At 36.1% G+C, this 57,671-nt stretch carries 57 protein-coding genes and 1 riboswitch; of the genes, 40 read left to right on the top strand and 17 right to left on the bottom strand.

Annotation, left to right across the window (positions count from 1 at the left end; all coding sequences use genetic code 11):
• The first annotated feature begins 10 nt into the window (after positions 1 to 10).
• From AC2CGR_RS26065 to AC2CGR_RS26050, 4 genes are all read left to right on the top strand, one after another.
• The gene (locus tag AC2CGR_RS26065; RefSeq protein ID WP_000733844.1) at positions 11 to 292 is read left to right on the top strand and encodes a YkvA family protein; all 282 of its coding nucleotides are present in this window, start codon (positions 11 to 13) and stop codon (positions 290 to 292) included.
• 17 nt (positions 293 to 309) lie between these two features.
• Positions 310 to 915 (top strand): DedA family protein, encoded by a 606-nt coding sequence (locus AC2CGR_RS26060; protein WP_270185478.1) that lies wholly within the window; start codon positions 310 to 312, stop codon positions 913 to 915.
• A gap of 98 nt (positions 916 to 1,013) precedes the next feature.
• Entirely contained in the window at positions 1,014 to 1,382 is a 369-nt protein-coding gene (locus tag AC2CGR_RS26055; protein ID WP_001277540.1) for a DUF3992 domain-containing protein, read from the top strand.
• Between the two features lie 20 nt (positions 1,383 to 1,402).
• Entirely contained in the window at positions 1,403 to 1,747 is a 345-nt protein-coding gene (locus AC2CGR_RS26050; protein ID WP_000525782.1) for a DUF3992 domain-containing protein, read from the top strand.
• Between the two features lie 57 nt (positions 1,748 to 1,804).
• Here AC2CGR_RS26050 and AC2CGR_RS26045 read toward each other — a convergent pair whose 3' ends face one another.
• Complete coding sequence (locus tag AC2CGR_RS26045; protein ID WP_270185476.1) at positions 1,805 to 2,230, bottom strand: S-Ena type endospore appendage; 426 nt, start codon at positions 2,228 to 2,230, stop codon at positions 1,805 to 1,807.
• A 354-nt stretch (positions 2,231 to 2,584) separates the two neighbouring features.
• Here AC2CGR_RS26045 and AC2CGR_RS26040 point away from each other — a divergent pair, with 354 nt between their 5' ends.
• The 3 genes from AC2CGR_RS26040 (at position 2,585) to AC2CGR_RS26030 (ending at position 5,510) form a co-directional block, all read left to right on the top strand.
• Positions 2,585 to 5,044, top strand: coding sequence for a LamG-like jellyroll fold domain-containing protein (locus tag AC2CGR_RS26040; RefSeq protein WP_484481338.1), 2,460 nt, complete (start codon positions 2,585 to 2,587; stop codon positions 5,042 to 5,044).
• Positions 5,045 to 5,123: 79 nt separating this feature from the next.
• Positions 5,124 to 5,327, top strand: coding sequence for a hypothetical protein (locus AC2CGR_RS26035; protein ID WP_000391504.1), 204 nt, complete (start codon positions 5,124 to 5,126; stop codon positions 5,325 to 5,327).
• A 12-nt stretch (positions 5,328 to 5,339) separates the two neighbouring features.
• Positions 5,340 to 5,510: a hypothetical protein gene (locus AC2CGR_RS26030; RefSeq protein ID WP_087951453.1), complete on the top strand. Its 171-nt coding sequence runs from the start codon at positions 5,340 to 5,342 to the stop codon at positions 5,508 to 5,510.
• A 28-nt stretch (positions 5,511 to 5,538) separates the two neighbouring features.
• Here the strand turns inward: AC2CGR_RS26030 and bcaP are convergent, their stop codons facing one another.
• Positions 5,539 to 6,942 carry a branched-chain amino acid transporter BcaP gene (bcaP, locus tag AC2CGR_RS26025; protein WP_061687374.1) on the bottom strand — a complete coding sequence of 468 codons (1,404 nt, stop codon included), beginning with the start codon at positions 6,940 to 6,942 and terminating at the stop codon, positions 5,539 to 5,541.
• A 161-nt stretch (positions 6,943 to 7,103) separates the two neighbouring features.
• On the opposite strand from bcaP, the gene AC2CGR_RS26020 reads away from it, so the two are divergent.
• From AC2CGR_RS26020 to AC2CGR_RS25980, 9 genes are all read left to right on the top strand, one after another.
• The gene (locus AC2CGR_RS26020; protein WP_370530089.1) at positions 7,104 to 8,327 is read left to right on the top strand and encodes a cation:proton antiporter; all 1,224 of its coding nucleotides are present in this window, start codon (positions 7,104 to 7,106) and stop codon (positions 8,325 to 8,327) included.
• Between the two features lie 124 nt (positions 8,328 to 8,451).
• Positions 8,452 to 8,781 (top strand): outer surface protein, encoded by a 330-nt coding sequence (locus tag AC2CGR_RS26015; protein ID WP_270185474.1) that lies wholly within the window; start codon positions 8,452 to 8,454, stop codon positions 8,779 to 8,781.
• A 17-nt stretch (positions 8,782 to 8,798) separates the two neighbouring features.
• Positions 8,799 to 9,662, top strand: a complete 864-nt coding sequence (locus AC2CGR_RS26010) for a MurR/RpiR family transcriptional regulator (protein WP_484481337.1) — start codon at positions 8,799 to 8,801, stop codon at positions 9,660 to 9,662.
• Positions 9,663 to 9,812: 150 nt separating this feature from the next.
• Positions 9,813 to 10,697, top strand: a complete 885-nt coding sequence (gene murQ, locus AC2CGR_RS26005; protein ID WP_087966961.1) for an N-acetylmuramic acid 6-phosphate etherase — start codon at positions 9,813 to 9,815, stop codon at positions 10,695 to 10,697.
• Positions 10,698 to 10,720: 23 nt separating this feature from the next.
• Positions 10,721 to 12,085, top strand: coding sequence for a PTS transporter subunit EIIC (locus AC2CGR_RS26000; RefSeq protein ID WP_000711311.1), 1,365 nt, complete (start codon positions 10,721 to 10,723; stop codon positions 12,083 to 12,085).
• A gap of 48 nt (positions 12,086 to 12,133) precedes the next feature.
• Positions 12,134 to 13,207 carry a DUF871 domain-containing protein gene (locus tag AC2CGR_RS25995; RefSeq protein WP_087966957.1) on the top strand — a complete coding sequence of 358 codons (1,074 nt, stop codon included), beginning with the start codon at positions 12,134 to 12,136 and terminating at the stop codon, positions 13,205 to 13,207.
• A 153-nt stretch (positions 13,208 to 13,360) separates the two neighbouring features.
• Complete coding sequence (locus AC2CGR_RS25990) at positions 13,361 to 13,765, top strand: DoxX family protein (protein WP_001077748.1); 405 nt, start codon at positions 13,361 to 13,363, stop codon at positions 13,763 to 13,765.
• 155 nt (positions 13,766 to 13,920) lie between these two features.
• On the top strand, positions 13,921 to 14,322 hold the full coding sequence (locus AC2CGR_RS25985) for a nuclear transport factor 2 family protein (protein ID WP_087966955.1): 402 nt from the start codon (positions 13,921 to 13,923) through the stop codon (positions 14,320 to 14,322).
• Positions 14,322 to 14,807 carry a PRK06770 family protein gene (locus tag AC2CGR_RS25980; protein WP_087966953.1) on the top strand — a complete coding sequence of 162 codons (486 nt, stop codon included), beginning with the start codon at positions 14,322 to 14,324 and terminating at the stop codon, positions 14,805 to 14,807. The genes AC2CGR_RS25985 and AC2CGR_RS25980 overlap by 1 nt, the downstream gene beginning before the upstream one ends.
• 34 nt (positions 14,808 to 14,841) lie before the next feature.
• On the opposite strand, the gene AC2CGR_RS25975 is transcribed toward AC2CGR_RS25980, so the two are convergent.
• On the bottom strand, positions 14,842 to 15,753 hold the full coding sequence (locus tag AC2CGR_RS25975; protein ID WP_087966950.1) for a DMT family transporter: 912 nt from the start codon (positions 15,751 to 15,753) through the stop codon (positions 14,842 to 14,844).
• Between the two features lie 203 nt (positions 15,754 to 15,956).
• On the opposite strand from AC2CGR_RS25975, the gene AC2CGR_RS25970 reads away from it, so the two are divergent.
• Both AC2CGR_RS25970 and AC2CGR_RS25965 read left to right on the top strand, forming a co-directional pair.
• Positions 15,957 to 16,451, top strand: a complete 495-nt coding sequence (locus AC2CGR_RS25970) for an Lrp/AsnC family transcriptional regulator (RefSeq protein WP_000446103.1) — start codon at positions 15,957 to 15,959, stop codon at positions 16,449 to 16,451.
• A 138-nt stretch (positions 16,452 to 16,589) separates the two neighbouring features.
• Positions 16,590 to 17,045 carry an N-acetyltransferase gene (locus AC2CGR_RS25965; RefSeq protein ID WP_000689149.1) on the top strand — a complete coding sequence of 152 codons (456 nt, stop codon included), beginning with the start codon at positions 16,590 to 16,592 and terminating at the stop codon, positions 17,043 to 17,045.
• Positions 17,046 to 17,111: 66 nt separating this feature from the next.
• Here AC2CGR_RS25965 and AC2CGR_RS25960 read toward each other — a convergent pair whose 3' ends face one another.
• Complete coding sequence (locus AC2CGR_RS25960; protein WP_131101457.1) at positions 17,112 to 17,882, bottom strand: SDR family NAD(P)-dependent oxidoreductase; 771 nt, start codon at positions 17,880 to 17,882, stop codon at positions 17,112 to 17,114.
• A gap of 138 nt (positions 17,883 to 18,020) precedes the next feature.
• On the opposite strand from AC2CGR_RS25960, the gene AC2CGR_RS25955 reads away from it, so the two are divergent.
• The 5 genes from AC2CGR_RS25955 (at position 18,021) to AC2CGR_RS25935 (ending at position 21,602) form a co-directional block, all read left to right on the top strand.
• A complete protein-coding gene (locus tag AC2CGR_RS25955) occupies positions 18,021 to 18,380 on the top strand; it encodes a MerR family transcriptional regulator (RefSeq protein WP_000288070.1) in 360 nt (119 codons plus the stop codon).
• Between the two features lie 415 nt (positions 18,381 to 18,795).
• Entirely contained in the window at positions 18,796 to 19,140 is a 345-nt protein-coding gene (locus tag AC2CGR_RS25950; protein ID WP_087966946.1) for a DMT family transporter, read from the top strand.
• Positions 19,141 to 19,142: 2 nt separating this feature from the next.
• A complete protein-coding gene (locus tag AC2CGR_RS25945; protein WP_000539670.1) occupies positions 19,143 to 19,457 on the top strand; it encodes a DMT family transporter in 315 nt (104 codons plus the stop codon).
• A 151-nt stretch (positions 19,458 to 19,608) separates the two neighbouring features.
• Complete coding sequence (locus AC2CGR_RS25940; RefSeq protein ID WP_061687378.1) at positions 19,609 to 20,187, top strand: TetR/AcrR family transcriptional regulator; 579 nt, start codon at positions 19,609 to 19,611, stop codon at positions 20,185 to 20,187.
• Positions 20,188 to 20,399: 212 nt separating this feature from the next.
• Positions 20,400 to 21,602: an MFS transporter gene (locus tag AC2CGR_RS25935; protein ID WP_087966945.1), complete on the top strand. Its 1,203-nt coding sequence runs from the start codon at positions 20,400 to 20,402 to the stop codon at positions 21,600 to 21,602.
• Between the two features lie 33 nt (positions 21,603 to 21,635).
• Here AC2CGR_RS25935 and AC2CGR_RS25930 read toward each other — a convergent pair whose 3' ends face one another.
• Positions 21,636 to 21,974 carry a winged helix-turn-helix transcriptional regulator gene (locus AC2CGR_RS25930; protein WP_001059466.1) on the bottom strand — a complete coding sequence of 113 codons (339 nt, stop codon included), beginning with the start codon at positions 21,972 to 21,974 and terminating at the stop codon, positions 21,636 to 21,638.
• A 169-nt stretch (positions 21,975 to 22,143) separates the two neighbouring features.
• Here AC2CGR_RS25930 and AC2CGR_RS25925 point away from each other — a divergent pair, with 169 nt between their 5' ends.
• Both AC2CGR_RS25925 and AC2CGR_RS25920 read left to right on the top strand, forming a co-directional pair.
• Positions 22,144 to 22,683, top strand: coding sequence for an ester cyclase (locus AC2CGR_RS25925; protein WP_131101460.1), 540 nt, complete (start codon positions 22,144 to 22,146; stop codon positions 22,681 to 22,683).
• 19 nt (positions 22,684 to 22,702) lie between these two features.
• A complete protein-coding gene (locus AC2CGR_RS25920) occupies positions 22,703 to 23,251 on the top strand; it encodes an NAD(P)H-dependent oxidoreductase (RefSeq protein WP_131101462.1) in 549 nt (182 codons plus the stop codon).
• A 72-nt stretch (positions 23,252 to 23,323) separates the two neighbouring features.
• Here the strand turns inward: AC2CGR_RS25920 and AC2CGR_RS25915 are convergent, their stop codons facing one another.
• Positions 23,324 to 25,084, bottom strand: a complete 1,761-nt coding sequence (locus tag AC2CGR_RS25915) for an SgrR family transcriptional regulator (protein ID WP_484481336.1) — start codon at positions 25,082 to 25,084, stop codon at positions 23,324 to 23,326.
• An 84-nt stretch (positions 25,085 to 25,168) separates the two neighbouring features.
• Between AC2CGR_RS25915 and AC2CGR_RS25910 the strand changes: the two genes are divergently transcribed.
• The gene (locus tag AC2CGR_RS25910) at positions 25,169 to 26,431 is read left to right on the top strand and encodes an MDR family MFS transporter (RefSeq protein ID WP_484481335.1); all 1,263 of its coding nucleotides are present in this window, start codon (positions 25,169 to 25,171) and stop codon (positions 26,429 to 26,431) included.
• A gap of 51 nt (positions 26,432 to 26,482) precedes the next feature.
• Here AC2CGR_RS25910 and AC2CGR_RS25905 read toward each other — a convergent pair whose 3' ends face one another.
• The 4 genes from AC2CGR_RS25905 to AC2CGR_RS25890 all read right to left on the bottom strand — a co-directional run bounded on the left by AC2CGR_RS25905 (position 26,483) and on the right by AC2CGR_RS25890 (position 30,484).
• The gene (locus AC2CGR_RS25905; protein WP_087966939.1) at positions 26,483 to 26,686 is read right to left on the bottom strand and encodes a hypothetical protein; all 204 of its coding nucleotides are present in this window, start codon (positions 26,684 to 26,686) and stop codon (positions 26,483 to 26,485) included.
• A gap of 323 nt (positions 26,687 to 27,009) precedes the next feature.
• Positions 27,010 to 27,525 (bottom strand): type 1 glutamine amidotransferase domain-containing protein, encoded by a 516-nt coding sequence (locus AC2CGR_RS25900; protein WP_087966937.1) that lies wholly within the window; start codon positions 27,523 to 27,525, stop codon positions 27,010 to 27,012.
• A gap of 274 nt (positions 27,526 to 27,799) precedes the next feature.
• The gene (locus AC2CGR_RS25895; protein ID WP_087966935.1) at positions 27,800 to 28,999 is read right to left on the bottom strand and encodes an ABC transporter permease; all 1,200 of its coding nucleotides are present in this window, start codon (positions 28,997 to 28,999) and stop codon (positions 27,800 to 27,802) included.
• 60 nt (positions 29,000 to 29,059) lie between these two features.
• Positions 29,060 to 30,484, bottom strand: coding sequence for an amino acid permease (locus AC2CGR_RS25890; protein ID WP_098881386.1), 1,425 nt, complete (start codon positions 30,482 to 30,484; stop codon positions 29,060 to 29,062).
• Positions 30,485 to 30,631: 147 nt separating this feature from the next.
• A riboswitch (Lysine riboswitch) is annotated at positions 30,632 to 30,813 on the bottom strand.
• A gap of 200 nt (positions 30,814 to 31,013) precedes the next feature.
• Between AC2CGR_RS25890 and racE the strand changes: the two genes are divergently transcribed.
• Together racE and AC2CGR_RS25880 are read left to right on the top strand one after the other, a co-directional pair.
• Complete coding sequence (gene racE, locus AC2CGR_RS25885) at positions 31,014 to 31,844, top strand: glutamate racemase (protein WP_087966933.1); 831 nt, start codon at positions 31,014 to 31,016, stop codon at positions 31,842 to 31,844.
• Between the two features lie 112 nt (positions 31,845 to 31,956).
• Positions 31,957 to 33,042, top strand: a complete 1,086-nt coding sequence (locus AC2CGR_RS25880; protein ID WP_087966931.1) for a DUF3626 domain-containing protein — start codon at positions 31,957 to 31,959, stop codon at positions 33,040 to 33,042.
• A gap of 79 nt (positions 33,043 to 33,121) precedes the next feature.
• Here the strand turns inward: AC2CGR_RS25880 and gapN are convergent, their stop codons facing one another.
• On the bottom strand, positions 33,122 to 34,561 hold the full coding sequence (gene gapN, locus AC2CGR_RS25875; protein WP_061677872.1) for an NADP-dependent glyceraldehyde-3-phosphate dehydrogenase: 1,440 nt from the start codon (positions 34,559 to 34,561) through the stop codon (positions 33,122 to 33,124).
• Positions 34,562 to 35,152: 591 nt separating this feature from the next.
• Between gapN and AC2CGR_RS25870 the strand changes: the two genes are divergently transcribed.
• From AC2CGR_RS25870 to AC2CGR_RS25850, 5 genes are all read left to right on the top strand, one after another.
• Positions 35,153 to 36,913, top strand: coding sequence for an ABC transporter ATP-binding protein (locus AC2CGR_RS25870; protein WP_087966929.1), 1,761 nt, complete (start codon positions 35,153 to 35,155; stop codon positions 36,911 to 36,913).
• Positions 36,910 to 38,910: an ABC transporter ATP-binding protein gene (locus AC2CGR_RS25865; protein WP_087966927.1), complete on the top strand. Its 2,001-nt coding sequence runs from the start codon at positions 36,910 to 36,912 to the stop codon at positions 38,908 to 38,910. The genes AC2CGR_RS25870 and AC2CGR_RS25865 overlap by 4 nt, the downstream gene beginning before the upstream one ends.
• 270 nt (positions 38,911 to 39,180) lie before the next feature.
• Positions 39,181 to 39,978, top strand: a complete 798-nt coding sequence (locus AC2CGR_RS25860; protein WP_000732852.1) for an amino acid ABC transporter substrate-binding protein — start codon at positions 39,181 to 39,183, stop codon at positions 39,976 to 39,978.
• The gene (locus AC2CGR_RS25855; protein WP_029437600.1) at positions 39,965 to 40,663 is read left to right on the top strand and encodes an amino acid ABC transporter permease; all 699 of its coding nucleotides are present in this window, start codon (positions 39,965 to 39,967) and stop codon (positions 40,661 to 40,663) included. The genes AC2CGR_RS25860 and AC2CGR_RS25855 overlap by 14 nt, the downstream gene beginning before the upstream one ends.
• Before the next feature lie 28 nt (positions 40,664 to 40,691).
• Positions 40,692 to 41,426: an amino acid ABC transporter ATP-binding protein gene (locus AC2CGR_RS25850; RefSeq protein ID WP_087966925.1), complete on the top strand. Its 735-nt coding sequence runs from the start codon at positions 40,692 to 40,694 to the stop codon at positions 41,424 to 41,426.
• Between the two features lie 51 nt (positions 41,427 to 41,477).
• On the opposite strand, the gene sasP is transcribed toward AC2CGR_RS25850, so the two are convergent.
• Complete coding sequence (gene sasP, locus AC2CGR_RS25845; protein WP_000013338.1) at positions 41,478 to 41,681, bottom strand: small acid-soluble spore protein, SasP family; 204 nt, start codon at positions 41,679 to 41,681, stop codon at positions 41,478 to 41,480.
• A 409-nt stretch (positions 41,682 to 42,090) separates the two neighbouring features.
• Between sasP and AC2CGR_RS25840 the strand changes: the two genes are divergently transcribed.
• Positions 42,091 to 42,336 carry a hypothetical protein gene (locus tag AC2CGR_RS25840; protein ID WP_029437602.1) on the top strand — a complete coding sequence of 82 codons (246 nt, stop codon included), beginning with the start codon at positions 42,091 to 42,093 and terminating at the stop codon, positions 42,334 to 42,336.
• A 16-nt stretch (positions 42,337 to 42,352) separates the two neighbouring features.
• Here AC2CGR_RS25840 and AC2CGR_RS25835 read toward each other — a convergent pair whose 3' ends face one another.
• Both AC2CGR_RS25835 and AC2CGR_RS25830 read right to left on the bottom strand, forming a co-directional pair.
• Complete coding sequence (locus tag AC2CGR_RS25835; RefSeq protein WP_131101470.1) at positions 42,353 to 43,813, bottom strand: YheC/YheD family endospore coat-associated protein; 1,461 nt, start codon at positions 43,811 to 43,813, stop codon at positions 42,353 to 42,355.
• Between the two features lie 20 nt (positions 43,814 to 43,833).
• Entirely contained in the window at positions 43,834 to 44,886 is a 1,053-nt protein-coding gene (locus tag AC2CGR_RS25830) for a YheC/YheD family protein (protein WP_087966921.1), read from the bottom strand.
• Positions 44,887 to 45,020: 134 nt separating this feature from the next.
• Here AC2CGR_RS25830 and AC2CGR_RS25825 point away from each other — a divergent pair, with 134 nt between their 5' ends.
• Together AC2CGR_RS25825 and AC2CGR_RS25820 are read left to right on the top strand one after the other, a co-directional pair.
• The gene (locus AC2CGR_RS25825; protein ID WP_270185466.1) at positions 45,021 to 46,157 is read left to right on the top strand and encodes a DUF445 domain-containing protein; all 1,137 of its coding nucleotides are present in this window, start codon (positions 45,021 to 45,023) and stop codon (positions 46,155 to 46,157) included.
• Between the two features lie 142 nt (positions 46,158 to 46,299).
• Positions 46,300 to 46,656, top strand: a complete 357-nt coding sequence (locus AC2CGR_RS25820) for a YlbF/YmcA family competence regulator (protein ID WP_270185465.1) — start codon at positions 46,300 to 46,302, stop codon at positions 46,654 to 46,656.
• Positions 46,657 to 46,697: 41 nt separating this feature from the next.
• Here the strand turns inward: AC2CGR_RS25820 and AC2CGR_RS25815 are convergent, their stop codons facing one another.
• Both AC2CGR_RS25815 and AC2CGR_RS25810 read right to left on the bottom strand, forming a co-directional pair.
• Positions 46,698 to 47,294 carry an NDxxF motif lipoprotein gene (locus tag AC2CGR_RS25815; RefSeq protein ID WP_270185464.1) on the bottom strand — a complete coding sequence of 199 codons (597 nt, stop codon included), beginning with the start codon at positions 47,292 to 47,294 and terminating at the stop codon, positions 46,698 to 46,700.
• Positions 47,295 to 47,312: 18 nt separating this feature from the next.
• Positions 47,313 to 47,876, bottom strand: coding sequence for a DUF1700 domain-containing protein (locus AC2CGR_RS25810; protein WP_270185463.1), 564 nt, complete (start codon positions 47,874 to 47,876; stop codon positions 47,313 to 47,315).
• 396 nt (positions 47,877 to 48,272) lie between these two features.
• Here AC2CGR_RS25810 and alsS point away from each other — a divergent pair, with 396 nt between their 5' ends.
• Positions 48,273 to 49,961 (top strand): acetolactate synthase AlsS, encoded by a 1,689-nt coding sequence (gene alsS / locus AC2CGR_RS25805; protein ID WP_270185462.1) that lies wholly within the window; start codon positions 48,273 to 48,275, stop codon positions 49,959 to 49,961.
• A 16-nt stretch (positions 49,962 to 49,977) separates the two neighbouring features.
• Positions 49,978 to 50,736: an alpha-acetolactate decarboxylase gene (gene alsD / locus AC2CGR_RS25800; RefSeq protein ID WP_087966912.1), complete on the top strand. Its 759-nt coding sequence runs from the start codon at positions 49,978 to 49,980 to the stop codon at positions 50,734 to 50,736.
• Positions 50,737 to 50,916: 180 nt separating this feature from the next.
• Here the strand turns inward: alsD and AC2CGR_RS25795 are convergent, their stop codons facing one another.
• The gene (locus AC2CGR_RS25795) at positions 50,917 to 51,534 is read right to left on the bottom strand and encodes a DNA-3-methyladenine glycosylase (protein WP_087966910.1); all 618 of its coding nucleotides are present in this window, start codon (positions 51,532 to 51,534) and stop codon (positions 50,917 to 50,919) included.
• A gap of 134 nt (positions 51,535 to 51,668) precedes the next feature.
• On the opposite strand from AC2CGR_RS25795, the gene AC2CGR_RS25790 reads away from it, so the two are divergent.
• Both AC2CGR_RS25790 and AC2CGR_RS25785 read left to right on the top strand, forming a co-directional pair.
• On the top strand, positions 51,669 to 52,541 hold the full coding sequence (locus AC2CGR_RS25790; RefSeq protein ID WP_131101476.1) for a Cof-type HAD-IIB family hydrolase: 873 nt from the start codon (positions 51,669 to 51,671) through the stop codon (positions 52,539 to 52,541).
• Between the two features lie 385 nt (positions 52,542 to 52,926).
• A partial coding sequence (locus AC2CGR_RS25785; RefSeq protein WP_484481334.1) for a SpaA isopeptide-forming pilin-related protein occupies positions 52,927 to 57,671 on the top strand: 4,745 nt, incomplete at its 3' end.

Raw genomic sequence — 57,671 nt, 5'->3', positions numbered from 1 at the left:
AGATATAAAAATGAAAAAACTTATTAGTAGATTAAGAGTTGTATTTCATGTTCGTCGTTTCGTTCCATTCCTATTTGACTTTTTTACTTCAAAAGAGGTTTCAATAAAGAAGAAAATCTTATCTATTGCTTTTTTAGTTGGTTATGTAGCGATGCCGCTCGATTTAATTCCAGACTTTTTACCGTTCATCGGTATTTTAGATGATATTGGGATTGTGTTATTTATTCTGAACCGAATTGTAAAAATGGCGCCAGTTCAATTACAAGAAAAGCATAACGTAAACGTAGGATAGGAGTTGGAGTAGAAAATATGGAGCAAATGATTTTAGATATAATCGAGTTTTTAAAGCAGTTTTCTTATTTTGGAGTTGTATTAGCTTTAACGTTTGAATTTATTCCAGCAGAGGTAGTTTTGCCTATGGTTGGGTATTGGGTGTACGAGGGCGATATGAATTTTTGGCTAGCTGTATTAGCTGGAACACTTGGGGGAACGACAGGACCATTAACGTTATATGCACTCGGTTATTACGGTGGTCGTCCTCTATTAATAAAATACGGGAAATACTTCTTTATTAAAGAAGAACAAATTCAAAAAGCAGATGATTTCTTTGAGAAATATGGACCAGTTGTAGCATTTGTTGGACGCTTTGTACCGGGAGTTCGAACACTTATTTCTGTTCCATGTGGTATGGCAAAAATGAATATATGGAAATTTAGTATTTATACATTTGTAGCAATGTTCCCGTTAACGACTTTATATGTCTATTTTGGAATGAAATTAGGTCCGCATTGGGCAAAGGCTGCGGATGTTGTTGGACAATATATGCTACCGATATTAGGAGGCGTTATTCTTATCGTTGCTAGTATCTTTGTCTATAAATATATGAAAAAAAGAAACAAAGCGGAATCTATGTAGTCACATGAATATTTTTTGAAAATAGATGAATAGTACAGGCAAAAGAATCTAGGGGACATACACATATAGGGAATATAAAAGAGAGAGGGGAAACAACTATGTCTTGTGAGTGCTCAGGGTCAGCATTAACTTGTTGTCCAGATAAAAATTATGTGCAAGATAAAGTGTGTAGTCCGTGGTCTGCTACTGTAGTTGCAACAGCAATTGATAATGTTCTCTATACAAATAATATTAACCAAAACGTAGTTGGTACTGGTTTTGTTAAATATGATGTTGGACCAGGCCCGATTACTGTAGAAGCGCTTGATTCTGCTGGGGGTACAATTGATACACAAACATTAAACCCAGGAACGAGTATTGCTTTTACGTATCGCCGCTTTGATAGTATACAAGTTGTGTTACCTGCAACACCTGCTGGAACGTATCAGGGAGAATTTTGTATTACAACACGTTATCCACTTTCATAGCAGAATAGGAGAGGATCGAAATGGGAATGAGAGGTTCCAGTTTGTCTTGTTGTTCTAATAAAACGCTTGTGCAAGACCAAGTATGTACAGACTGGTCTATTACAGGTGCTGGTACTCAAATTGTATATACAAATAATATCACGCAAGAAGTATATGGTTCAGGTTACGTGAAATATGATGTAGGTGCGGCTCCAATTACAGTTGATTTTTTAGTAGGTGCTACAGTAGTTGACACAATTACTGTACAACCACAAAGTAGTGGTACTTTCACTGTACGATATTTTACGACTGTTCGAATTACTACAACAGGGACAACTGTTAATCAAGGCGAGTTTTGTATTACAGTACGTTATCCGATTTCATAAAAAAGCATACCGTAAATGGTATGCTTTTTTAATTAAGAAAGTAATGAAATTGGTATTCTATAAGCGACATGTAAATTGGCAACAGTACTTGCCTTCTAAATATAGTGAAGGATTATTTTGTATATTAGTAAGATTGACTGACTGTAAGTCTTTTCCTGTGTACGATATTGTATTACCAGGAAACACAGTGAAAATATTGGTTACTGCTCCAACAATTTGAATTGTAATTGCTTCGGTGCTGCTAGTACTATTGTAAACCGAGACAGTACCTGATATAAGTAGTATCCCATCACTTTGCCACAGTATCATTGATTGTGATGCACCTTTGGCAGAGGGGATGGTGTTATTCGTTATAAGGAAATTTCCTGCAAATTCATTTGTTACTCGCTCGCAATCTGGATCTGGAGGAGGGGGTGATGGACAAGGGTCTGGGCAAATGATAGACAAAGGAGCAAAACAGCCAATGTTTTTTTTATTCTTCAATACAACCCCCTCCTTTTTAAGTAGTCTTTTACTACTATTAAATGTAGAAGCATGGCCGATGTGTTAAAAAAAGAAGAAATTGTTAAAAATTAAGATTGTCTAATAGGCTGAACACTTAAATTATTATTCATGTTATAGAAAAGATTATATGTGAATAGACATGGGAAAAGAATGCTCAGACTCTTTTAGACAAAAAGTGGTTGTATACAATAGTAAGAAGAATGTTGAACTTAACCTTTAATTAACTGTATATTTACAAAAATCTAATAAAATTTATTTGTTATTTAAACGACATTAATATGCTTTAGATAAAATATCCCTTGTAATGAATCAATTATTATGAGGAGGATTCACGTGGACAGAATGGTTTTGCGAAAAGTAAAAGGTCTTATTGGATTATTAATGGTTTTTGTATTAGCATTTGTATCATTTCCGTGGAGTACATCAGTTAAAGCGGAAGAGAAGAAGCAAGAAAAGGCACCGAGTGAGAAGAAGATAGTTTTTCCGGTTGTAAGTGATGTACATATTAAGAATAGTGGAACAGATGATACGTTTCGCTGGAAACGAGCAATCGAGCAACTGAATACACTTGCGCCTAAACAAGATGCGTTTGTAATTGTGGGAGATTTTACTGATTCAGGATCACTGCAACAATATGATCGTTTCATGCAAGTGTATAATGAAAATGCAAATAAAGATGCAGTACGAATGAATTCTCTCGGTAATCACGATTATTGGAACGGTTTATCTGTAGAGGGGGCACAGAAGCGTTTCTTAGAAAAGACAGGAATGGAATCAATTTATTATCATAAAGTGGTAAAAGGGTATCACTTCCTTGTTATGTCTCCAGAGGACGGGACAACTCATGGATATTATTCGGACAAGCAAATTAATTGGTTAAAAGAAGAAATGGCAAAGGCACAAAAAGATGATCCAGAAAAATCAATTTTCGTATTTTTACACCAACACATTAAAGAGACAGTTTACGGTAGTCATGAATGGGGAACAAAAGATAGCGCAAAAATTAATGCGGTATTAAAAGAATATCCGCAGGCTATTACGTTTTCAGGTCATTCACATTATCCGTTAGATGATCCAAGATCGATTCATCAAAAAGACTTTACATCAGTTGGTACATCTTCTATAAGTTACATGGAAGTTGAAGGTGGTAAAGTACAAGGGAATATCCCGCCAGGAGCTAGCACATTAAGCCAAGGCTTATTAGTAGAAGTAGACGATAAAGAAGTAACGATCAATCGCCGTGATTTCCATACAAATTCTTGGACAGGCGAACCTTGGAAAATTAAATTACCAGCAAAGAAAGACACATTTACACATGTAGAAGATCGTGATAAAGAAAAGCCATACTTTGCTAAGGATGCAAAGCTTGCGGTATCAAATGTAACAGAAAATGCGGCAACAGTAACATTTCCACAAGCATTGGACAACCTTCTTGTACATTCTTATCGTGTACAAGCTAGAGATAAGCAAACGGGAGAAATAAAGAATAAATTGTTAGCATTCTCAGAGTTTTATCGTGATCCAGTGCCGAAAGATCTTACGTTTACGCTTGCAGGGTTAGATGGCGGGAAAACATATACACTTGAAGTTGTTGCAATTGATTCATTTGGCAATGAAAGTGTACAACCGTTAACGGCAGAAATTACTACGAAAAAAGATAATATTGACCCGAATGTAAAAGTGCCAAAGGCTGATGTTTTCGATGTGAATTTTGCAGATGTTACATTTAAAGACAATTCACCATTTGGAACAAAAGGTGATGTGAAGGGCAATGTGACTATTGAATATGATAAAGCATTGAAAAAGAATGTTATGAAGTTAAACGGACAATCTAATACATTTGGATACCTTCCATTTTCAGCAGCACAAAAAGAGAAAGTAGCAAATACGTTCACGCTAGAAACCGTATTTTCAATGAATGAAATTCGTGGCCAAGGTATTTTGCAAAATACAGAGGGTGGCGGAATTGGCTTTGAATCTACAGGAAGTGGAAATGTTGAATTGTGGGCTCATATTGGTGGCAGTTATAAACGTGTTGGCGTTCAATTAGAAGCAAATAAAACGTATCACTTAATAGGAACGTATAACGGAAGTGAAGTAGCTATTTATGTCGATGGTAAAAAAGTAAATAGCCAACCAGCTACAGGGAAAGTGTCTCATCCGAACGTACCATTTGCATTTGGAGCTGACCCTGATAGCAAAGGAAATGGTGGTATTCCGTTGAACGGACAAATTGCGCTTGCGAGATTATATAGTAAAGCGTTAAGTTCTTCAGAAGTATTAGCGGCGTACAATGAGTTTTCTAACCGCACAAAGTTAGAGCAAGTGAACGCGTTATATGAAGAGCTTGGAAAAGTGAAAGAAGTGTTAGCTGGTACGTATGAGTTTGGTGATAAGCCAGGTCAATATTCAAAGGAAGCATTTCAAGAATTAGAGAAAAGCTATAATCATGCAAAACAAGTGTTTGAAAATGTAGCGAGTACGGGAGAACAAATTGTTCAAGCGTATAACGAATTAAAAACTGCAAATCAAACATTTATACAATCTAAAGTAGTAGAGCAACCGAAAACATTGAAAGAAAAATTACAAATTAATATTGAATCTGCAAAAGCAGTATTGAAAAAAGCGCAAGCTGCAAATGTAACGGACGGTTCAGTGAAATCATTGAGTCAAAAAATTACAGTGGCAGAAGCTGTATTAAAAGATGCGAAAGTAAAAGATGCACAAGTAGAAACGATGAACCGTACGATGGAATATGCGATTTCACTCGTTGAAAAAAGCATAAACAAATAAGAGTGAAGAAAAGAAGCTTATCATGATAGGCTTCTTTTTTGTTATACTAAAAGTAGCATAGAATGAAGGAGCGAATAATTTGGAAGAGAAAAAGCTAAAAAGAATTCTTGAATATGTATGGATCGCGGTTGTGCTCCTTGTAGGATATTATTTCTTAAAAGAAAAAAGTATATGGGTTCTATTTTTAATGACGTTTTTATTAGCGGGTTTAGGCACGTTATTTATTAATTTCTTCTTTGATAGTTTAAATGCATGGAAGAAGAAAAAGAAGGGAACGAAGTAAAGGAGGGAATATATGCAAAAGTGGAAGCTCATATATCAGGTGATTATTTTCCTATTACTTGTAGGTATTGGAATTGTGAAATACGCAACGCCAATAGGAAGTTGGGCATCGTTTACAGCTTGCATCGGCATATTTTTCATTTTACAATCGTTAACGAAAAAATATAATAGTACAGAAAAATAGCTCGCCGTTTTAGCGGCGAGCTATTTTGTTATGCTTTTTTCTTTTCATCATTCGTTTTTTCGGTAGCCAAGTGACTATGCTTTCTAGAGTAGAAGAAATAGAAGCATAAGCCGACTATAAGCCAAACGGCAAAGCTAATCCATGTTGTTTTAGACAAATTGATCATTAAATATAAGCAGCAAAGAATCGCGACAACTGGTAGTACAGGTACGAAAGGTGTGCGGAATCCGCGTTTTAAGTCAGGGTGTGTTTTTCGTAAAATAAGTACTGCGCAGCAAACGAATGTAAAGGCTGTTAACGTGCCGATGTTTACTAAATTCGCTAGCAAATGTAAGTCTAAAAGGCCTGCTAATAAAGCAGCAACAACGCCAGTAATCCACGTATTTAATAAAGGGATTTTTACTCTTTTATTTACACGTGCTAACGCTTTTGGAAGTAAACCGTCACGGCTCATCGCATACGAAACGCGAACTTGTCCATACATAACGACTAAGAGAACGGTTGTCATTCCAGTCATCGCTCCAACAGCGAGTAGTCCTGCAATTGTATCTTCGCCAACGAAATGTAAGGCAAACGCAACTGGATCAGAAACATCTAATTGCGTATACGGAACCATACCTGTTAAAACGAAAGATACGATCATATATAAAACAGTGCAAATAAGAAGAGAGCCAATAATGCCGATTGGTAAATCACGCTGTGGTTTTTTCGTTTCTTCCGCAGCGGTTGCGATTGCATCAAATCCTAAGAAGGCGAAGAATACAGTAGCAGCCCCAGTAATAATACCGTCATATCCGAATGGGATGAACGGTGTCCAATTTTCAGGTTTTACATATTTTGCACCTGCTACGATAAAGGCGATAATAACGGCTAACTTGATAAGAACCATAATATTATTAATACGTGCGCTTTCGCGTATACCAAAACTTAAAAGGCCAGTAATGATGAGTAAAATACAAACAGCTGGTAAATCGATGAGACCACCTTTTCCTACGCCAGGGGCCGAGGCGATTATGGCGGGAAGATGGACGTTAAATCCTTGTAGTAAAGATTGTAAATAACCAGACCAACCGACAGCTACTGCTGCGACTGCTAGTAAATATTCGAGCATTAAACACCATCCGACGATGAAGGCGACGACTTCTCCGACTGTCATGTATGCGTAAGTATACACACTTCCTGAGACAGGAATAGAAGAAGCAAATTCGGCATAACAAAAGGCTACACAAGCACAAGTAAATGCAGCAATAAGAAATGATAGCATAATACCAGGACCAGAATGTTTCGCTGCAACAATACCTGTTAATACAAATATCCCTGTCCCAATTACGGCGCCAATTCCTAAAAACGTTAAATCAAGTGCGGTTAATGTTCTCTCTAACTGCCGTGGTGATTCAGTACTAAGCGCTTTTTTTCGTAATAATGACTTCACTTTGGACTCTCCCCCCGCTTTTTCATTTCCATAACTGCGAATGTAGTATGAGCCCACTAGAAAAGAGTATGTAAGTAAATGGAGGTACAGTTATGGTATGTAGTTTTTAAAATTGCTGGATTAATCTTAATATAATTCAGAATATTTTGTCAAATAAAAATATGACAAATAAAATGCGGATGAATAGGAGAAACTACTTGCAGGAATGGACGAGGGTTAACGACCCACTGATCAAAGTTAAAGTAGGAGAAGATGTTATGTTATTTTATTTTGAACTTGTCGTCATTTTACTTTGTACGAAATTAGCTGGTGATATTAGTGTGAGGCTTGGCCAGCCTTCTGTACTTGGTAAATTAATTATCGGTATTATTATCGGTCCAGCTGTACTTGGTATTATAAATAGTTCTGAATTAATCGATGAACTGAGTGAGATTGGTGTTTTGCTACTTATGTTTATGGCTGGACTTGAAACAGATTTAGAAGAGTTAAATCGGAATTTGAAATCATCATTTGCAGTAGCAGCTGGTGGAATTATTTTTCCTTTCATCGGTGGTTATGTAACAGGATTGCTGTTTGGATTAATACAATCTCATGCAATTTTCTTAGGTTTATTACTTTGCGCAACGTCAGTTAGTATAACGGTGCAAACGCTAAGAGATTTAGGGAAAATGAATACGAGAGAAAGTACAACGATTTTAGGTGCTGCCGTATTTGACGATGTTATCGTCGTTATTCTATTAGCGTTTGTTATGAGTTTTTTAGGAACGCAAGATGTGAATATAACACTAGTTATCGTAAAGAAAATTATTTTCTTTGTCAGCATCGTTTTTATCGCATGGAAAGTTGTTCCTTGGATTATGAAAATGCTCGTGCCGCTTCGTGTAACAGAAGCACTAATTAGCGCGGCTCTTATTATTTGTTTTTCTTTTTCGTATTACAGTGAAATGATGGGAATTGCAGGTATTATTGGAGCATTTGCAGCCGGAATTGCCATTTCTCAAACAGAGTATAAGCACGAAGTAGAACATAAAATTGAACCGATTGCTTATGCGATATTTGTACCGGTGTTTTTCGTAAGTATTGGAATGGAAATTACATTTCAAGGTATCGGAAGCCAGCTTTGGTTCATTATCATTATGACGCTCATTGCGATTTTTACAAAGTTAATCGGATCAGGTTTAGGAGCAAGATTAACAGGATTCAACCTTCAATCTTCTATTAGTATTGGTGCGGGGATGGTATCGCGCGGAGAAGTAGCACTTATCATCGCAGCAAATGGACTTACGGCGAATTTACTAGCGAAAGAAAATTTCACAGCGATCGTTATTGTTGTTATATTGACGACGATTATTACACCGCCACTTTTGAAGAAATATTTTGTATAGAGAGGAAGGGCTTATCTGATGTAGGTAAGCTCTTTTTTTATTCCTAAAAGCAATGATCATATAGCATGAAGGGTTTGTAATTATGGTAAAATCTATGTATGTGATAGGGCGAGGAGAGGGAAGTGTGAAGATTACGAAGGGGAAGGTTATCAGTGTAATCGTACTTATTGCAGTATGTATACCATTTACTGCATGGAAAGAATCAAAGGTGAAAGATTTTCCGGTTTCTATTTTTTCTTCTTATGTAGAAGACGAAAACCCGAAAGACTATAAGTACACTGCTTTTGTACCCGACTTTGCAATTTGGATAGGTGGATGGGAAAAACAGCGATCTGAAGGTGAAATAACGTCATATAAAAAGGGGGATCGAACTGTAATTGTTCACCATCCACCTGGTAATGATGGTTTTTATCTATATGATACAAATGATAGTAGAGAATATACGCAACCGTAAGAAGTGGAGGTTAAATAGTGAAAGCTTCAACGTTACTATTTAAAATTGAAAGTAATATGGATCAATTTTCACCAGCTGAAAAGAAGGTTGCCATGTACATAATGGAGAATGCAGAGATTGTTCCGAACTTAACGACGAAAGAAGTGTCAACGAATGCGGGCTCAAGTGAGGCGAGTGTTGTTCGCTTTTGTAAGTCGATTGGAATCGGAAGTTTTAAAGCATTTAAAATCGCGCTCGTTCGTGAATTAACGATTGCTGATTATAATATTAACGATTTTTCCGTGATGAATACGGAAGATGGTCCGTACGACTTGTTTAATAAAGTTACATATGTGAATAAAGCTGCAATTGAGGCGAGCGTTACGGCGATAGATAAAAAAGAACTTGAAAAAGCTGCAGATCGTATTGTAAATGCGGATAAAATTATCTTTTACGGAGTAGGCGGATCAGCTACTCCGGCGATGGATGGGGCTTATAAATTTACAAGGCTCGGATTTACAGCGATGATGCTATCTGATTTTCATATGATGTTGCCGCTTGTGACAAATTTAAAAGAAGGCGATATATTTGTGGCCATTTCAACATCTGGTCGTACGAAAGATGTACTTGAAATGGCGCAATATGCGAAGAGACAAGGTGCAACAGTTATTGCGATTACGAAGCTTGATCAATCATCACCGTTATATAAAGAGGCAGATATTCGTCTTTGTATGCCAGATGTAGAACAAGATCATCGCATTGCAAGTATTGCTTCGAGAATGACGCAATTGAATATGATTGATGCTTTATATGTGATTACTTTCAATCGAATTGGTAATAACGTATTGGATCAATTTATGGAGACAAGAGAAGAAGCCTTGCGATTACGGAAGTTAAAATGAAAAGATGGGGAAACCCATCTTTTTTTGCATACGGACATAAATTCGTCATGAAGAGAAATAAAATTTCATAAAATAATAAAGTAATATTGATTTTAAATTTCTTGAAGTTATAATAAAAGTATGAAATTAAATTTCAAAGTAGGTGGGAATATGTTAGAAAATTTATCGACAGAACACCGTAATGAAAAGACGATGAATTTAGATGAGATGAGCATAAAAGAAGTTCTGCAAAGTATGAATGAAGAAGATCGAACTGTTGCGTTAGCAGTTGAAAAAGAGATAGAACAGATTGAACAGATTGTGCAAACTGTAATCCAATCATTTGAAAGAGAAGGGCGACTCATTTACATTGGGGCTGGTACAAGTGGTCGTTTAGGTATTTTGGACGCAGTGGAATGTCCGCCGACATTTGGCACGGATGATAAAATGGTGCAAGGATTTATAGCAGGTGGATTGAAAGCGTTTACTAAGGCGGTAGAAGGTGCCGAAGACCGCGAAGAGTTAGCGGGAGAAGATTTAAAAAGTATTGGATTAAACGAGAAAGATACTGTAATTGGAATTGCGGCAAGTGGTCGAACTCCTTATGTCATTGGCGGCTTGAAGTACGCAAATAGCGTAGGAGCGAGTACAGCTAGTATCTCCTGTAATAAAAATGCTGAAATAAGTAAATATGCAAAACTAAATGTGGAAGTAGAAACAGGCGCAGAAATTTTAACAGGTTCAACGCGGTTGAAGGCTGGTACAGCGCAAAAATTAGTACTGAATATGATTTCAACAGCTTCTATGATTGGTGTAGGGAAAGTATATAAAAACTTAATGGTAGATGTGCAATCTACGAATGAAAAGTTAGTAGAACGATCAAAACGAATTATTGTGGAAGCAACAGGGGCTAGTTATGAAGTAGCATCAGAGTACTATGAAAAAGCAGAACGTAACGTGAAAGCTGCGATTGTTATGGTGTTGTTGCAGTGTGAGTATGGGGAAGCACTGGGGAAACTAAAAGAAGCAAAAGGGTTTGTGAAGAAGGCACTATAAATAATAGGGAGGGGGATTCTATTATGAAGAAAGAAGAGAGAATGGCGAAAGAAATTTCAGAGCAACTTGGGGGAGTAAAGAATATTCGTGGCATTGCTCATTGTATGACGAGACTACGGTTAACGCTTCATGATGAAAGTAAAGTGAATATGGACCTTTTAAAAAAGGTTGAAGGGGTTATGGGCGTTATTGAAGATGAGACGCTTCAAGTTGTTGTTGGACCAGGGACAGTAAATAAAGTAGCAGCTGAGATGGAAGGTTTAACGGGACTGCGAATTGGTGAGGTGGCAGATCATCACCTTGAAGATCTTGGGCAAGAGATGAAGTCAGAGATAAAGAAGAAAAATAATACACCAGTGAAAAACTTTTTACGAAAAATAGGAAGTATTTTCATTCCGTTAATTCCAGGTCTTGTTGCATCAGGGATTATAAACGGGGTCGCTAACTTTGCGAAAAACGCAGGTGCTGATCCGAATGCAACGTGGCTACAAATGCTACTACTCATTGGTGGCGGTATCTTTACATTTTTGGGGATTTTAGTCGGCTGGAATACAGCGAAAGAGTTTGGCGGGACTCCAGTTCTTGGGGCGATTGCTGGTATTTTAATTTTTAACCCGGCGATGGCGAATGTAAAATTATTCGGTGAAGCGCTCGTACCCGGACGGGGTGGATTGTTTGCAGTTATTTTTGCAGCATGGCTTATGGTTGTAGTGGAAAGACAAGTTCGAAAAGCAGTGCCAAATGCAGTTGATATTATTGTAACGCCGCTTATTACTGTGTTAGTCGTAAGTATCGTAACGATGTTAGCCATTCAGCCGGTAGCAGGTTTCTTATCCGAAGGAATTACGAGCGGAATTAATGGTATTTTAAGTATTGGCGGCGCGTTTGCGGGAGCAGTACTTGCAGGAACATTTTTACCGCTCGTTATGGTCGGATTACATCACGGTTTAACACCGATTCATATGGAGTTTATTAATCAAACGCACGTAACACCTTTATTACCAGTACTCGCAATGGCTGGAGCTGGTCAAGTAGGTGCAGCGATTGCCATCTATGTAAAAACAAAAAATAAACGACTTCGTAACGTAATTAAAGGGGCATTACCAGTTGGATTTTTAGGAATTGGCGAACCGTTATTATACGGGGTTACATTACCACTTGGGAAACCGTTTCTTACAGCTTGTTTAGGTGCAGCTGTCGGCGGTGCATTCCAAGCAGTTATGAAAACAGCTGCACTCGGAATCGGTGTATCAGGATTATCATTAATTCCGTTAATTGCTGATAATAAATATTTATTATATTTCCTTGGATTAGTAGTGGCATATACGTTCGGATTCATCTTTACGTACTTCTTCGGATTTAAAGAAGAAATGGCAGAAAACATATAGAGAAAGGGATTCCTTTCTCTTTTTCTATTCATAGAAAGGGAGATTCATATGCTAGGAGTATCAATTTATCTTTCAAAAGAGCGAGTAAAGAAACAAGAAGAATGGCTAAAGGTAGCGAAGAAAAACGGGTTTTCATCTATTTTTACATCACTTCATATACCAGAAGATGATCCAAATACGTATAAAGAGTTAATTCAAATACTTGGGAAGCAGGCTCTTGAAAATGAAATGGAATTAATGGTCGATGTTTCTCCAAAATCGTTACATCATTTAGGAATGACGTACGAAAATGCGGAAGAGTTAGTAGAGTGGGGCATTACTGGCTTACGAATGGACTATGGCATCACGCCGAAAGAAATTGCGCGCGTATCCCATAAAATGAAAGTAGCCTTAAATGCGAGTACGATTACAGATTCATTTTGGAAAGAGTTAATTACTGAAAAGATACGGGTCGAGAATGTAGAAGCGTGGCATAATTTTTACCCGCGTCCAGAAACAGGACTAGCAAAATCATTCTTACAAAAACAAAACGAATACTTACATGCGTGCGGAATAAAAACAATGGCATTTATTCCAGGAGATGGGGAAAAACGTGGCCCGTTATATGAAGGCTTACCAACGCTAGAAAAGCACCGTAATATGCGCCCACTTGAAGCGTACTTAGAACTTGTACAACATTGTGCTGTCGATAAAGTGTTAATCGGGGATATAAGTGGAAGTGTAGAAAGCGTACAAGAGATAGCGAGTGCGAGTAGAGGGGTTATTCCGCTGCGGTACAAATCGTTTATAACTGATAAAGAAGTATTAAAAATAGTGGAACGAGTGCATACAAATAGGCTGGATCCAGCTCGTGATGTCATTCGTTCTGTAGAATCAAGAGAAGAAAATAAAGTGATTTTACAGCCGATGAATGCAACTTTAAGAAAGAAAGGCAGCATTACAATTGATAATGAATTGTACGGTAGATATGCAGGAGAGATGCAAGTTGCTATACATGATTTGCCTGTAGATGAGAAAGTGAACGTTGTTGGCATGGTTGTAGAAGAGGATATGTCTTTATTGCCGTTTGTTGGTGCTGGAAAAATGTTTCAACTTTTTTTGTGCGATAGAGTAAAAGCTTGAAGTAACGCTACTTTGTAGGAAAACATTATCCGTAAAAGGGATAATGTTTTTTGTTTTCTTTAAAAAAGTATTTGACGAATGGAATGAAATACCGTATTGTTTTGACTTGTAAATAAAAGTTCACCATAACAAAACAAAAAAGGAGAGAAAAAAATGAATCAATATATTGGGAATTTAATTATTCGTATCGTGTTAGGAGTGACGTTCTTTGCACATGGTTTAGCGAAGTTTCAATCAGGTATCGATAACGTAGCAGGCTGGTTTACAAGCATCGGCTTACCAGGTGGTCTAGCGTATGGCGTAGCAACTGTAGAATTAGTTGGTGGTATATTATTAATTATCGGTTTAGGTGTACGATATGTAGGATTGTTATTCGCTCTTATTTTAGCTGGAGCTATTGTAAAGGTAAATGGAGCAGCTGGTTTATTAGGAGATGGAAAGAATCCAGGATATGAATTAGATCTTGCATTACTAGCAATGGGGGCGTATTTATTTGTTGTAAAAGCAGAAGGATATGTAGATCGTTTCTTAAAAGAGAAAGTAATGAAAACGAAGTAGATTTTATTTATAAATTGTTGACTTGAATCATTATTGTAACTATAATAATTACAACGTGTAGATTAAGAATAAAACAATTTAAATATTTTTTTACGCAAGATGTAACTATGAAAGTTACATCTTGCGTAAAAAATAAATAAACGGGAGGAAGTCATATGCCTAAAACAAATTTAGAAATGATTCAAAGCACGTATGAAGGATCAGCTTCTTCAAATGCAAAACATTTAGCAGAAGCCCTCTCTGAAAAAGCAGAATGGACAGAGGCAGAAGGGTTCCCGTACGGGGGAACTTATATAGGTGTAGAAGCAATAATGGAAAATGTATTTAGCCGATTAGGATCAGAATGGGATGATTATAAAGCAAGTGTAAATACGTATCATGAAGTAAACGGAAAAGATGTAATTATTGCTGAAGGTATGTATTCAGGAGTTTATAAAGAAACGGGAAAATCATTTGAAGCAGAATTTGTTCATGTATGGCAACTTGAGAACGGGGAAATTGTGAAATTTAAGCAGTATGTAGATAGTCATCTTGTTAGGGAAGCGATGAAGAGCTAATGCTTTTTAAATGGATCGTAGGTATATGCATTACAAGTATAGTAATTATCTCGTCTATAGTTGGTGGAAAGAAATTGCTTGCATATGTGGAACAAGAAAATAAAAATATTCAAACTCAGCGAGTGGCAAATGAAATAGAGAAAAAAGCCGCAGAAGAAGTTCCGCAAATTAGTGAAGGTGAAATTATTTCTACTATGCATAAAATGGTGCACCAAAAGATAAAATCCTCTGAAAAATGGGGATTTGTAGAAATGACAAACAAGGAAATTTCTAATGTGAAAAGAGATATTGAAAATAGTACAGGTTTTCAATATAAAATGAGGTTATTTTCTATTATAAATAGATGGGAAAAAGGAGATTTTTCTCAAACTGTTGAGGAGCACAACTTTTTATGGAGGCTTCAAGGTGGAGATACTGGCAAGGCAACAGAACGTTTATCGCCAGAAGAGGAAAAGCAGTATATAAAAGAAATGAAGAATAAATAAAAACATCGCCAACTCAGATGACGATGTTTTTTCATTAAGAATGTTTTCGTATTAAAGCTCCAGTTGGCTGAACAGCAACTGTTTTGAAATGAGAAAATAAATAACATCCTGTTACAACGATTATTGTCCCTAAAATTTGAATCCACGTTAATTCTTCTCCGAGGAAAAGGAATGCTAAAATAGCTGTGAAAATGGGATTGAAGTTTAGAAAAATGCCAGATGTAGTTGCTCCTAATTTTTGTACGCCAACATTCCAAAATACCATACAAAGAACTGTGGAAATAAGCCCAGTATATAAAAGTGATGTTATAAAAGAAGTGTTGATATTTGTAACAGTGAAGCTTCCAATGTTAAATGGCAGTAATAAAATAACGCCGAAAATACCAGAGTATAACGTCGCCATGAGTGGTGTCGTTGTTTTTGTTGCCCATTTACTACAAACAGAATAGATTCCCCAAATACAAACTGCTGCAATCATCCATAAATCGCCGCTATTAAAATGTAGTGAAAATAAAAGGGCAAAGTTACCTTTTAATAGAACGAGAACAACCCCGAAGAATGAAAGAGTCATAGATAAAATTTGAAGTGTATTTACTTTTTCTTTTAGAAATAAGACGGAAAATAATGCGATTGAAATTGCGTTTAATGTAGAAATAAGCCCTACATTTGTTGCGGATGTTTTTTCTAATGCCAAAAATTGAAAGATGTTAAAAAGAGCAACCCCTGAAATTCCCATCAATATTAACGGGAGTATGGCAGCACGTGGTGGAATGATTTTCTTCTCTTTAAACCATACCATCGGTAATAAACAAACGATCGCAATCATCCATCTTAAACTTGTAAGTGTCATTGGAGATGCGTGATCAACAAGTGATTTTCCAACGACAAAGTTTCCTCCCCATAATAAGCTCGTTAGTAATAGTAAAAAAACATAAAAATAAGGCATATTAAAATCCCCTTTGTTGTAATCAATATGAATTGTAAATAATTTTAGCATTTTTCTTTATTGTGTAATATATTCTTTTGTATAATGGATAAAAATCGATAAATTGTTTTGTTATAAATGACATTAACAGAAAAATATTCAGTTTTATATAAGTTATAAGGTGTTTTTTCGAATAATCATCGGTAATAAAAAGGAGGATTTCGATGGAGTCGTCTGTTATTAAAGTGTTGGATGATTTAGATGTACAAATTTTAGATATATTACAGAAGGAGTCACAAGTAAGTAATGCAGAGCTTGCGCGACGTGTTAATTTATCACCAGCTGCGATGCATGCGAGAATAAAAAGATTAGATGGAGAAGGATTCATTGATAAGCAAGTAGCCATTTTAAACCAAGAAAAGCTTGGTTTTGATTTGTTATGCTTCATTTTTATGAGTACGAATATTCATCAATCGGATAAACTTGAAGTGTTGGAAAAAGAATTAGAAGCGATGCCTGAAGTGTTAGAATGTCACTGCTTAACAGGAGAGTATGATTATTTATTAAAGGTCGCAAATCGTGATCGTAAAGAATTAGAGCAGTTTATTAGAAAGCTGAATAAGCTTGGTATTACAAAGATACAGACGAGTTTAGCACTTCGTGAAATTAAATATTCGACGGTATTACCGATACGAAATGAGGAACCGAGCATCGATTAGATTGCTTGGTTTTTTGTTTGTGTAAGGGTAAGAAAAGTGATTGACGAGGGGGAAGGAGAGATGTATTATTATATGAAATTATGTATTAAAATTCATTTGAAGTTATAAATATTAATATTGGGGACAAGGGGATAGAATATGAAAATCTTTAACGCAGTTACGAGTGATGTGAAAGAAATTTATAGTCTTATTGAGATTTATGCAAAAGAGGGAGTGGTTTTACCGCGTTCTCTTTTATCTCTCTATCAATACTTACAATGTTTATATGTTATGAAAGATGGAGAAGAAATTGTTGGAGTTGCTGGTTTACATGTATTAGGGGAGGATCTAGCAGAAGTCCGGTCGTTAGTCGTTTCGCATACATATGCAGGAAAAGGGATTGGACGTATGTTAGTGAATCATGTCATGAATGAAGCTGCGAAAATAAAAGTGAGTAGAGTTATTTCTTTAACATATGAAACGGAATTTTTTCAAAAGTGCGGGTTTGATTTTGTGAATAGAGATGCATTGCCAGAGAAAGTATGGATTGATTGTAGGCATTGTCCAAAGGTTGATTATTGTGATGAGGTGGCGATGATTCGGTATGTTGGGTGAATTTTTCAGACAGAAAAAGTCCCACTATTATTTACGTAATAGTGGGCATCTATGTTTTAGGGGAAATTAAGAACTTGAATTCGTTTTTCTTACTGCAAACTTAAAAATGGGGTTTTTAAGTTCATAGTTATAAGTAGAACCATCGACAAGCCCTACAAATTTATCGCTATCGTAAAGATCGAGCATAAATTGTGCCATTTGTTTTGCAGTGTGGAATTTCGGTACAACATTATCGTATTGGAATTCATCAATATCAAATGAACGCTTTGCAAATTCTGTTTCAGTTGCACCAGGTGCTAAAACTTTTGCCTGCAATTTTGCGCCTTGTTCCTTCAATTCGTGAGACAACCCTTCTGTAAATGCACTTACATAGAATTTCGTAGCGCAATACGTAACAGCATCAGCAACAATTGTGTATCCACCGCCTGATGAAACGTTAATAAGTTGTGTGCCATCAACCATGGAATAATCTCGAACGAAAAGAGAAGAAAGTATCGTTAGTGCTTCTATATTTACATGTAACATCGTTTCGATTTTATTTAAATTTTGTTCAGCAATTGAGGCGAAATTACCAAAACCTGCGTTGTTAATCCACGTTTCAATTTGAAAAGTTTGTAGGCCTTCATAAAGCTTATAAACATTTTCTGTGATGGACAAATCCGTTCTTCGAATGACAACATCCAATGCTGGATTCATTTCGTTAATTTTCAATTTTAATTCGTTTAATTCTTCTTGTCTTCGAGCTACAAGTACTAAATTTTTTCCGCGAGATGCAAAGGCTAAAGCCGCTTCATAACCGATTCCAGAACTTGCACCAGTAATAACCGTGTATTTCATATAAAATCCCCCTAAGTTCAAATGAATTTATTATGGTTAGATTTTATTTGTTAGAGTATACTCTAAGTCAAATGTTTTTTTATAAATTTGATAAGGCCGTAAAATATATGAGGGTAAGCATGTGGAGGGAGTTTTAGTATGTACACAATTAGCGAGGTAGCAAAATTATTAGGCGTGAGCACACATACACTACGTTATTATGAAAAGGAAAACATATTAATTGCAAATCGTGATACAAATGGAAATCGACTTTACGAAGAGTCACATATAAAGTGGTTGCAGTTTGTAATGAAATTAAAACAAACGCAAATGCCAATAGCGAAAATAAGAGAATACGCTAGATTATATACAGAAGGGGAGCATACAACAGAAGCTCGTTTACAGCTCCTAGAAGATCATAGGAGATCTATTCAAGATCAAAGAGAAAATTTAGTAATTACAGAGAAGATGCTTGAGAATAAAATTATTGCATACAAGGCCTCTTTGGAAAATAAATAGAAAACAAAATTCGCTCCTTAGTTATAGGATAAACATGGATTTGATCTCATAGTGTGTTGGCAAATAAAGAAGAGCAGCTAGCAAAAGCTAACTGCTCTATTCAAGGGATCTCTCCAAGGGGGAGTGGAGAAAATATTATGTTACTAGCAGTATTGACAGATTATTAGGAAATATACAAATCTGATGAAAGAAATTTTAAATAAACTTTCGGCATTGACAGTTTTTAAAATATTCATGTACAATATATATATGAATGACATTCAGTCATTTTTCTATGACAGGATATAGTTAGTTTGGAAACGGAACAAATATAAATGGTAAATGAGGATGATAGTTGTTTATATATAGTAGTAATGAAAGAGCATATTTTTTTAAAATAAAAATGACTGATAGTCAGTCATAAGAGGTGAGAGGTATGAAAAATAAAGCTTGGTTATATGTCATATTAACATGTATCTTTGAAATTTTTTGGGTGTTTGGTTTTAATACAGCCAATACTTGGTGGCATTGGATTATTATTTTAGGAGTTATCGCTGTTGATTTTCACTTCCTTTCTAAAGCGTGTGAACATCTTGCAACAGGGACTGTATATGCTGTTTTCGCCGGAGCTGGTACGGTAGGTACTTTCTTAATGGATGTATTCCTTTTCGGCGGGAGTTTCAGTGTAGGAAAATTATTCTTTATCGTGATGGTTGTAGCCGGCGTTATCGGTTTAAAACTAGCTGATAATAAAGAAGAAACTATGGAAGGAGCTGCTTAAAGATGGGTTGGTTTTTCGTATTTTGTGCTGCCATTAGTGAAATAGTCGGTGTGATCGGTCTAAAAATGTATAGTAAAGATAAAACGTTAGCAAATGGTGCGATTTATATAGGCGGATTTGCTACATCCTTCGCATTCTTGTATACATCTTTCTTATTCTTACAAGTAAGTGTCGCGTATGCTGTTTGGATTGGTATTGGAACAGCGGGAGCCGTTTTATTAAACATGTTCTTGTTTGGTGAGTCGAAAAGTAAAGCACGTATCATTAGTGTGGCTCTTATTGTATGTGGAGTGACAGGATTAAAGGCTCTTTCTTAAAGATATTTGGCATTTTTATCTCCTAATTTTTTGTTAGGAGATTTTATTATGAAAAAATGATTTCCTCGCAAAGTTCACTATCATTGACAGTACAATCGATTATCTTATAAAATGAGTGACAGTCATTCAATACGTGTTTGAAAGGATTTAGATGATGAATAAAAAAGAGAAAATTGTCTATGCAGCGATTGAAGTGTTTCAGGAAAAGGGCGTTGAAAAAACGAAGATTTCTGATATCGTGAAATTGGCTGGCATTGCACAAGGAACTTTCTATTTATATTTTCCTTCTAAGTTATCTGTTATGCCTGCAATAGCAGAAGTGATGGTTGAAAAGATGATACTTGCGGTGAAAGAGAAAGTGCAAAATGATGCGCCTTTCTCAAGTAAAGTTACGCAAGTAATAGATGCGGTGTTTCACTTCATAGCTGAATATCGTGAAATACAAGCTTTAATGTATGCGGGTCTTGCATCTACAGAACATATAAAAGAATGGGAAGCTGTGTATGAGCCTCTTTATATGTGGCTAAGTGAATTTTTAAGTGAGGCGAAAGAAGCCGGTGAAATTCGTGAGTCGGTACACGCAGAGCGAACAGCGAAGTTGTTTATCGCTCTAGTTGAATCAGCAGCGGAACAAGTGTATTTATATGATCATAAAGATGATGAGCAAGTTGAGCTACAAAAGGCAGAAGTACTAGATTTTTTAACACATGCACTACATATAAAGAAATAGTGGGATGAACCTGTCTGAAAAGGTAGGTTCATTTTTGAGGAAAACTGAATGATAGTCATTCACCTAATGCGTATGTATGTGTGGAAGAATACAGTGAAATTCTAACGAGTAGGGGGCATCTCTACTCATGAATAGCCCACAAATAGTAGGATAAAGAAAAAGGTTTTTGGGCATTATTTTTTGATAGGAATTTACGGGAAGAGGTGTTAAAAGTGAAGAAACCGATAAAAGAACAAAAGATGGTATTGGTCATTCTTTTGAGTAATATATTTATCGCTTTTTTAGGGATTGGATTAATCATTCCGGTTATGCCGTCTTTTATGAATGATATGGGTTTAACAGGGAAGACGATGGGATATCTCGTTGCAGTGTTTGCAATGGCTCAGCTTATTGCTTCACCTATTACAGGCCGGTGGGTCGACCTTTATGGTAGGAAGAAAATGATAATCATTGGATTATTTATTTTTGGCGTTTCAGAGCTTCTTTTTGGATTAGGAACAGATGTATGGATGCTCTATGCAGCGAGGGTGTTAGGCGGAATTAGTGCTGCGTTTATTATGCCTGGTGTTACGGCATATGTTGCGGATATTACATCTATGCAGGAACGTCCAAAGGCGATGGGATATTTATCTGCTGCTATTAGTACCGGCTTTATTATAGGACCTGGAATCGGCGGATTTATTGCAGAATACGGTATACGTGTGCCGTTTTTCGTTGCAGCTGCAATTGCTTTTATAGCATGTGTCATTTCGATCTTTATTTTAAAAGAACCGTTAACGAAAGAAGAACTTGCAGAGATTTCTTCTAATACGAAAGAATCAAGCTTTATTGGTGATTTAAAGAAATCATTACATCCAATGTATGCAATTGCATTTATTATTGTATTTGTACTTGCATTTGGTTTATCGGCGTATGAAACTGTGTTTAGTCTGTTTTCTGATCATAAGTTTGGATTCACACCGAAAGATATCGCAGCAATTATTACAATTAGTTCAATCTTTGGGGTAGTTGTGCAAGTATTTATGTTTGGTAAATTGGTTGATATGTTTGGCGAAAAAGTGTTAATTCAAATCTGTTTAATTGTAGGTGCAGTATTAGCATTCGTTTCAACTGTAGTCTTTAATTATTGGATTGTACTTCTCGTTACGTGCTTCATTTTCCTTGCATTTGATTTACTTCGTCCAGCTTTAACGACGTTTTTATCAAAAGCAGCTGGAAAAGAGCAAGGATTCGTTGCTGGTATGAACTCGACTTATACGAGTTTAGGAAATATCGCAGGACCAGCGATGGGTGGAATATTATTTGATATGAATATTCATTATCCATATGCATTTTCAGGAATTGTTTTAATAGTTGGTCTCGCTATTACATTTATGTGGAGAGAGAAGCAGCTAGCTGAAAGTTTTGCGAAGTAATAAAACCCCTTACGACGGTAAGGGGTTTTTGTTTTATAAACTTAATCCAAATCGTTTTAATTCAATAAAAATCCCCTCTAATTGCTTTCCTTTATCCGTTAATGTGTACTCTACACGAGGCGGAACTTCTGGATATACTTTTCTCGTTATAATGCCTTGAGCTTCTAATTCTTTTAGTCGAAGCGATAATGTTTTCGGACTAATGCCGTCCATTGATTTTTGTAAATCACTAAAGCGTAATGTTCCTTCGATAAGAAGGTCACGGATGATTAAAAACGTCCACTTTGTACGAATTACATCAAGCGTTTTAGCGATGGGACAAGGTATGCCAGGTAAACCTTTCGTTAATTCAACTGGATCTATATTGTTCATGGAACTAGCCTCCATAAAATTTTTTTGAATGAATTTGCTTTATAGTATCACAAAACTATACTTTTGGTAACTATATGAAAAAAATATCACTACTTCCATAAAGGAAGTTAGTGCATATACAATAGCAATACGAAATACAAAGGGTTTAGATGAGGAGGTGGTGATTTTTATGGGGATAAAAAAGTTGTTTGGATTCCTTAGTTTGTTTGTTGTTTGTATTGTACTTGTAGCATGCAGTGATGAACAAAAAAACGAAATTCAGTTATTAAAAGAAATGCCTAAGCCAAAAACAATGACAATTGATCCTTCACTAAGTAAAATGGAAGCGACCGAAATCGTTCATGCAGCGCAGCGTTTTTACGAATTTTGGGATACAGGTAAAGAGGAGCTTATTCCGCAGACTGTTACTGAAAATTTTTCCGATCATACATTGCCGAAAGGGCGACCACAAGGTGTTGAAGGATTAAAATTTGCGGCACAAAATTTTCGTAAAGTCGTTCCAAATATACATTGCGAGATTGAAGATTTATTAGTCGTCGGTGATAAAGTAACCGCTCGTCTTTCTTTTACAGGAACGCATAATGATAAGAAAATCAATTTTTTTGCAATTGATATTTTACATGTGAAAGATGGAAAGATTACGGAAGACTGGCATTTAGAAGATAATCTTACGTTGAAACAGCAACTTGGGTTAATAAGCGAGGAATAGAGTAGGGGAGAGAAAAACGATGAAAAATATATTTATTATAAATGGACATGAAAAATATGGTACAAAGGAAGGACGATTAAATAAAACGTTAGTGGATCATATGGTAACGGTATTAAGCGAGAATCATCATGTGAAAACAACAACGATTCAAGATGGATACAATATAAAAGAAGAACAAGATAAGTTTTTATGGGCGGATGTTGTGATTTATCAAACACCAATTTATTGGTTCAGTGTTCCAGGATTATTTAAAACGTATATGGATGAAGTATATGAATACGGTTTGTTCTTTGAAGGCGCAGATGAATACGGAGCAGGTGGTTTATTAAAAGAGAAGCAATATATGTTCTCTACAACTTGGAATGCACCTGAAAAGGCATTTGGAGATAAGACGAAGTTCTTTGAAGGGGAAAGTCTAGAATCAACGCTTAGTCATTTACACCGCGTGCAGAAGTTTCTTGGGATGAGTCCGTTAAAGAGTTTTGCTTGTTATGATGTGGTAAAGAATCCGGATATTGAGCAGTATTTATTGAACTTGAAAGATCATTTAGATGGAGTAATTAAATAGTAGTTTATATTTGTATGTGAAGAAGGTACTACTAAGGAGGTAGTACCTTCTCTTTTTATAAAAACTCACACTTTAATACGTGGATGGCTGTATCCATAACTTCGCAAAATTTGCCCAGCCGAATGAATCAATTGTTACGTTTTTTAAAGAAGAAGGGTATGTTTTTCTTTTTAAAACGTGATAGTTAAATAAAATGATGTGTTCTGTTTGTAAAAATTCTTCGATTTCATACATGAGCTCGTAGCGCTTTTCTTTATTTTCTTCTAATAAAAAGGTATCAAGTAAACAGTTAATTTGTTTTTCATAGTGCGGGTCCATGAACCGGTTTACGAAGCAACTTTTATTTTTAAATACATTTAAGAATGCAAGTTCATGATCGGCAGCAAACACTTCTCCCATGAAAATAATATCGGCATGTTGATCGATAGAACGGTTCATATAATCTGAAACGAGAAAGGGGTGAAGCTCTACTTGTATACCTAAACTTTCACACCGTTCTTTTAGGAAATATGCGTCATTTGCACTATCTTTAAATGCGAAGAAGTAAATATGTATCGTTTCTCCATTATAGGTGCTCTTTTTTAAATACTCTTTTGCTTTTTCTAAAGAGTAGGACCTTTTAGAAACTTGGCGGCTTCTTTCAGGGAAAAAGCTTGATGCAGCAATTGTTCGTCTACCCTCTACGCTACGAAGTATCGTTTCAACATCATATAGTTCTCTCCAAGCCTTTCGAAAGTACATGTCGTGATGGGGACCAGGTTTTGTAAAGTTGAAGCTAGCATAAATACAACCTATTTCTTCTATTTGTATATCATGCCTTTCATTTTCCTCTTCATTTGGTAGTTCATAATCAGCATCGATTTGCACATGATCGGGAATACCCCAAAATTCAATACGGTCTAATAAAGCCCGCTCTTTAAAATAATGGGTGAATGCTTCGAGTACGATATTATCTTCAGAGTAATGAGCAAGTTTGAAAGGTCCAGTACCTATATAATGATGATTTTCAATACTAGCATCATGTGGCAAAATTGCTAGTTGTATGGAACTTACATAGTGTAGGAAAAATAGATTTGGTTTTGCTAAATGAAATCGAATTTGCAGTGGTGACGGTGTTTCAATTTGAACAATTTCTTCTGTTAACCATTCGAAAGGAGAGTGAACTTCTTTTAGTCTTTCAAAAGAAAATTGTACATCTTTAGAAGTTAAAACAGTTTCGTTATGAAAATATACATCCTTTCGTAAATAAAAAGTCCACGTAAGCCCGTCTTCACTTAATTCCCACGTATGGGCAATGTGTGGTTCCATTTTTTCAGTAACATTGTTATAAACGACTAACGTATCAAAAATTTGACTCGTAAGATGGCTCTCTGTAGTTACAGCCACAAAAGCCGGATCTAATGGGAATATCTTTCTCGATATAGGAATCTTTAATATGTCGTACATATCATTTGAAGGTTCGTATCCAAAATGATGATGTAGTTTATTTTCTATCTTTTTTTGAAGTGCAAGGGGTAGGGGTTCTTTTAAAAGAAGAAAGATATCTTTTAATTTTTCTTGCGCTAACAGTTCATCTATATAGGACTCAATCGCTTCTACGAAATTATGTATAAATAGAATTTCCGTTTTATTTCCGCGGCCTCGCCCTGGAGTCCAGCTAATTAATTGCTCCTCGCTCATTTTCTTTAATAAAATTTTTACGTTTTTCGTACTGCAATATAAAACATCCGCTAATTCTTGTAAGCTATTTCGCATATGTTGTTGATCTTGTGCGTGTAATCTTAGTCTAATGTAATAGTCCATAATTTTCATATATACACTTCCTTCTATCATAAAAGGGGAAACTCTTTAGAATATTCTAACCTTTTTCTTCCTCTTTTTCAAAGTAAAATAAGTAACCATAAGGAGGGGGAGCCAATGGGATTTTGGAGTATGCATCGAAATATAAAAATTAGAATTATAACTTCGTTTTTAACACGTACTGTGTCCACGATGATTTTTCCATTCATGGCGATTTATTTTTCAATAAAGTTAGGTAGTGCGATTGCGGGTGCGTTACTACTCATTAATGTCATAGCTTCATTAGTAATTGGTTTGTACGGTGGATATGTTGGGGATCGACTTGGACGTAAAAAAGTAATGATTATCGGTCAAAGTATACAAGTTATTTCCATTGCTTGTATGGGAGTTGTAAACTCAGATTATGTAGATTCACCGTGGCTAACATTTGTATTTATGTTAGTGAATAGTTTAGGATCTGGACTTATGAATCCAGCGACAGAGGCGATGTTAATTGATGTGAGTACACCGGAAAATCGAAAAGTGATGTACAGCATTAATTACTGGGCGATTAACTTATCCATTGCGATTGGAGCGATATTTGGCGGATTATTATTTGAAAACTATAGATTACAATTGTTTATCGTATTAACGCTTGTTGCAGTTATTACTCTATATGTAATGGCAGTATATATGGAAGAAGTGTATGTAGCTAGAAAAACAGTAGAGAAGAAAAATGTATTAAAAGATATGGCGGATAGTTATAAAGTCGTAATGAAAGATAGAGCGTTTTTAATTTTTTGTGCAGCAAGTATATGTACATTATCTTTAGAGTTTCAAATTAATAATTATTTAGGAGTACGTTTGCAGAAGGAATTTGAAACGGTACACTTTTTATTCGGGAATGGTGTTACGTTTGATTTAACAGGTATTCGCATGCTGAGCTGGATTTCTGCAGAGAATACAATTTTAGTTGTGTTATGTTCAGCACTTCTTATGAAAATGCTGAAAAGCTTCAACGATTTGAAAATCTTATATGTAGGCTTATTCATTTATACGATTGGTTTTACAATACTCGGAACGAGCAATAGTTTATGGATTTTATTAATTGCAGGGCTTTTCCAAACAGTAGGCGAGATGATGTATGTGCCAGTGCGTCAATCTATTATGGCGGATATGGTGCCAAACGAGGCAAGAGGTTCTTATATGGCGATTAACGGGATGGTCTTTCAAGTGGCAAAAATGAACGGGGCATTAGGTGTTATGCTAGGTTCATTTCTTGCATCTTGGGGCATGAGTGCTCTGTACTTTATCGTTGGTATGAGCAGTATTGTACTATTTATGAAGGCGATAGGGAAAGAGAAGTATGAGGATGAGAGAAATGCTTCTCAGATTGGATGAAACTATATAAAAGCGAACCAGTTATACTGGGACTCGCTTTTTATATAATTTTTAGAACGGATCAACTTCAGCTAAATTTGGAGTGGTATTCGGATGTAGCAAAAGATTTTTTAATGTGCCTACTTCAGAAAGAGCGACTAATATGTAGCCACTAATCAGTACAATAAGCCCAATGACGCGTAATGTTTGTAAGCTCACTTCATTATTATTCGTTTCCGTTGGATTTGGGGGCGTTGAAGGTGGATTGTTATTCATACATAAGGCTCCCATCTTTTGTATTTATATATGTGTAAAATCATTATTTAACTTATGGATAGGAATTGTATAGTCATTTTCACTATATGAGAATTGCCTATGAAAAGTGATTAGAAATTTTGGGACGAGAAAAGGAGGGATCCAAAAGATTATTAAAACTGAACTTTTGGATTCCCTTCTTTTTATTTATCCTGCTATTTTGTGGAGGTCGGATTGCATGTAAACGACCAGTTGGTGAGGGCTAATAATCAGTGGAGGATGAATAAAACCCCACTGATTCATTATTTTCATGTAAATAAAAGGAGGTTAGTTAACCAAAATAGCTATCCTAATATACGCAACGATTCTTCAATAAACGCCGGGATGTCTTCTGGTTGTCTACTTGTAACTAATTGATTTTGGCATACGACTACTTCTTTGTCATGAAAATTTCCGCCAGCGTTTCTTAAATCGACTTCAATAGATTTATATCCAGTTACATCACGCCCTTCAAGTGTTTGGGCAGTGATGAGTAGCTGAGGTCCGTGACAAATAGCGAAAACAGGTTTTTTCGCATCCATAAATGCTTTGCTAAAGCGAACAAAACGCTTATCTGCACGAAGTATATCTGGGGAAAATCCGCCTGGTATGAAGAGAGCATCAAAGTTTTCTGGAGAAACATCATCAATACTTTTATCAATTACGACTTCACTTTTTCCTTGTTTACCGTGTACCGTTTTCCCTTTTTCAGTTTCAATAGTTGTTAATTCATATCCCTTTTGATGAAAAGCTTCTACTGGCTCTGTGTATTCTGTATCCTCGAAATAATCCGTTATTAAAATAGCAATTTTTTTACTCATTGCAGTCAGCTCCTTATATTATCGGTTCTAGAATTTTCTTTGAGCAATACGTCGTAGTGTCTGTTTCCTTTTAAATTTCTAATCCCCCCAGTTCGTTTCCCTTGTTAATTTAATACATACCCTGTTTATTAGGACGTAAACATGTATTATCGTTTTTGTATGTAAAAATCATAAAATATCGCTTATTCTGGTGATTCTTGTTTGAGAGAGAAAAAGAAAAAAGCCAAGGAGAGAAAATTTATTCGCTCCTTGGCTTTTAAGATATTTCTTTTCGTTAAAACGAAGAAACGCGTTGCTTCGTTTTTGGTACAATAATAAATTTGATCCAAAGTAACCCGATAATCATAATGATAAGGCTATGTAAAAATTGTCCCGTAGCAATGAGTATAACAATTGAAAATACAATGAGCTGAATGCTTAGCAATATAAAGATTAAGTGAAGAAATTGATTCATTCGTTTCTCAGTATCAATTGGATATAATGCTACAATAATATTTCCCGAAAAATATTTCCATAGGGAACGGAGCTGCATAGAGATCATATATAGGACGATATATGCAATAGCGCCTTTTACATATATGTTTGGTATAAAATATAAGGCGAAGGCACCAATCAGCCCTAAGCGAATATATATACCGAAATAATCATTCCCGCGTAAAAATGCTAGTGTATATAAATAGAAGAAAGTTGTTCGTTTTTTATGTAATAAAGGTTCAATCCAAGTTGTAAGCCATTTTCTTTTATTTACTTGCTTATTTAGTTGCGGGACATCGGTGAAGATGCTAGCAAATTGATAGAAACGAACGTTCATTTTTTCTTCTTGCTCGATTATGTAATCCCACGGTATTCGTTTTGTAGGCTGTTTTTTCGTATATAGAAGCAGGAAAGCAAGTAGTAAGAGTAATCCGCCCAATATGAGAACATTTGCCGCATAAAACAGCATGTAAATAAGGAGTGCGTTACAAGCAATACGAATGATTAGCCATATGTTTTTTTCATGACTATCACGCCACATCCAATGTATGTATATGTTCCAAGCTTTCGTAATCATTAAAACGATAAAGATTGTACATAAGAATGGTACAGTTAATTGTAATGATTGCATGGCAAGTGGAACGAGAATCAGAAACGTAAATAATAATGGGAAAAGCTGAATGATATAATTGTATAGAAGAGATTTTTTGAAATAAGATGTTAATTTCTCTTCTAGTGCTAGTAAATAGACAGCATCAGGTTTTTGAATAAATGTACGGATAGGGCATCTCGTTATAATGAATGTAAGTACAATCGTGATGAGTAGTAAAGATATTCCTTTAGAAGGAGATGCTTTTAGAAACTGAGCATAGTAGTATGCGCCAACGCATGAAATAAAGATAAAGCTATATAGTAAACCGTTAATCATACGTGCAAAGTATGTAATGATATTTTGAATATGTTGTTGGAAGCGGCTGCTCCATAGTGATTCGATTGACATGTTTTTCACCTCTTTGTTCTATTATATATGTTTTACAAAAGAAAAAACGAGCAAATTGCGTTATGCAACTTGCCCGTTTTTCTTTTCGTTATTTTTTTTCTGATCACGATTCATTAATGGATAGAAGGCAAAACCGATTACGAATAAACCAATTCCGAGAAGGAACGTTTTAATATCGGCTGCGCCGGTTTTAATAACCCATAGTGCGTAGCAAAGTGCGATCACTGCGACTATGCCATCTGTAATTCTTGCCCGCATTTCATTTTTATACGTTTCACCAGTAGCGACTAGTTTTAACTGGAAGATTGGTGAAACGAGATATGGAATGAGGTAGGCCAGTGTTGATACGGTAATAACGAATGTATAAGCTTCCGCAATTGTTCCTGATAATGTTGAGAATAAGAACACTTGCGACATAATGTTTGTTAATCGTAATGAATAAATTGGACTTCCTTTTTTATTTGTTTTCGTGAAGAAGGAAGGGAAGAAACCTTCTTTTGCTGCTTGATATGGTACTTCTGAGCTTAATAAAATCCAGCCTAAGATAGAACCGAACAGGGAAGTAAGAGCAAGTAATGCCATCAGTTTCCCGCCGCCATGACCCATTGCAGCATTTAGTGCGTCTGCTAATGGACGTTCAGAAGCTTGTAATGTATCAACGTGAAGTACACCCATTGTTAAAATTGTAATTCCTAAGTAAATCGCAACTGTAATAAGTAATCCCGCAACTGTTGCGCGTTTTACCGTTTTTGGAGAAACAGCACGGTTTGATAAAAGAACCGCGGATTCAATTCCGATAAATGCCCAAAGTGTTGTAAGAGCAGCTAAGTTTACTTGTGAAAGTAGGCCGTGTGATACACCTGATTTATCGATCATCGGTGTGTACCATTGTCCAAACTTAGAAGCTTCGAATGCAAATAACGTAACGACGATGAATAAAAGGAATCCAGTTACTTTCGTTGTTGTTGCTAAGAAGTTTAGTTTTCCAGCTCCGCTTACACCGTTTGTTAATATAATATGAGTTCCCCAAAGTAAGATGGAACAAATCGTAAATGTAATTAGTTTTCCGACTTCTATGTTAAACGAACCGATTGAAAATAGTAGTCGTGTATCTTTCATAATTGGGAAGAAAAGTGATAAGTATCCCGCAAATGATGTAATGATGGCAACGTTACTTGCCCAGTTTGCAACCCAATATCCCCATACCATACTGAAACCAGCCATTTTTTTCTTTTTTGGTGTTGAGAATAAAGCATATGCATGACTTTGTGGTCCTGTCGTTAAATCAGGACGACGAATTGCTAAATTACCGAAAACAAGAGCTAGCATTAAAACACCAAACCCTGTTGTTAACCAAGCTAAAGTGACACCGAGAGGGCTTGCTGTTTGTGCCAACGTACTTGGCACCATGAAAATACCAGCGCCAACCATGTTACCGACAACGAAAGCTGTGAGTACCCAAAAGCCCCATTTTTTTTGTTGCATAGAAAATACCTCCAAAGTTAGTATAACCAAGTCAAGCGAGGAGATATGTATGTCTTCCTGAGTCAGGAAGAGAAGTCCCAAACAAAACAAAAAAAGCACGTAATTTGCCGCTACATGCTTTCTATCTTATAAGAAACCCACGACATACCTCTCGATAGCTCTCCACAAACGAAGTGTTTGTGACAGTTCTGCACTTATTAAATGCAGACCCAGCAAGTGTGCATGGTGGACACGACTTACTTCGGCAACCATTCCTTTCTCATTCCTTCATCAATGCCACTACATCTCCGGAAATGATACTCTTAATGATTGCAACCTCTACCTCACCGAGATACGAATGAGGATTTAAATATTAAATTAACGTATTTAAGAGTAACAAATGAATTTTTATACGTCAATGGATATAGTAATAATCAGATTATAGAGAAGAGTTTGTGATTAAAAGTAAGAGGGATTAGTATGTAATATTGAATTTTCATAATATAATAAATGTTATTGGCGCTAGATGATTGAAAAGGGGATGAAGCATATGTCTGTATGTCATAAACATTCAGTAATAGGTGTGTTAGATTCGGGAGTTGGGGGAGTAACAGTTGCGAGCGAAATTATAAGACAATTGCCTAAAGAGAGCATTTATTATATTGGTGATAATGAGCGTTGTCCGTATGGGCCAAGAAGTGTAGAAGAGGTACAATCTTTCGTATTTGAAATGGTTGAGTTTCTCGAACAGTTTCCGTTAAAAGCTCTAGTGATAGCATGTAATACTGCTGCAGCTGCTGCATTGACTGCGCTGCAAGAAGCACTTTCTATTCCAGTTATTGGTGTTATACATCCGGGAGCAAGAGCAGCAATTAAGGTGACAAAGAAAGGGAAAGTCGGAGTAATTGGAACTGTAGGTACGATAAAATCTAATATGTACGAAAAAGCATTGCATGAGCTTGATACATATTTGAAAGTGCATAGTCATGCGTGCCCGACTTTAGCTACAGTTGTAGAAAATCAATTAGAAGATACAGCATATGTAACGGAGCAAGTGAAACAAGCTTTATTGCCATTAACGAAAGAAGATATAGATACGTTAATTCTTGGATGTACGCATTATCCACTTTTAGAGTCTTATATAAAAAAGGAACTAGGAGAAGATGTAACGATTATTAGTTCTGCAGAAGAAACAGCGATAGAGTTAAGCACAATTTTACAGCACAAAGGAATTCTGGCTGACAATCTGAATCCGAAGCATCGCTTTTTTACAACAGGCTCTGCCTTATCATTTGAACATATTGCTGAGCGTTGGCTAGGATATCACATTTCTGTAGAATGTGTGGATTTACCCGTAAAGAATGCTCGCATCTGTAATTAGACTGTATTAAAGTGCTTTTTGTTCAATAAATTAGGTTAGTTGCATAAGAAGGAAAAAATGTACTTTTAATTGAAAGGATTAAGGTTATTTCAATTAAAGGGGAGATTGGATTATGGAATTATCAAGGTCTCAATTATTTGCTTTAGAGTATATTTCAAAATATGCAGAGAACGAAAAAAGTGAGGCTAAAGCAACAATTAATCATATACTTAACATGTGTAATATTACAGATGAAATATTTGAAGAAGCTGTCGCTAACTTAAAATCTCATGCAAGGATCGCTTTACACTTTCATCCAGATAGACTCGATTCGAGTATGAAAAGTGTTGCTGAAGCATTGTTTGAACAAGGAATATATAAAAGTCAATTTGAAACATTGCTATCTAATGGAAGCGTATCTGCTTATCCTGGCGGTGAACGTGACCTTTGGGAAAAGAGAATATTTGGAGGAGCATATCAACTCGAGGGTGTAACGAATGATCAACGGCCAAAGTATGGGGCGCTAAACTTGATGTTACATCCAGATGGGCCTGCTCCGCGTTTTGGATCCTGTTATTTTCTCTTATCTCCAAAAGTTTCTTCTCGCTCTACATATACGTATTTAGATTCGCATCAAGATCCGAAAGAAAAGGGGACTTATGAAGAGTTTGATATGATTTTAGCTGCTCTTTTAGAAGAGACATTCGTAAGAGAGTGTGCAATTGGTGAAGGCAATTTGACTCCAACAAGATTAGTTAATCATTTACTGGCTAACCTGGAAAGGCCGTTTATAGATTTAGTAAACAAAGAGTCAGCCCGTAACCTTAATCATTATATTGAAGCGCAAGTTCATGGAGATATTTCTCTTAAAGAAGACGTGGAAGCGCTTGTTGTAGATCCTTCATTTAAAGGTACGGATGTAGGAAGAACATTAGAAGAAATTTGCCTGAAGTATGCTATTGATTTGTATTGGCACATCGGTTTTGTACTTAAGGTAGACGAAGTTCCAATGGATTTTAGAGGTTCAAAAATGCCATCTTTAGCAAAACATATTGCACGGAATAATTGTATCGATGCAAATATAATTGGCTCTGCTGTAGTGGATTTGAAACGCAATCCATTATCGTGGAGTGATCGTGGAGCTTATGAAGAAGTGCTTCAGGAATTAAAATTATTATGGCATGTTTTAGTTCGATTTGGAAAACCAAATCGGAAGTAGAACTACATACTTCGTTTTTGGGAAGTATCTATATAGAAAAGAAGCTGATCTAAAAATAGATCAGCTTCTTTTTATAAGATTAAACTAAGTTTAATACAGTTACTTTTTCACGTGTCATAGACTCAAGGCTCTTACGAATACCTTGTGCGCCCATACCTGAACCTTTTACACCGATGAATGGGAAGTGGTCAGGGCCGCGCTCTGTGCGTCCGTTAATTTGAACAGAACCAGTTTCGATTTTGTTAGCAATTGCAAATGCTTTGTTAATGTCTTTTGTGAAGACACTTGCTTGTAAGCCGAACTCTGATTTGTTAGCAATTTCAATTGCTTGCTCATCTGAAGAAACACGGATGATTGGAAGGATTGGGCCGAATGGCTCTTCCCAAGCAACTTTCATTTCTTCTGTTACGTGGTCGATTAATGTTGGGTAAATTAAGTTACGCTCACGTTTATTACCGATAACAATTGTTGCACCTTTTTCAACAGCGTCATCAACTAAACCTTGAACGAAGTCAGCAGATTTATCGTCGATTAATGGAACGATTGTACTGTCTTGTTCAGGAGATCCAACTGATAGTTCAGCTACTTGCGCTTTTAATAAGCTAACAAGCTCGTCTGCTACGTTTTCGTGTACAAGTACACGTTTAATAGCTGTACAACGTTGACCAGAGTAAGAGAATGCACCGCTTACGATGTGGTTTGCAGCATCTTGTAAGTCAGCATCTTCACGAACGATACCAGGATCTTTACCACCAAGTTCTAATACAAGTGGAATCATTGCAGCTTTTTTCGCTAAATGTTTACCTGTGTTTGTACCACCTGTGAACGATACCATATTGATGCCTTCGTGTTCTACTAAGTAGTCACCAATTACAGAACCGCGTCCTGTCGCTACGTTTACTAGGCCTTTTGGAAGACCAGCTTTATGAAGTGCTTCAACCATTTTAATACCGCTAATTGCACCTTGAGTTGCTGGTTTGAAAATAACAGCGTTACCCATAATTAATGCTGGTGCAAGTTTTGCAGCAGATAAGTTTACTGGGTAGTTAAATGGTGCGATTGCTAATACAACACCAAGTGGTGCGCGTTGGATAATCGCAAGTTTCGATTTTGTACCGCCCGGGAAGCTATCGCCCATCATGCTTTCTCCGTGCATATGTAAAGCTTCTTCGATTGTGTAACGAATGAAGTCAGCTGTACGAACAACTTCTTTCTTCGCATCTTTATATCCTTTACCGACTTCTTTCATAATGATATCGGCAATTTCATCTTGCATATTTACGAGCTCATCAGCCCATTTATATAAATACTTTGCGCGATCTTGTAGAGAAGCTTCCGCCCATGATTTTTGAGCTTCTTTTGCAGATGCAATTGCTTCATCTACTTCTCCGCGAGTAATTGCTTGTACTTGTCCAATTACTTCGTGTAAGTATGGAGATGGAATTTCGATTGTTTCTCCTGAAGAGCTTTCTCTCCATTCTCCATTTAAATAAAATTTGTACGTATTGCTAGTTGTCATGATTAGTCCTCCTAAAATAGCAACTTGTAAGAGTGAGTATAAGGTGATTGTAGGGGGTTTGATAACATTTTTCAAATGAAATGTTTGTGAAAACGATTTCTTATTCCTTTTTTATTTTGTATGCCCTTTCTTGCAGAACATTCTCTTATTTCAAACTGATGCATCATATATTTTTATTCCATGTGTAAAAAAAACAATTGACAGAATACTCAATAAAGTTGTAAGATTATAAATGGAAAATAAATGAAGGGGGTGTGCGTAATGATTGTAATCGTAAATGTAATGGGTTTAGCTCTGTTAAATGGCAGAAAACATTTATATCATTACGCAACCCGTGCGGATATATAGGGCATCTTTGTCTTATAAAAAGCGTACGTTGCGTATATCGTAACGTACGCTTTTTATGCATTTTTGTGCATATCGTCAAGCGGCGGTATGCTTTTTTTTGTTTATTTTCCATGCTACTATATAAAACTTTGGAAGGTGGAAAAATGTGATGAGATTGTATGGGTTACGAAATGTAAATGTGATGGGTCTGGATAGTGGATAAAGAAATGAGAGGTAAACGAGAACGAGAAGGGAGAGATTACATTGTTTTCAGTATTACTAAAGTTAAAGTGGTTTTTTAAAGAGCATTGGAAGAGATATAGTATCGCCATTGGAGCTCTTTTAATTGTGAATATAGTTGAAGTTATTCCCCCGAAAGTGTTAGGGGTTACGATTGATAATATAAAAACAGGAACGTTATCAAACGAAGCTATTATACAGTCTATTCTTATTTTAATTGGGGTTACGATAGTTGGATATGGTCTCACTTTCGTATGGCAACATCAATTGTTTGGCGGTGCATTCGTGCTTGAGAAGACGATGCGCTCTAAATTTATGGGCCATTTACTTAAGATGACGCCGACTTTTTATCAAAAAAATCGTACTGGTGATTTAATGGCGAGAGCGACAAATGATTTAAAAGCAATCGCTATGACAGCTGGTTTCGGTATATTAACGCTCGTAGATTCGAGCTTATATATGCTTACGATTGTCTTTATGATGGGATTTACAATTAGTTGGGAGCTTACATTTGCGGCACTTATCCCGCTTCCAATTATGGCGTATGCGATGAATATATATGGAAAGAAATTGCATGAAAGATTTACAGTTGCGCAAGATGCGTTCGGTGATATGAATGATAAAGTACTTGAGTCAATCGCTGGTGTACGCGTGATTCGTGCATACGTACAAGAAAATGCAGATCAAGAAAGATTTCATCATTTAGGGGATGACGTCTACGAAAAGAATATGAAAGTAGCTAGAATTGATGCACTATTCCAACCAACTGTGAAAATGCTTGTCGGTCTTAGTTATTTAATTGGTTTAGTGTACGGTGCATATCTTGTATTCCAATCAAAGGTGACACTTGGTGAACTCGTTTCCTTTAACGTGTATTTAGGGATGATGATTTGGCCGATGTTTGCAATTGGCGAATTAATTAATGTTATGCAAAGAGGAAATGCGTCACTCGATCGTGTGAATGAAACGTTAGCGTATGAACCGGATGTTAAGGATCCGAAACATCCAAAGCTTGTACAAGAGCCGGATTATATTCAGTTTGATGACGTTACCTTTTCATATCCTTCATCAACTGAAACAAATTTAAAAAAGGTTTCGTTTACATTAAAACAAGGGGAAACGCTTGGGGTTGTTGGAAAAACAGGAAGCGGAAAAACGACGCTCGTACGTCAGCTTCTTCGCCAATATCCGCTTGGAGATGGGGATATTGCAGTCTCTGATGTGACGTTAGATAAAATAACGAATGAAAATGTACTCGGCTGGATTGGATATGTACCGCAGGAGCATATTTTATTCTCAAAAACAGCGAGGGAAAATATTTTATTCGGAAATCGAGAAGCGACGGAAGAAGAACTCGAGAAAGCAATTGAAATTGCGGCGTTTAAAAAGGATTTAGAGTTTTTACCAGAAGGATTAGAGACGCTTGTCGGAGAGAAGGGTGTTTCTTTATCGGGAGGGCAAAAGCAAAGGATCTCGATTGCGCGAGCTGTTATTCAAAATCCAGAAATTTTAATTTTGGACGATTCTTTATCAGCTGTTGATGCTCGTACGGAAGCAGCGATCATTGAAAATATAAGAACAGAAAGAAGTGGAAAGACGACAATTATTACGACGCATCGTTTATCTGCTGTACAACATGCGGATTGGATTCTCGTTATGGATGAAGGGGAAGTAGTGGAAGAAGGTACGCATGATCAGCTTATCCAAAAGGGAGGCTGGTATGCGGAGCAGTTCGAAAGACAACAAGGGGAAAGTGAAAGTGCGGATAGTGGGGTGAAAATATGAGCGTTTCAAAACGATTGTTTCAATATGCAATGAAAGTGAAAGGGACGATTTTTGCAGCGATGCTAATGTTATTTATTTTCGTCATCGCAGAGCTTGCTGGTCCTTTCGTCGCGAAAACGATGATTGACGATCATATCGTCGGGATAGAGAAACCTTGGTATGAAACAGAACAGAGTGAAGATGCTGTTTCGTATAATGGGGCTTTTTATAAGCGAAGTGATCGCTTTGAACAAGGCGAGAAAAAAGGAAAAGAAGTACGCGTGATGCAAGTCGGTTTTCAATATTATTTTGTACCGAATAAAGTAAATGTGGAAGGATCACGGACTGTAAAAGGGGATATGATTACTGTTCAAAATGGTAAGGCGGTGCAAGTGTATAAAGCGAAAGCATTGACGAAAGAAGAAGTGTTTGCGTTTTATAAACCAGAAATAAACCGTTTACTCCTACTTGGTGGTGGCTATTTTGCTTTATTAGTAGTCGTATCATTGTTTGCATACGGAAAGCAGTTTTTCTTACAGAAGGCAGCGAACAAAATTATTCAAATTATGAGGGAAGATGTCTTTTCTCATATTCAAACGTTGCCGATTCGTTATTTCGATCATTTACCAGCAGGGAAAATTGTGTCGCGTGTAACGAATGATACGGAAGCCATTCGTGATCTATACGTAACGGTACTTGCGACATTCGTTTCAAGTATCATCTATATTATTGGGATATTTGCCGCGCTATTTTTACTTGATGTAAAATTGGCGACGTTATGTTTACTCATTATCCCGATTTTAATCGTTTGGGCCATTCTTTATAGAAAGTATGCGTCTGTATACAATCATAAAATGCGTTCGCGTTTATCTGATATTAACGGAACAGTGAATGAATCCATTCAAGGGATGCCAATTATTCAAGCGTTCCGTCAAGAGCGTGAAACGAAAAAAGAGTTTGAAGAATTAAATGGCGATTATTTTAAGTATCAAAATAAAATTTTGAATTTAAATGCAGCAACTTCTCATAATTTAGTATCCGTATTAAGAAATATCGCTTTCACAGGTGTGATCTGGTATTTCGGTGGTGCTTCATTAAGTGCTACAGGCGTCATTTCTCTAGGGATACTGTATGCGTTCGTGGATTATTTAACACGATTGTTCTCACCGATTACAAATATGGTGAATCAGCTTGCTAACTTAGAACAATCGCGTGTTGCATCAGAGCGTGTTTTTGAATTGTTAGAGGAAAAAGGAGAAGCAGTAGAAGAGGAACGTATGCCTCGCTTACAAGGAAATGTGAAGTTTGATAATGTGTCGTTTTCTTATAATGGGAAAGATGAAGTGCTAAAAAATATTTCTTTTGAAGCGAAACAAGGGGAGACCGTGGCACTTGTCGGTCATACTGGATCAGGAAAAAGTTCTATTATGAACGTACTCTTTCAGTTTTACGAGTTTGAAAAAGGAAAGCTTACGATTGATGGTCATGATGTAAAAGAGATGCCGAAACAAGCAACTCGTGAACATATGGGAATTGTACTGCAAGATCCGTTTTTATTTAGCGGAACAGTAGCATCTAATGTAAGTTTAGAAAATGAAAAAATTTCAAAAGATCGCATCATAAAAGCATTGCGTGATGTTGGTGCAGAAAGATTTGCGAACAATATAAATGAAGAAATTACGGAGAAAGGAAGTACTCTTTCAACCGGAGAACGTCAGCTTATATCGTTTGCTAGGGCGCTCGCTTTTGACCCAGCCATTTTAATTTTAGATGAAGCGACATCTAGTATCGATACAGAAACAGAGGCGATGATTCAACAAGCGCTAGAAGTTGTGAAAAAAGGAAGAACGACATTTATTATCGCTCACCGACTTTCAACAATTAAAAGCGCAGATCAAATTATCGTGCTTGATAGAGGAACGATTTTAGAAAAAGGGTCTCATGATGAACTTATGAAAAAGCGCGGACGTTATTACGATATGTACAAAACGCAAATGGAAGGTAATCAGAGTGCTTAATATGTGTAGAGAAGAACTTGCGATTTTCGCAAGTTTTTTTTAGTGAATCAGGACAGTTAAATAAGAAGTATTATTTTACCTTTCGTACAATAAATGCTATATTAAAAAATGTTACTTATTTTTTGTATGTAGCATTATTTTTCCCTTTTGTTTGATTATGAAGAAAAAGGATAAACTAAATAAGAACATTTTCATTGAAAAATTGTTCAAGATTGCATACAATCAATATAGTTTTTAAATTCCTATCAGAATACTTGGAGGATTACTATCATGAAGAAATTATTTTCAGTGCTTGCAGTAACTACATTAGCGATCGGGATTGTAGCCGGCTGCGGTAAAGAAGAGAAAAAAGATACAGCTAGTCAAGACGCATTACAAAAGATTAAACAAAGCGGTGAACTTGTAATTGGTACAGAAGGTACATATCCACCATTTACGTTCCACGATTCAAGCAATAAATTAACTGGATTCGATGTTGAATTAGCAGAAGAAGTTTCAAAACGTTTAGGAGTAAAACCTGTATTTAAAGAAACACAATGGGATAGCTTACTTGCTGGTTTAGATGCAAAACGTTTCGATATGGTTGCGAATGAAGTTGGTATTCGTGAAGATCGTCAAAAGAAATATGACTTCTCTAAACCATATGTTTCATCTTCAGCGGTATTAGTTATTGCAAAAGATAAAGATAAACCTGCTACATTTGCTGATGTAAAAGGATTAAAAGCAGCACAATCTTTAACAAGTAACTATGCAGATATTGCTAAGAAAAATGGTGCGGAAATTACGAATGTAGAAGGCTTTAGCCAAGCGGCAGAATTATTAAACACTGGCCGCGTTGATTTCACAATTAATGATAAATTATCAGTGTTAAACTATTTAGAAACGAAAAAAGATGCAAAAATTAAAATTGTAGATACAGAAAAAGAAGCGTCACAAAGTGGATTCTTATTCCGTAAAGGTAGCGATAAGCTAGTACAAGAAGTAGATAAAGCGTTAGAAGATATGAAAAAAGATGGTACGTATGACAAAATAGCGAAAAAATGGTTCGGTGAAAATGTATCTAAGTAGTGCATTGGTTTCAGATCGATTGTCTACTTGGATAGATATTATGCAGTCTTCCTTCATGCCTATGCTGAAGGAAGCTGTGTTTACGACAATTCCATTAACGCTTATTACATTTATTATCGGGATTATACTTGCGACGTTAACGGCGCTTGCACGTATTTCAGGTAGTCGTATTTTACAATGGATTGCTCGTATCTATGTATCTATCATTCGCGGAACGCCACTTCTTGTACAGTTATTTATTATTTTCTATGGTCTTCCAACTCTTAATGTTGAGGTTGAGCCATATACAGCAGCAGTTATTGGATTTTCATTAAATGTCGGTGCATATGCATCTGAAATTATTCGTGCTTCTATCCTTTCGATTCCGAAAGGGCAGTGGGAAGCAGCTTATACAATTGGGATGACATACCCACAAGCGTTAAAACGTGTCATTTTACCGCAAGCAACGCGTGTATCAATCCCGCCGCTTTCGAATACATTTATTAGCTTAGTGAAAGATACTTCATTAGCATCTTTAATTTTAGTAACAGAAATGTTCCGAAAAGCACAGGAAATTGCGGCAATGAACTATGAATTTTTAATTGTTTATTTCGAAGCAGGTCTTATTTATTGGGTTATTTGTTTCTTATTATCAATCGTACAACAGATGTTAGAAAAGCGTTCAGAACGCTACACATTAAAATAATCCTTTCACAAAAGGAGTTTTTGTTTTTATGATTTCAATTCAGCATTTACAAAAAAGTTTCGGAGATAATACCGTACTAAAGCATATAGATTTAACAGTTGAGAAGGGCGAAGTTGTTGTTATTATTGGGCCGTCTGGATCTGGTAAAACGACATTCTTACGTTGTCTTAATGTATTGGAAACGCCGAACGCTGGTAATATTCGTATCGGTAATAAAGAGCTTAACTTCTCTCAAAAAGTATCGAAGAAAGATATTGTTAACCTTCGTACCCAAACAGGTATGGTATTCCAGCACCATAACTTATTCCCGCATTTAACAGCACTTCAAAATGTAATGGAAGGGCTCGTTACAGTGAAAAAGATGGGGAAAGAAGAAGCGAAGAAAAAAGCAAACTATTTCCTTGAAAAAGTTGGTTTAGCAGATAAAGTGGACTTATATCCGTTCCAATTATCAGGCGGACAACAACAGCGCGTTGGAATTGCTCGCGCGCTTGCGATGGAGCCTGAGGTGTTACTATTTGATGAGCCGACGTCAGCACTTGATCCTGAACTCGTTCAAGAAGTTCTGAAAGTAATGAAAGAACTTGCTAAAGAAGGTATGACGATGGTCATTGTAACGCACGAAATGCGCTTTGCACATCAAATTGCAAACCGCGTTATTTTCATGGATGGCGGTGTCGTTGTCGAACAAGGTACACCAGAAGATGTATTTACAAATCCAAAAGAAGAACGTACGAAGAAGTTTTTACAAATGTTGCAATAAATTAAGGAAGGTCTCAAGGCATATGCCTTGAGACCTTTTTGCCATATATATTTATTTGTGGAATCCGCCAAGGCTTTGCTCAGCCATTGCAACTAGACGTTTTGTAATTTCGCCACCAACAGAACCGTTAGCACGAGCCGTAGAATCTGCTCCTAATTGTACACCAAATTCTTGAGCGATTTCGTACTTCATTTGGTCGATTGCAGCTGTTGCTCCTGGTACTACTAATTGATTTGAAGAATTTTGGTTTGCCATAGGAATATATCCTCCTTAGAGTTATAAAAATTTTTTTTGGTTGGACTAGCTGGAGTTGAACCAGATTATCGCCCCGTTTGGCGCTAATCCATCGGTAATTAAGTTTGTACTCATAGTATGGATGTTACCTAGAAAGATATACGAAATAATAATTTGTAAATTTTGTAAAAAAATCTTAGTGATTTCGTAAATTATGAAATAAGAGTAATCGTTGTATTTTTTAGAAAGAAGGCTAAACTAAAGGCAATATGAAATATGTTTTTTTGTATCCCGATATTTTGGGGCAAATCATTAACTTCTTATTTATGACGTATTACATTTAGTGTTCTATTTTGAGTAGGGGCGGGACAGACGCTCTTACGCATGGCTAGATGCTCTCTTCAATCAGATAACGTATGGAGGAATCGTGATGGGAATTTGCCCGCTTTGCAACGCATTAGAATCACAAACATATTCTTGTCAAAATTGCCAAGGTATACTCCAAGACTATGGGAAGGCTGTAGATTACATAGACGATTATAGTGCGTATATGGACCAAGAATTATTGAGTGCAGTAGATGGTTTAACACATAATAATTCAAATGAATATTGCAATCATATTTTTTATTGCGGAGTATGTAATGTGGAAACAGAGGTTGTAGTAAAACTTGTGTAAATAGAAAACTTCCACCTTATGAATGAGGTGGAAGTTTTTGTTTTTGTATTTGTAAGTGAATCATAGGGGACGGGATATGCTCGTTGTTTGAGGAAGTCTCTGATTTTATTTGGGACATTTTTTCTTTTGTATCGCGCAAAGAATGTTCAGTTAAGTAGATGGCATATTCGTAAAATAATTGGCGCGTTAGTTCACTTTGTTCTTTTAACTTGGCATCTTGGAATACAGTACGCCCTGGTTTAGAGTTTGCTTCAAAGAGCCATGGGTTTTCCTGTGTGTCTAAACCGATATCAAAACCGATTTCTCCGATATTTCCGGTTACTTGTTCATCGAGCGCGTAACTAATTTGTAAGGCGGTATGTTTTAACTTATTTTCAATTTGAACTTGTTTCGTTGAATCTGGAAAAAGTTCTTGAAGTAATTTGGTATCGCCACCGCTATTTACATGCGTTGTTAAGCTACCTTTGCCAGCAATTTTTGCCACGATTGCACTGACCATCCATTGACCAAAATGATTTTTGTTTGTATGAATGCGGAAGTCAACAGGTTGACCGTCGAAGCGAAGTAAGGAAATACCTTGTTGTACGATAAACTTTTTTAAATCATGTCCTTTCAATACATGGTTCAGAAGCGTTTCTAATGATTGGTACTTTCTTAGTTTATTTTCTTCATTTTCGCGATAACGACAGTAGTAGCAATTCTCTGCTTGAGAATAAAATAGTTGATGAATATTTCTACCGAAGCTACCATGAATCGGTTTCATGTAAATTGATTTATACGTTCCGAGAAATCGTTCCACTTGTTCGAAGTGCTGAAATGTTTCTGTGTTTGGTAATAACGGTATGATGGATTCATCTTTCATAAGAAGTTGATGGACTTCCCATTTATTAAAAAAACCTGGGTTAAACCATGGAATAGCATAGTCATGCTCTAGCTTTCTTTTTGCTCTTACGATCGGTTTATAATTTTCGGCTTTCCGATTTGGTAATCGATCGTAAATGACATTCGGTAAAGGAACTTTTTTCTTTATCCACTTTTCCTCTTGAAAGAAATACCCTTCAATTGTTTCGTCTTCCCAGTCTATATGTTGCACACCAAAAACGAATACAAATGGTCGTAAGGTGAATGGTGGCGTTAGTAACTCGCCAAGAGAAGTGGAACGGTTCCCTAAAGGATTAGAAGCGTCATCGTTAAAACCAGTTGTGAAAATCCCGATTAATGGTCCGAAAATAATCGTTTGGTTTTGTGTGAATGCATGGATAGTAGTGGAATGAGGAAGTAAAAGTTTCTCTGCAATTTGTTTTCCAATAATGATTTCGCGAGCAAAGGAATAATGAATTTTTACATCTTCACTTGCAACATGGCGTAGGCCGAAGGAAAGGGATGTAATTGGTGGTGTGATGGAAAAAATATAAGGTAAAGTAATACTATTTGGATGCTCATCTGAAATATTTAATGTATATATATGCTCTTTCAAAATAGATTTACCCCCTTTCATTATGGTGTAAAGCGACTAAATTTTAATGGTCCGTGATATATTTTTTCGGCTAATGAATCACTATGACGAATGTAATGTTCGTACGGAGGAATCGTGTTGACATACATAAGCCAAATTGCCCCTTTTTGATCCATAATAGTGGAAAGCTCTAGCTCAAATAACGAAGAATAAGATTGATCTAGTGTTTGAAACACTTCATTTATAATGTCTTGTAAAGCGTCCTGTAATAATTGTACACCGGTACTAGATAGTACGTATTTAATTTTTGAAAATGCATGCAGCGAGGAATCATCGGTTGCCGAAAGTAAAAGTTGATTCGGAAATGAACTTTTTTGTATAAACTGACCGATAACGTTCCACTTCTGTTCTTTATTTTTTTGTAAAATAGTCCGAATATGAAGTGGGTATGTTAATTGATTTGGTGGTTGCAGCATTGTATGGGTGATGTAACGTGCTGATCGTATATTAGATTTGTACCAAGATATAAATTCATCAGTCCGTTTCATTGGAGTAGAATCATGATAGGCGTCATTTATCGTATCAATATGAAATGTTTTATTTTTATAAGCGACCCGGTACAGACTTTCATTGGAATGCGTGTTAGTAGGACGTATAATAATATCTTTTGTTTTTAATAACAGTTTGAAAACGTTGTGTATCGTTGCTATTTCAAATTTTGGTATATAAGGTGATAATTTTTTATTCGTGAGAAATATATCATGTAGTTCGCTTAAGTCAATGAGTGTGTTATTTAAAAAGGTAGTGGAAGGACGGTTGTGTAATGAGTGAATAATTGACTTTGCTTTTTCGATGTCTGTTTCCTCGTTAAAAGAAGAACGATCGTATATATAAGAAGGAATAGGGAATGTTTGCTCTTTCCATTTTCCTGTATCTGTATCATAAATCAGACCAGAAATAAGATCTGTTTTAGGATCAATACCAAACGGCGTAAACTGTGCAACGACATTATGATAAAGCCGAGCGCGTTTAGCGATTTCGGTGTAATATGTTTGCTCATAATGAGGCTGAGAAGTTAAAATACCGAGAACCAACGAAATCACTCCTTTACTAACAAAATGTTGGCATAATAGGCGAAGCTATATATTGCAAATACGTTTTTATACCATTATACTTTTGTCCGTATGATGATATGCTATGGTTTTGGAGAAGCGAAAGGTTGATTGTAATGAATATATGGTTAAGTATGTTAACAACGACAGGGCTCGGAGCGATTATTGGAGGATTTACAAATCATTTAGCGATAAAAATGTTATTTCGTCCTCATCGTCCTATTTATATTGGGAAATTTCAAGTTCCATTTACACCAGGATTAATTCCGAAGCGCCGCGATGAGCTTGCTGTTCAATTAGGGAAAATGGTTGTTGAGCATTTGTTAACACCAGAAGGAATCGGAAAGAAGTTAACAAATGAAGAGTTTCAAAAAGGTTTAATCCACTGGGCACAAGTAGAAGTGGATAAAGTAATTATGAATGAACAGTCACTGCGACACATGTTAGAAAAATGGAACATAGCGCATGTAGAAAAAGAAGCGACCGAGAAAATCGAACAGGTAATTACAGAAAAGATTCAGGCATTTTTAGAAGAGTACTATACATATACATGGGAACAGGCTTTACCTCAGTCTGTTCATGAAAAAATAGAGAGTGCGATTCCAAATGTTTCAGTATTTATTTTAGAACGAGGAATCAGTTTTTTTGAAAGTGAAGAAGGGAAAGCTCGTCTTTCAAAAATGATTGATGATTTCTTTGCTTCTAGGGGTACATTGCTTAACTTAGTCGGAATGTTTTTAGGAAATGTAAGTGTAGTGGATCGTGTGCAACCAGAAGTCATTAAGTTTTTAGGGCAAGATGGCACAAAGCAGCTTTTAACTGATGTACTGCAAAAAGAGTGGGAGAAGTTAAAAGGAAGAGATGTAAAAGAGTTAGAAACGTTTGTAGAAAAAGAAATGATTGTAAACTCCATATTGTCAGCTGTTAAAGTTGAGGAAACAGTGAGTAAGTTTTTAAACCAATCTGTACAGCAAGTATGTGAGCCAGTTCGAGAAACAATTATGGAAAAGGTAGTTCCAAGTGCAGTAATGAAAGGCTTGAAGTGGGGAGCAGAAAACGTAGCGAGTATACTAAATAATCTCCACTTGGCTGAAATTGTCCAGCAAGAAGTGTCTACATTTTCAACGGAGAGACTAGAAGATTTAGTTCTGTCCATTACAAAAAATGAACTAAAAATGATTACGTATTTAGGTGCCTTATTAGGCGGAATGATTGGAATCGTGCAAGGGTTATTACTGTTGTTTCTTAAATAATAAGATATGTACATACAAATAAAAGTGAAATTTCTTCACATCTCTTGCATAGTTTGATATGGTAAGAAGAGGTGCGTATGTAAATGCACGTAAAAGGCAGTGCGTATGAAAAGCGCTAGCCTTCTAAAGGAGGAAAAATAAAATGACAAAAAACATTCATGATGTAGCATATGAATTACAAAAAGCAATCGCTGAAAACGATGACTTCAAAACGTTAAAAGAGAGCTACGCATCAGTTCAAGCTGATGCAGCTTCAAAGAACTTATTCGATGAGTTCCGCACAATGCAACTTAGCCTACAACAAAAAATGATGCAAGGTCAAGAAATCACTGAAGAAGACAACCAACAAGCACAAGAAGTTGTAGTTCGCATTCAACAAGATGCTAAAATTACAAAGTTAATGGAAACTGAGCAACGCTTAAACGTTGTAATCGGCGACGTTAACAAAATTATCATGAAGCCACTTGAAGAATTATATAGCGCGCAACAACAAGCGTAATGAGAGAAGACGCCCTAGTATAGGGGCGTCTTTTTTGTTTGTTATTTCTTGAAATACTCAGTCTCAATATTTTTTTCCTTCAAAAACTTTTCAATTTCTTTTTGCTTTCTGCCATTAACTTTCTCAAAGCGTTTTGTAAAAGAAAAATCAGTTTTGAATAAGTTACCATCTTGAGCGAATTTTTCTATTTCCTGATCTAATTCTACTGAAAGTGCTGTAGATGCTGAAATATAATTATGAATTTCCTTTGAAGGCTGTTTGTAGTTAGAAGGAATCATATTGTTACTAATAAAATGATGGAAGTTCGCATCATTTTGTTGTGCTAAATCTACTAGTTGTTTTAATTTCTCCCGGTCGGATTCAGTAACCTTCTCGTCAGACATGGCTGACGAAAGTGGAACGATGTTTTCGTATAACTCTCCGCTATAATCTAAATAAGTTTTTATATTTTGTTTCATTTCGTCTTCGTTAATCGTTTCATTCTTTTTGGAGGAAGTGAATATAGTTTCCGGAATTTTAATCGTAACATCTTTAATAGATTGTACATCGTCTTCTTCCCTAGGGTGTGAACTGTTTGAACAAGCTGGTAGTAATAAAACTGTAAGTAGCATGAGTGCGTATAAAATATACTTTTTCATATGGATCTCCTTTTATATTCAGTAGTGTCTTTGTAAAATAGCCACATTCCATTTCAAATACTTTACTAAAGTTGCGTATAGATGTTTTACCATTTGGTAACATATGACGGATATAAGTAAACCACTGCAAAAAGCGATGAACACATTATAAACATCGGAATAGCTAATTTGATGAAACCCTTTAAAAAATCCTAACCCTATTAATAAAATAGGTGAAATGATTAAGAATGGAGTGACAATGACCAGTGCTAGAAGAAAAGGTAATAAAAAGAGTAGTACGAAAAAGGCGATAAAGATAAATGCAAAGTTTAAAACACTTAAGCTCATAACAGAAAATAGTGCGGTTATCATATTTTTAAAGCTTCGTTTCTTGTCAGCATTGCTTATTGCATAGGAAACAGTAAGTTCTTTAGCGATCGTTTTAGGGTTTCCTAGCTTTCTAGCAATTTCTTCTTCACATTTGCCATCTTGTTTACCACTAATAAAATGAGTTTCGTACTCTGAAATAATATCTTTCTTTTCTACATTAGGCATATTCCGTAGAGAAGAACTAAGTTGTTCCAAAAATTCATTTTTGTTCATAACAATCACTTTCCTTTATAAAATAATGAAAGCTGAGAATCTTATCTTTCGAAAAGGGGACTCGAATTACAAAATACATTCCAATTAATGGGTATTCCATTATTTACAAATATATCATTTGGTATTGTTCTTTGCAAGGTACTGTTATTTTTAAAATACTGTGATGAGATGGCAATTTTTTTTCAGTTTTTTTGAGGAAATATAAAAATATTATTTTAGGATAAATAAAGGGTTGTAAGCGTATTCCTTAATCGGTGTCAAAAAACTGTCAAATTCATATCGTTGGAAAAATAATGCATTTGTAATATAATGATAAATAATACTTCACCACATTAATTAACTAGGTGAAGTTAAAAATCTTTATTACACACATTATGAAATAAAGGAATGATTAGTTTGAGTACAGGTGTAAAAGCAAACGACGTGAAGACAAAAACAAAAGGAGCAGATCTTGTTGTTGATTGTTTAATTAAACAAGGTGTTACACATGTTTTCGGTATTCCAGGAGCGAAGATTGACTCTGTATTTGATGTACTGCAAGAAAGAGGACCAGAGTTAATTGTTTGTCGTCATGAACAAAACGCAGCATTTATGGCAGCTGCGATTGGTAGATTAACAGGGAAACCGGGTGTATGTCTTGTAACTTCAGGACCAGGGACATCAAATTTAGCGACAGGTCTTGTTACTGCGAATGCGGAGAGTGATCCCGTTGTTGCTTTAGCTGGTGCAGTTCCACGTACAGATCGATTAAAACGTACGCACCAATCTATGGATAATGCTGCACTATTCGAACCAATCACAAAATATAGCGTAGAAGTAGAGCATCCTGATAATGTGCCAGAAGCATTATCAAATGCATTTCGAAGTGCGACTTCCACAAATCCAGGCGCTACTTTAGTCAGTCTTCCGCAAGACGTTATGACTGCGGAAACGACTGTAGAGTCTATCGGTGCGCTTTCTAAGCCACAGCTTGGAATCGCTCCCACACGTGATATTACATACGTAGTAGAAAAAATAAAAGCAGCGAAATTGCCGGTTATTTTACTCGGTATGAGAGCAAGCACAAATGAAGTAACGAAAGCTGTTCGTGAATTAATTGCAGATACAGAACTTCCTGTCGTTGAAACATATCAAGCAGCTGGTGCGATTTCACGTGAATTAGAAGATCATTTCTTCGGCCGCGTTGGATTATTCCGTAACCAACCAGGTGATATTTTACTAGAAGAAGCGGACCTTGTTATTTCTATCGGTTATGACCCAATTGAGTATGATCCGAAATTCTGGAATAAACTTGGGGACAGAACGATTATTCATCTTGATGACCATCAAGCAGATATCGATCATGATTACCAACCAGAGCGTGAATTAATTGGTGATATTGCCTTAACAGTAAATAGCATCGCAGAAAAATTACCGAAACTTGTGTTAAGTACGAAATCAGAAGCAGTATTAGAACGATTACGTGCGAAATTATCAGAACAAGCAGAAGTTCCAAATCGTCCTTCAGAAGGTGTTACGCATCCACTTCAAGTGATTCGTACACTTCGTTCTTTAATTAGTGACGATACAACCGTTACATGTGACATCGGTTCCCATTCTATTTGGATGGCGAGATGTTTCCGTTCTTATGAACCACGTAGATTATTATTTAGTAACGGTATGCAAACGTTAGGTGTTGCACTTCCTTGGGCAATCGCAGCTACTTTAGTAGAACCAGGTAAAAAAGTAGTTTCCGTATCAGGTGACGGTGGTTTCTTATTCTCAGCGATGGAGTTAGAAACGGCGGTACGTTTAAATTCTCCGATCGTCCATCTTGTTTGGAGAGACGGCACATATGATATGGTTGCATTCCAACAAATGATGAAATACGGCAGAACATCAGCTACAGAGTTTGGTGATGTTGATCTTGTGAAATATGCGGAAAGTTTCGGGGCATTAGGTCTTCGTGTTAACAAGCCTGATGAATTAGAAGGGGTATTAAAAGAAGCATTAGCAGCAGACGGTCCTGTCATTATTGATATTCCAATCGATTACCGTGACAACATTAAATTAAGCGAAAAATTATTACCAAACCAATTAAACTAATGGAGGCAGATTTGAGATGACTGTTGCGCAATTCATTGATATTGATGCAAAAAAAACGAAAATGAGTAATGAAGTATATCAAACATCTACAATGCTTGCACTATTAGATGGTATATATGATGGTGTGATTAGCTTTGAGGAACTAAAGGAACGTGGTGATTTCGGTATCGGCACATTTGATCAATTAGATGGTGAAATGATTGCGTTTGATAATGAATTTTATCATTTACGTTCAGACGGTTCAGCAGAAAAAGTAGAGCCAGAAGAAACAACGCCATTTGCGACTGTAACGTTTTTTGAAAAAGAAATGAGTTATACGGTAGAGCATCCGATGAATCGCGAAGAAGTGGAAGCATTATTACATGAATTAATGCCGAGTAAAAACTTATTTTATGCGATTCGAATGGATGGTACGTTCCGTGAAGTAAGAACGAGAACGGTTCCAAGACAAGAAAAACCGTATACACCGCTCGTTGAAGTGACGAAATCACAACCAATCTTTTCATTTAAACATACAGAAGGTACGCTTGCTGGATTTTGGACGCCAGATTATGCGCAAGGTATTGGTGTAGCTGGATTCCACTTACATTATATTGATGATGAAAGAAGCGGAGGCGGACATGTTTTCGACTATATTGTTGAAAACTGTACGATCCAAATTTGTCAAAAAGCTCATATGCATTTAGCACTTCCAGAAACAGCTGATTTTATGGCAGCTGAATTATCAAGAGAAAATTTAGAGGATAATATTGCAACTGCGGAAGGTGCAGAGTAAAAAGGGAGAGACTGTTCCATTTTGGAACAGTCTTCTTTTATTCGTAATGTCATTATTTGTCGGTAAGTCGATATTCCTTGTCGAATCGTTGATATATTTTGAGTTATGATAGATATATTTGAAAAATCGTTGATATATTGTAAGTTACGATAGATATATTCGGAAAATCGTTGATATCGTTTATTTCTTTGAAACAAACGGATGCCCTTCATAATAAAAACGCCACGGATAATGTACAGCTTCTTCTGCATAGTCGATATTAATACGAGGTCCTGCTGTTATTTTATATTGTGATGATATGTGTTCTTCTTTTGGAACTAATTCAATATGTAACGTATCACTTTGTAACGATACACCGCGTTCTTTTAAAGTGATGCCAAGTGCACGGCATAGTTTGCCAGGACCGTTCGTTAAATTTTTGTACTGCGCTTTTGTAATTTCGGTCTTATTGTAGCGTGCTAGTTTTATTTCTTCGATTCCATCTACTGGCTCAAGAGCTCGAATGAGAACACCTTGCGGGGTGCCCACTGGCGCTGTAATAACGTTAAAACAATGGTACATACCGTAAATTAAATATACGTAAGCATGTCCTGGTGCACCAAACATGACTTCTGTGCGGTCCGTTCGTCTGCCGCCGTAACTATGTGCGGCCTTATCATCGGGACCTTTATATGCCTCTACTTCAACAATGATTCCACTTCGCTTTATTCCGTCTACAATATGAACAAGTTTCTGTCCGAGTAATTTTTTTGCTACTTCTAACGTATCGCCTTCATAAAAGGAAGGAAGTGCTTGCATTGTACTATCTCCTTTACTGAGTGTATATGTATATAGTAAACCAAATTTTCAGTAGTAATTCTAACTCGTTCTATTTGCTACATTTATTTCATAAATTATGGATAGAGTACAACAGCGAAGAGGGGGAGTGCGACATGATTTATCGCTTACTAGCTCTTAACATAGATGGGACACTACTATACAACAACGGAAAAATTGCAAAAGGATTAAGAGAAACAATTGAATTTGTGAAAAGAAAAGACGTATACGTTACATTATTTACGAGCCGTAATTTTCAGTCTGCTCATAAAGTAGCAAAGGCGTTAAAATTAGATTCTATATTAGTGACACACGGTGGTGCTTTCATTTCAGCAACGTTAGATAAGCCGTACGTTCAAAGAAGGTTATCGGAAGAGAAGACATTTAATATTGTGCAAGTATTAGAGCACTTTGATTGTAACGTCCGCATCTCTCATGAACGATTTTCAATTGGAAATCGTGAGAGAAATACACCAAATTTAATTGCGCGTACTGTGTTATCGAGTGCAGATCCGTTATTTTATCCAGTTCAATTTGTAGATTCATTAGGTGATGCGCTTCGTGATCATCCGGTAGCGGCGCCAAAAATTGATGTTCTTTTCCAAACGAAAGGTGAAAAAGAAAGAGGGCTCAATACATTAAGAAAAGCGTTTCAAGATATAGAGTACGTTGAGTGTGATTCAAAACGAATAGAAATTTTGCCGCAAAATGTATCAAAATTACGCGGATTACAATTGCTTGGAGAGCATTTAAATATTTCGTTAAACGAAATGGTTGCGATTGGAGATAGCACGGAAGATTTAGAGGTCATTGAAAATGTGGGTCTCGGGGTAGCGATGGGGAACGCACCTGTAGAGGTAAAACAAGCAGCCGACTGGATTACACGTTCAAATAGTGAGAACGGCGTAGAATATATGATTAAAGAACATTTCCGCAAGCAATTCCCGCTTCCGTTTTTGAAGAATCATAAAAATACACCGAAACGATAAAGGAAAAACGTAGCTTTTGGCTACGTTTTTTTGTTGTACTGATTAAAACGTATAATAACGTTTTAGATTATGAATTGTTTATGAAATCTATACAATTTACTTGAATACTCTGGGAAATTATTGTAAAGTGAATGATGTTGCCAAAATAGTTACACCATATGAAATATTCTCCAGATTAATTTTGTTGAGCTCCATATGCAAAAAAACACTCCCGCATGATAGTTTCATTCACGTATTATCTCAAAAATGAATTGTAGTAATTTTATTAATGAGTTGTAGAGTTTCTTTGGTTTATTTAAATGGATTATTTTAAGTTAATGTGAGTAAGGATTGGTACATATGAAAAGTACTTCTTTTCATAAATTTAGGAATTATAAAAGGGGGAATGAATTTTTTGAGGAAATCATTTAATCAAAAAATAAAAAAATTAAGTAGTAGTTTTATAGTCGTGTTATTAGTATGTATGAATTTTTTAATCCATTTACCATATAAAGCAGAGGCAGCTACAACAGAATTAAAAGGTTTAGGTGATGTATCTTATTACAATGCAATCATTTTTGGAGATCATAGTGCAACGAGTGCGGATATTGAGGGTGCGATGGCTATTCAAAAAAATATGAATGCATCAAGTTATACAGTCTTAGCGGCTGCAACTGGAGCAAATAACTTAGCAGGAGCAACTTGGGTAGATGAAGGATATCCATCATTATTACTAGGCGGTCAATTTACGAAAGCGGGAGCAGGACAAGTAATTATTCAAGATGGAACAGTGGCGATGACAAAAGACGGTGATCCAGATGGTGCAATGAAAACGTCATATGACCGTATCTCTTATAAAGAGCAAGCAGAGATTGATGCTAAGTTTAAAGAATTTAGAAAAGACGTTGATGGTGTAATTGGGGATGCAAGTAAACTACAGACTGATAAGCCAAAACCTAATATGAGCTTTGGAATCGGTGAAGATGTAAACAACCCTAATATTTATGTCTCTTCAGGCCAAACGGGAAAGAAAGCATTTGATGTAACAGACGTTTTTCTTCCGAATGTAGAGAATAAAGACTTTATTGTTATTTATTCAGATGCAGAAGAAGTGAGTTTTGGTAGCGGTGCAATTTTGTATGATACAAGAAATACTGGGATGGCGACGGATTTAATTAATACATCTCAAGCATACGACCCTAATTCATCTTTTACTGAGTTAGCTAGTAAGGTAATTTGGGTATTTCCTAATGCTACAAAGATAACAACTAAAGGTTATGGTGTAGTAGGTAGTGTGTTTGCACCTAATGCAGTTGTAGAAACAAAAGGTGGTTCTATTAATGGACAAGCCTATGTTGGTGGATTACACCAAAGAGATGGATTTGAGGTTCATAATTTTAAATTTAACTGGCCAAAGTGGAAAAAGCCAGCAGCTGAAAAAGGAAATTTACAAATTAAAAAAGTTGATGAAAACGATGAAAACATTGTTTTAAAAGACGCAAAATTTGATGTTATAGATAAAGAGAATAATGTTGTAGATACGGTTACAACAAACGAAAAGGGTATTGCGGAAGTTAAAGATTTACCATTTGGTGATTATTTTGTAAAAGAAATTAGTGCACCAGAAGGATATATAAAAGTTGATACACCAGTCAAAGTAACAATTGATAATACAAACGTAATTGAATTTGTTATGAAGAATACGAGAAAAGTAGAGAATGGCCAATTTAAATTATTGAAAAAAGATAGTGAATCTGGTCAACTTCTACCAGGTGCAAAATTTGATGTTATCGATAAAGATGGGAAAGTTGTGGAAACAATTGTTACAGATGATAAAGGTGAAGCCTTATCGAAACAACTTCCAGTTGGAAGCTATACATTAAAAGAAGTAGAAGCACCGAAAGGATATGAATTATCATCTAGTTCAGTTTCTGTTGATGTAGAGGCTAATAAAGTAGTGACTGTAGATGTGGTGAATAAAAAGATCCCCGAAAAAGTAACAGGTCAATTCGAAATCGTAAAAGTAGATGCAGAAGATAAAGCGAAAGTATTATCAGACGCAGAATTTGAAGTGTACAAAGATGGTAAAAAAGTAGAGACGTTACGAACAGATAAAACAGGTAAAGTAATCTCTCAGAAATTAGAGCCAGGAAAGTACACATTAAAAGAAACGAAAGCACCACAAGGGTATAAATTGCTGAAAGAAGAAATTGAAGTCGTTGTGGAAGCAAACAAAGTAGTACAAGTACAAGTAGAAAATGCGAAAGAACTAGGAAGCTTACAAGTAATCAAAAAGGATGCAGAGAGTGGAAAAGTTCTATCAGACGCAGAATTTAGACTAAAGAACGAAAATGGTCAAGTAGTTGGAGAAACGAAAACAACGAATAAAGACGGCGTTGTGAAATTCCAAAACTTAGTGCCAGGAAAATATACGTTAGAAGAAACGAAAGCGCCAGAAGGCTACAAAGCAGTCGAAGTAACAGTCGAAGTAAACGTAGTAGCGAATGAAGTAGTAAAACAAGAAGTTATGAACGAAAAGTTAACAGGTCAATTTGAAATCGTAAAAGTGGATGCAGAAGATAAAGCGAAAGTATTATCAGATGCAGAATTTGAAGTGTACAAAGGTGGTAAAAAAGTAGAGACGTTACGAACAGATAAAACAGGTAAAGTAATCTCTCAGAAATTAGAGCCAGGAACATACACATTAAAAGAAACGAAAGCACCACAAGGATATAAGTTGTTAAAAGAAGAAATTGAAGTCGTTGTGGAAGCAAACAAAGTAGTACAAGTACAAGTAGAAAATGCAAAAGAACTGGGAAGCTTACAAGTAATCAAAAAGGATGCAGAGAGTGGAAAAGTTCTAGAGGATGCAGAATTTAAGCTGAAAAATGAAGCTGGTCAAGTAGTTGGAGAAACGAAAATAACGAATAAAGACGGTGTTGTGAAATTCGAAAACTTAGTGCCAGGAAAGTATACGTTAGAAGAGACGAAAGCGCCAGAAGGCTATAAAGCAGTTGAAGTAACAGTAGAAGTAAACGTAGTAGCAAACGAAGTAGTAAAACAAGAAGTTACGAATGAAAAAGTAACAGGTCAATTTGAAGTGGTGAAAGTAGATGCAAATGATAAAACGAAATTGTTATCAGGTGCAGAATTCGCAGTGTATAAAGATGGTAAAAAGGTAGCAGAACTGAAAACAGATGAGAATGGAAAAGTGATGTCACCAAAATTACCATTAGGTGAATACACAGTGAAAGAAACGAAAGCACCAGAGGGCTATAAGCTTTCGAATAAAGAATGGAAAGTAACAATTCAAAATGAGAACGAAATTGTAAAATTAGAGGCAGAAAACGAAAAAATCTTAGGTTCTCTACAAATCATTAAAACGGATGATAAAGATCAAACGAAACGTTTAGCAGGCGCAGAATTTACATTGAAAGATGTGAAAGGCAATGTTGTAAAAGAAGGAATTACAACAGATAAGTCTGGAACTGTTAAAGTAGATGGACTTGTGCCGGGTGAATATACGTTAGAAGAAACAAAAGCGCCAGAAGGTTATGAGTTAACTAAACAAGTAATTCATGTAACAGTTGACGGTGAAAAAATTGTTGATGTAAAAGTAACGAATAGTAAGAGTCTTGGTCAATTCGAAATCGTAAAAGTAGATGCAGAAGATAAAGCAAAAGTATTATCAGACGCAGAATTCGAAGTGTATAAAGGTGGTAAAAAAGTAGAGACATTACGAACAGATAAAACAGGTAAAGTAATCTCTCAGAAATTAGAACCAGGAACATACACATTAAAAGAAACGAAAGCACCACAAGGATATAAGTTGTTAAAAGAAGAAATTGAAGTCGTTGTGGAAGCAAACAAAGTAGTACAAGTACAAGTAGAAAATGCAAAAGAACTGGGAAGCTTACAAGTAATCAAAAAAGATGCGGAGAGCGGAAAAGTTCTAGAGGGTGCAGAATTTAAGCTGAAAAATGAAGCTGGTCAAGTAGTTGGAGAAACGAAAACAACGAATAAAGACGGTGTTGTGAAATTCGAAAACTTAGTGCCAGGAAAGTATACGTTAGAAGAAACGAAAGCACCAGAAGGTTATAAGGTAATAGAAGTAACAGTAGAAGTAAATGTAGTAGCGAATGAAGTAGTAAAACAAGAAGTTACGAATGAAAAAGTAACAGGTCAATTCGAAATCGTAAAAGTAGATGCAGAAGATAAAGCGAAAGTATTATCAGATGCAGAATTCGAAGTGTATAAAGATGGTAAAAAAGTAGAGACATTACGAACAGATAAAACAGGTAAAGTAATCTCTCAGAAATTAGAACCAGGAACATACACATTAAAAGAAACGAAAGCACCACAAGGATATAAATTGCTAAAAGAAGAAATTGAAGTCGTTGTGGAAGCAAACAAAGTAGTACAAGTACAAGTAGAAAATGCAAAAGAACTGGGAAGCTTACAAGTAATCAAAAAAGATGCGGAGAGCGGAAAAGTTCTAGAGGGTGCAGAATTCAAGCTAAAAAATGAAGCTGGTCAAGTAGTTGGAGAAACGAAAACAACGAATAAAGACGGTGTTGTGAAATTCGAAAACTTAGTGCCAGGAAAGTATACGTTAGAAGAAACGAAAGCGCCAGAAGGCTATAAAGCAGTTGAAGTAACAGTAGAAGTAAACGTAGTAGCAAATGAAGTAGTAAAACAAGACGTGTTGAATGAAAAATTGAAAGAAAAAATTACAGGGCAATTAGAAATTACAAAGGTAGATGCTAATGATACAAATAACAAATTAGCAGGCGCAGTGTTTGAAATTTGGAAAGACGGAACAAAAATCGATACATTAACATCAGATGAAAATGGTAAAGCAACTTCGAAAGAACTGGATCCAGGAGATTATATTTTAAAGGAAGTTCAAGCGCCAGAAGGTTATGAGTTATCTGATAAGGAAATCGAATTTACGATTTCTAATCAAAAATTTGAAGTTGTAAAACTTCAAATTACAAATAAAAAAGAAACAAGCGAACGTCCAGAGAAGCCAGGTGAAGAAACAGAAAAGCCAGGTGAAGAGACAGAAAAGCCGGGTGAAGAAACAGAGAAGCCAGGTGAAGAAACAGAGAAGCCAGGTGAAGAAACAGAGAAGCCAGGTGAAGAAACAGA

The sequence above is a fragment of the Bacillus sp. LSHTCR4 genome (genome assembly GCF_057197025.1).
Note: the sequence above shows the minus strand (reverse complement) of the source record. Positions and strands in the feature narration are given on the sequence as shown.

Bases quoted from the DNA above. Each gene is read 5' to 3' on its own strand.
- murQ (WP_087966961.1), top strand. From the start codon at position 9,813: ATGTTAGAAAATTTATCGACAGAACACCGTAATGAAAAGACGATGAAT.
- AC2CGR_RS26060 (WP_270185478.1), top strand. From the start codon at position 310: ATGGAGCAAATGATTTTAGATATAATCGAGTTTTTAAAGCAGTTTTCT.
- AC2CGR_RS25860 (WP_000732852.1), top strand. From the start codon at position 39,181: ATGAAGAAATTATTTTCAGTGCTTGCAGTAACTACATTAGCGATCGGG.
- AC2CGR_RS25980 (WP_087966953.1), top strand. From the start codon at position 14,322: ATGCTTTTTAAATGGATCGTAGGTATATGCATTACAAGTATAGTAATT.
- AC2CGR_RS25930 (WP_001059466.1), bottom strand. From the start codon at position 21,974: ATGAACAATATAGATCCAGTTGAATTAACGAAAGGTTTACCTGGCATA.
- AC2CGR_RS25985 (WP_087966955.1), top strand. From the start codon at position 13,921: ATGCCTAAAACAAATTTAGAAATGATTCAAAGCACGTATGAAGGATCA.
- AC2CGR_RS25965 (WP_000689149.1), top strand. From the start codon at position 16,590: ATGAAAATCTTTAACGCAGTTACGAGTGATGTGAAAGAAATTTATAGT.
- sasP (WP_000013338.1), bottom strand. From the start codon at position 41,681: ATGGCAAACCAAAATTCTTCAAATCAATTAGTAGTACCAGGAGCAACA.
- AC2CGR_RS25905 (WP_087966939.1), bottom strand. From the start codon at position 26,686: ATGAATAACAATCCACCTTCAACGCCCCCAAATCCAACGGAAACGAAT.
- AC2CGR_RS25900 (WP_087966937.1), bottom strand. From the start codon at position 27,525: ATGAGTAAAAAAATTGCTATTTTAATAACGGATTATTTCGAGGATACA.
- AC2CGR_RS25950 (WP_087966946.1), top strand. From the start codon at position 18,796: ATGAAAAATAAAGCTTGGTTATATGTCATATTAACATGTATCTTTGAA.
- AC2CGR_RS25925 (WP_131101460.1), top strand. From the start codon at position 22,144: ATGGGGATAAAAAAGTTGTTTGGATTCCTTAGTTTGTTTGTTGTTTGT.
- AC2CGR_RS25910 (WP_484481335.1), top strand. From the start codon at position 25,169: ATGGGATTTTGGAGTATGCATCGAAATATAAAAATTAGAATTATAACT.
- AC2CGR_RS25790 (WP_131101476.1), top strand. From the start codon at position 51,669: ATGATTTATCGCTTACTAGCTCTTAACATAGATGGGACACTACTATAC.
- AC2CGR_RS25955 (WP_000288070.1), top strand. From the start codon at position 18,021: ATGTACACAATTAGCGAGGTAGCAAAATTATTAGGCGTGAGCACACAT.
- AC2CGR_RS25815 (WP_270185464.1), bottom strand. From the start codon at position 47,294: ATGAAAAAGTATATTTTATACGCACTCATGCTACTTACAGTTTTATTA.
- AC2CGR_RS25880 (WP_087966931.1), top strand. From the start codon at position 31,957: ATGGAATTATCAAGGTCTCAATTATTTGCTTTAGAGTATATTTCAAAA.
- AC2CGR_RS25840 (WP_029437602.1), top strand. From the start codon at position 42,091: ATGGGAATTTGCCCGCTTTGCAACGCATTAGAATCACAAACATATTCT.
- AC2CGR_RS25960 (WP_131101457.1), bottom strand. From the start codon at position 17,882: ATGAAATACACGGTTATTACTGGTGCAAGTTCTGGAATCGGTTATGAA.
- AC2CGR_RS25895 (WP_087966935.1), bottom strand. From the start codon at position 28,999: ATGTCAATCGAATCACTATGGAGCAGCCGCTTCCAACAACATATTCAA.
- AC2CGR_RS25810 (WP_270185463.1), bottom strand. From the start codon at position 47,876: ATGAACAAAAATGAATTTTTGGAACAACTTAGTTCTTCTCTACGGAAT.
- AC2CGR_RS25945 (WP_000539670.1), top strand. From the start codon at position 19,143: ATGGGTTGGTTTTTCGTATTTTGTGCTGCCATTAGTGAAATAGTCGGT.
- racE (WP_087966933.1), top strand. From the start codon at position 31,014: ATGTCTGTATGTCATAAACATTCAGTAATAGGTGTGTTAGATTCGGGA.
- AC2CGR_RS25970 (WP_000446103.1), top strand. From the start codon at position 15,957: ATGGAGTCGTCTGTTATTAAAGTGTTGGATGATTTAGATGTACAAATT.
- AC2CGR_RS25920 (WP_131101462.1), top strand. From the start codon at position 22,703: ATGAAAAATATATTTATTATAAATGGACATGAAAAATATGGTACAAAG.
- AC2CGR_RS25855 (WP_029437600.1), top strand. From the start codon at position 39,965: ATGTATCTAAGTAGTGCATTGGTTTCAGATCGATTGTCTACTTGGATA.
- AC2CGR_RS25795 (WP_087966910.1), bottom strand. From the start codon at position 51,534: ATGCAAGCACTTCCTTCCTTTTATGAAGGCGATACGTTAGAAGTAGCA.
- AC2CGR_RS25915 (WP_484481336.1), bottom strand. From the start codon at position 25,084: ATGATAGAAGGAAGTGTATATATGAAAATTATGGACTATTACATTAGA.
- AC2CGR_RS25990 (WP_001077748.1), top strand. From the start codon at position 13,361: ATGAATCAATATATTGGGAATTTAATTATTCGTATCGTGTTAGGAGTG.
- AC2CGR_RS26020 (WP_370530089.1), top strand. From the start codon at position 7,104: ATGACAAATAAAATGCGGATGAATAGGAGAAACTACTTGCAGGAATGG.
- AC2CGR_RS25865 (WP_087966927.1), top strand. From the start codon at position 36,910: ATGAGCGTTTCAAAACGATTGTTTCAATATGCAATGAAAGTGAAAGGG.
- AC2CGR_RS26000 (WP_000711311.1), top strand. From the start codon at position 10,721: ATGAAGAAAGAAGAGAGAATGGCGAAAGAAATTTCAGAGCAACTTGGG.
- AC2CGR_RS26065 (WP_000733844.1), top strand. From the start codon at position 11: ATGAAAAAACTTATTAGTAGATTAAGAGTTGTATTTCATGTTCGTCGT.
- AC2CGR_RS25995 (WP_087966957.1), top strand. From the start codon at position 12,134: ATGCTAGGAGTATCAATTTATCTTTCAAAAGAGCGAGTAAAGAAACAA.
- AC2CGR_RS25890 (WP_098881386.1), bottom strand. From the start codon at position 30,484: ATGCAACAAAAAAAATGGGGCTTTTGGGTACTCACAGCTTTCGTTGTC.
- AC2CGR_RS25850 (WP_087966925.1), top strand. From the start codon at position 40,692: ATGATTTCAATTCAGCATTTACAAAAAAGTTTCGGAGATAATACCGTA.
- AC2CGR_RS25940 (WP_061687378.1), top strand. From the start codon at position 19,609: ATGATGAATAAAAAAGAGAAAATTGTCTATGCAGCGATTGAAGTGTTT.
- alsD (WP_087966912.1), top strand. From the start codon at position 49,978: ATGACTGTTGCGCAATTCATTGATATTGATGCAAAAAAAACGAAAATG.
- AC2CGR_RS26050 (WP_000525782.1), top strand. From the start codon at position 1,403: ATGGGAATGAGAGGTTCCAGTTTGTCTTGTTGTTCTAATAAAACGCTT.
- AC2CGR_RS26030 (WP_087951453.1), top strand. From the start codon at position 5,340: ATGCAAAAGTGGAAGCTCATATATCAGGTGATTATTTTCCTATTACTT.
- AC2CGR_RS26055 (WP_001277540.1), top strand. From the start codon at position 1,014: ATGTCTTGTGAGTGCTCAGGGTCAGCATTAACTTGTTGTCCAGATAAA.
- AC2CGR_RS25820 (WP_270185465.1), top strand. From the start codon at position 46,300: ATGACAAAAAACATTCATGATGTAGCATATGAATTACAAAAAGCAATC.
- AC2CGR_RS25825 (WP_270185466.1), top strand. From the start codon at position 45,021: ATGAATATATGGTTAAGTATGTTAACAACGACAGGGCTCGGAGCGATT.
- AC2CGR_RS25975 (WP_087966950.1), bottom strand. From the start codon at position 15,753: ATGCCTTATTTTTATGTTTTTTTACTATTACTAACGAGCTTATTATGG.
- gapN (WP_061677872.1), bottom strand. From the start codon at position 34,561: ATGACAACTAGCAATACGTACAAATTTTATTTAAATGGAGAATGGAGA.